Genomic DNA, 57,671 nt, shown 5'->3' on the forward strand with positions numbered 1-57,671 from the left:
ACCACCTGCAACCTTCCGCAGATCCTTAACTATCACCATAGCTGACTTTGCAGCGCCGTAGCCTGGATGGAGCGCAGCGGAATCCGGGAAGAGATGTGTCGGATAACCCGGATTCCGCTGCGCTCCATCCAGGCTACGGCGCTGCAAAGTCAGCTATGGTGATAGTTAAGGATCTGCGGAAGGTTGCAGGTGGTTTTTATGAGTTACCAGGGCGATTTGGTGGAGCATGGCCCCACCCTACCTGTCGATAAAGTGTAGGGTGGGGCCATGCCCCACCAATTGCTCTGCCCGCATATTACGTATATAGAGGTTGATACTCTTTTTCTGAGTATGGAGGGTAGTCAGGAAAATCTATACCCCTTCGGCACTACAACAACACCTTTGTCTGAAATAGTGAAACGCGCTTGATCCTGATCTTTATCGAAACCTATTCGCTCACCAGGCGGAACAACAACCCCCTTATCGACAATACAGTTTTCCAACTCAGCGCCATCCCCAACCTTGACACCTTCGAAAAGAATAGAGTTATGGATCACTGCTTCATCGCCAATATAAACATTGGGAAACAGAATCGAACGCTGAACACTACCCCCTACAATCACCACCCCATTGGCAACGATTGAGTTGATAAAGATACCTTCACTACCCGTCACACCCGGTACAGTTCGGGCTGGTGGATATTGAGCATGATGGGTTCGTATCGGCCACTCCGGCTGATAGAGATCCAATGCAGGTTGCGGATCAAGCAACTGCATGTTCGCCTCATAGTAACTGTCCAGGGTACCTACATCCCGCCAATAGCGATCTGGGCTTACACGACCAGCCTCACCACCAAAACGATAGGCATAGATCCCAGCTTCATCGATCAGTTTCGGCAGAATGTCGTAACCGAAATCGTGCCCGGAATCATCCCTTATATGGTCTTCTTCAAGAATTGAGATCAGCCGATCGATAGAAAACACATAGATCCCCATCGATACCAGGGCACTCTCCTCACCCGGTTTTAAGGGTGTTGGCCGCTTAGGCTTCTCTTGGAAATCAGTCACACGCCCCTGATCATCCACCCCCATCACACCGAACTGACTCGCTTCAGCCAGGGGCACCTCCATACCTGCCAAGGTGACCCCGGAGCTATGTTCTTCATGAAAGGCCAGCATCGGCGCATAATCCATACGGTAGATATGATCACCAGAGAGGATCAGAATCCGCTCAGCACCGCTGCGCTTGAGCATATAGAGGTTTTGGTAGACCGCATCAGCAGTACCGTCATACCAACTGCCACCGGTTCTCATCTGTGGTGGAACAGCGGTTATATATTCACCCAGCTCCGGGTTAAACAGAGACCATCCATCCCTCAGGTGCTTCTGTAAAGAGTGGGATTTGTATTGGGTCAATACCAATACTCTTCTCAGACCGGAGTGCAGACAATTCGCCAGGGTAAAATCGACTATTCGGTATTGCCCACCAAAGGGCACCGCCGGTTTGGTTCGTTCCTGAGTCAGGGGCTTTAAACGGGAACCATGTCCTCCGGCAAGTATTACCGTCACTGTTTTATCTAGCATCGGATCGCTTCCTATTGTTATTTCGCTATCGGATAAGTCACTAGCAATAAACAGTCCTAGAGGATATTTTCTTGCATCGAGGATTGTAACCTAAAACAATTCACTGTTTTCTATCATCGCTTATGATTATAACCCTGAAGATGATTCAGAATGATGCACCATTAAGCATCATGGATTTTGGATCAATCTGATCGATGCACTTTGAAAGCGCACAGACCATTTGAGATAGAGACAATCAGGCATACTCAGAATTTGTCAGGCCTGAGGTGAGATTTATTGAAAATGGGCCAATTCATGATGTGAAGCGCAGGCACAAACCCGCAACTCCAAATCCTCTCACATGGAAGCGTATATTTTTACGATGAATTGTCGATCACAGACCTGTTCAGAGCCTCGTTAGGTTAATGCTGCCGATACCCAGCGTCCAACCAACACTGGGGAAGTGGTTCACCTGAAGGGAATTGCATCTGTACTTTCAGAAACTTTTCCGCTTCCTGCATCTCTTCACCAGCATGGAAACGCCCAACGATCTCTTTGTGGTTGGGATTGAACAGATCGGGCATGCTCAGTACTTCAACCAATTTTTCGCTATTTTTTTGCATTAGAAACATTGACGACCTCCTGCAGTTCCAGGCGGGAAACATTGCTTACCCTCTACCAGTAAGTATGGTTTAGCCGCTTCGATTTTCAATGTATCTAAGCCCTGATTCCATTCCGGGTATTATTATCTGATCATCTCAAGAACCTGATACTCAGCGACCAAATACCTAGCCGATCAACTAAAGCTCCCTGGTGGACATGAAATCCACATCCGGCCAGCGTTCAATAGCCAGATCAAGATTTACCCGTGTGGGTGCGAGATAGACCAGCTGGTCATCTCCATCCAAAGCCAGATTGTCATGGTTCTTCTGCTTGAACTGCTCAAGCATCTTTTCATCTTCACATTCGATCCAACGTGTGTTTGCCACGTTCACAGGCTCAACGATCGCCTCGACCTTATATTCATGCTTGAGTCGTTCAACAGCCACATCGAACTGCAGAACACCCACTGCGCCAAGAATAAGATCATTGTTCTTCATTGGACGAAAAACCTGTGTAGCGCCCTCTTCACATAACTGCAGCACACCTTTCAAAAGGGCCTTTTGCTTCAATGGATCCTTCAACACGACGCGACGAAATAGTTCAGGAGCAAAATAGGGAATGCCTTCATATTTCAGCTCTTCACCTTCAGTGAAGGTATCGCCTATCTGAATCGTCCCGTGGTTGTGCAACCCAATGATATCGCCAGGCCAGGCCTCTTCCACATGACGCCGCTCATCTGCCTGAAACGTGATTGCATTACTGATCTGAACTGTTTTACCCATACGCACATGACGCATCTTCATACCTTTGCGGTAGGTGCCAGAACAGACCCGAAGAAAAGCAACCCGATCCCGGTGCTGGGGATCCATATTTGCCTGGATTTTAAACACAAAACCAGAGAATTTTTTCTCCGCCGGCTCTACCAGACGTTGTTGGGTATTGCGTGAGAGCGGGCCTGGCGCATATTCAACAAACGCTTCCAGCAGCTCTCTTACACCGAAGTTGTTGATTGCTGATCCAAAAAATACCGGCGTCAACTCACCTTTCGCATAGGCCTCGAGATCCAGCTCATGGCTGGCGCCCCGTACCAACTCGATCTCTTCACGCAACTCTACTGCCTGACTGCCGATATGTTCATCCAGTTTGGGATTGTCGATACCCTCGATAACCTCGCCGACCTGAATCTTGCCGCCATGGGTGGCACTGAAAAGATGGGTGGTGTCGGTGCGTAGATCGTAGACCCCTTTCAGACGCTTACCCATGCCAATAGGCCAGGAGACCGGTGCGCATTTAATCTTCAGCACCTCCTCGATCTCATCCAGGATCTCCAGTGGATCTCGCCCTTCACGATCGAGTTTATTGACAAAGGTCAGAATCGGGGTGTCTCGCAGGCGACAAACCTCCATCAGTTTGATGGTTCGTGCTTCAACACCCTTCGCCACATCGATCACCATCAATGCGGAATCGACGGCAGTGAGAGTGCGGTAGGTATCTTCAGAGAAGTCTTCATGTCCCGGGGTATCAAGCAGATTGACAACATCCTCCCCAAAGGGAAACTGCATGACCGATGAGGTTACCGATATGCCACGCTCCTTTTCCATCTCCATCCAATCGGATGTGGCGTGACGTGCCGCTTTTCGTCCTTTGACAGTACCCGCCATCTGGATGGCGCCTCCGAACAGGAGTAGCTTTTCTGTCAGGGTCGTCTTGCCGGCATCGGGGTGCGAGATGATAGCAAACGTGCGTCTCTTGTTGATTTCATTGATAAAATTGGCGTCTGCCATGTATCTAAATTCCCATTTTGTACAAACATTTGTACGAAAAAACAAAGTTAACTCTAAGCCCTGTTCCAAGCAGTTTTGCGAGACTTAAAGCCAGCAAAACCTCCTATCAGAGCATTGATAAATTATTAGCGCCATATTAGCAAATATGACTAAGCGCTATAACTCACACGCCCAGTACTTCTTTTAGCTTTTCAAACGCCTGCTTATGTTTGTCATTTGGCATTTTAGCCAGGTTAATCTGTTTCCATTTAATGGCTGGAAGCTTGTCGACACCTTCTAATCCAAGTAACGCCCAATCCGGCTCACGGTTTTTAAACGACAGTAAAAAGCCCTTCTCACTATCGGTTAGCCCTTGATGGATAAGCTCTACCAAGCGCTCTCTAACGGCCACCAACTCTTCCAGCGGCAGTTCCGTCTTCGCCATATTTGCAAACTCACCTGCATAAATGGCCGATATATCTTTATATTGCGGCCTCAGTAATTCGGCTATAGGCCGATTATGGCTTGAGATGTATACAAGCAAGGCCTTGCGTATCTCATCTGTCAGACCTTCATTTTCCAAGAGCCACTTAACATCAAATAAGTCTCTTGGATGTTGCCTATCTAATGCAGCACATATTTTACCTGAATAAAGATCAGCCAGGGCCACCACAGGCCCTTCAACGTAGCCAAATTCATCTTCTACCGCGGCACATACTTCCATAATCTGCGGCTCGTAAACCGTGCCGCGTAATACAGGTGACAGCTCCACCTTAATCTGCACACCGTTACGGGCAACAATCAGTCTTAGCGCATCGCGCTTTGACTTATAGGCTTCTGTTAGCTCAACATCTTTAAACACGGCTTTTAAGTCTGCGCAAATCGCATCAAGTGCTTCGCTAATTTCCTGCAAAGCCTCATCACGGCCTATGATGGGCAAATAGACCAGATCAACATCAACAGACAAGCGCGGAAACTCTCTAACAAAGAGATTAATCGCCGTGCCACCTTTGAGCGCGAAACAGTCTTGTTTGGCGACAAAGGGCAAAACCTGCATTAACAGCTGCACTTGCTTGTAATAAATGCTGTTTCTATCCATCCCTGAGTTTATTCTTCGCTTTCCTTTGCCATATGCGACGGGACAGTGATTAAATAATCTCTATCCAGTTTGCCGCCCTTAGCTACAACGCGCTTGCCTGAGCCTAAATCGTAATCCTCAACATTAAGCTTACTTAACCAGGGATAAGCTTGGCGTTTCGCCAGCCAGAAAAACAATCGCTTGGCCTTTACGCTCTTACAGGCTCTCAAAAGCGTATCTAGTTTTCTGGGTGATAAATTCACCAGTCCCTGCACTAACTCATTGGCATGCTCAAACGTCACTGCGCCTGGCAAATCTATCAATAATTCCAATATCGCCTTCTCTGGGCATGAGAAATAGACAGGCGGCAATTCCGCTTTCCACTCATGCTCCTTGATGAAAGTCCTATCCATCAAAAGGGTTTCAGGCCACAGTTTACTTGTGCCATGCCTTTCAAACTCTACAGGTAGCGACAAACGCGCTAACCATGTCGGCAACTTACCTGCCGCATAGAGATGGATATGCGACTTACTGCCTAATGACAGATATTGCGACAAACCAGATAAAGAAAGTGCCGATAGCCCACCGACCACCACAGGTGGCACGTTTGCACTTTCGGCTTTCTCCATGCGCTGCATAGAAGCAACTACGCCTTCCCAGCTCACTGAGCGGGAATACTGGCTGTATACACCCGCTACCAGCAGCAACAGGGTTTCTGTTTTCACTGCATTATCTATGGTATGAGCACTTAAGCCCTGCTCAGCAAGCCACCTCTTAGTGGCTAACATGCCATAAGGCAAAAGCGTTTTAAGTGACTGTTTATAAGCCCCTTTTACACCGTCATACTGTGAAGTCGTGCTATTAACCAAGCGCACTTACCTTTCTTTGTATTTTGGCTATTAAGCTTTCTGAAGCAGCCTATTGGTTTACCTATCACTATATTTGCGGCGAATATCGCCGTAGAATTCAATTGATATAAACTATCATAAACATGCACAGTTTACCTATGTTATTTTTCACGGCGATTAACGCCGTAAAAATAGCATAAAGCAAACCGAAGGGGGGGGCGGGTGACACGGTTATGCGGGCAGCCCGTTGCCGGTCTGGCGACACCGGCTAGAAACGGGAGGCTATGAGGACAACCGCTAGAGGAGACCGGGAACCCTGACCAAGGCGCACCTCGGATTGGCCAATACAGCAAAACAAGTAGAAAACAGCACCTAAGCAAGGCTGAAACAGGTATGGAAACGCTCTCTGCGGAGAATAGCGGCTCTAATCTCCGTATAAATTACGGAGATTAATCTTGCCAATACTCCAAAGTGGTAGCGCTATGCTATTAACCTAAAAAAGATCAGTTGGGCAACGTGAAGTGTGCGTTTGTGGTGGCGCAGGGTAAGGGGCGCTCCTGCACAGCCCGCTATTCCAAGGAGTTGTAACGCCGCCACAAGCGTGCAATTCACGCTGTAGTGTGATTCACCCAACAGGTGACCATGACCGTCGAAGCTATTTTCTACAAAAGCAGGAACCTGCTATTCGGATCTGTTAACACTAATCGAATCGGCCCTTGAATGGAGCGGTCAACAGATTTTTTAGGTTTAAATACCTGCTTCACCGCCCGCTGGCATACAAAAAAGAATTTAACACCCAAATAAACCTGTTTTTTTGCATTTGACGACGCTTTAGCATTTCAATTTCTAAAAGTTGCATATAATTTAATTGGGTAATTAGATTATTTGAGTGTTATGGACCTATCACTTGGTATGTTATCAGCTGTTAACAGCCATTCGTCTCAGTCTGGGCGGATGCCGCTTGCCCGTGATATCACCCAACTGCCCGGTTCAACAGATTCCGCTGCAACCCCCGCCACAGAAGAGAGCTCAACTGAGCGACCTGTACGGGAGAGCGGCCAACCCAGCCAACTCTCTCCGGAAGAGCAGGCCCAGGTAAGGGAATTGCAACAACGGGACCGGGAAGTGAGAGCCCACGAAGCTGCACATCGGGCAGCGGCAGGCAGCATGGTTTCTGGTGGTAGCTATACCTATCAGACAGGCCCTGATGGCAGGAATTACGCTGTTGGTGGAGAGGTATCGATCAGTGCCGCCCATGCCAGCACACCTCAAGAACAGCTCAGACAGGCTGAAACCATTCGCCGCGCGGCCCTGGCACCGGCAGACCCTTCACCGCAGGATCGCATGGTGGCTGCACAAGCTTCTGCAACGGCTTATCAAGCCCGTGGTGACATCAGGGCCGAGCAGCAACTGGAGATGAGTGAGCGGAAAGAGTCCAAACCTGCAGGAGAAGAGTCTGAAGATATTGCTATGCAAGAACTTCCCGTTCTGAACCGTCGCGCGATTGCTGCTTTCAGTGGCATTCAAGGCACACTTCACACTACCCCATCAACGATTGACGAAATTATTTAGTCACTTTTTCTGAGACCATTTCCAAAGAGAGTACAATCGCATCTTCCCTGGAATTATCAGCATCCGGGTAGTAACCTTTTCGCTGGCCTACCTCGACAAACCCCACCTTCTCATAAAGCTGAAGTGCGGCAAGATTACTTACCCTGACCTCAAGAAAAACTGTCTCTGCACCGTGCTGTCCTGCAACCTTCAGTAGACGCTGCATTAACTTCAGGCCCAGTCCCCGCTTTCGCCATTTGGGATCGATACAGATATTGAGAATATGAGCCTCATCGACCACGATCGACATTACACCATAGCCGATCATCTGTTTATCCATGGTCAACACCCAGCAGCAATATCCCACTCGCAGACAGTCCTGCAAGATACCCATCGTCCAGGGAAATGGATAGATCTCTTTTTCAAGGGCGAAAACCTGAGGCAGGTCCTGCTCCTGCATTGGACGGATTCCCAATAGCGGATCAGTAACCTGGGCACTCATGTATGTCCCTCTCGCAGTACTGAAAGGGCCAATTGTAGATCTTGCCAGGACTTTCCCTTCTGCTCCGGGGATCGGAGTAGATAAGCTGGATGATAGGTGACCACCAGCGGAATATTTCTTTCACCAAAAGCGTGGACTCGTCCTCTTAACTTTCCTACAGCAATATCAGTCTTGAGCAGATTATGGGCAGAGATTCGACCAACAGAGAGAATCAATCTTGGTCGGATCAACTCTACCTGACGCAAAAGATAGGCCTGACAGGCGAGCGCCTCTTCTGCTTTTGGGTCACGATTGTTTGGCGGCCGACACTTAACGATATTTGCGATAAACACCGCTTCACGTCGAAACCCCATAGCCCTCAACATGGCATTCAACAACTGCCCGGCGGGGCCAACAAATGGCTCTCCCTGCTTATCCTCATCTGCGCCAGGTGCCTCACCTATAACCAACATATCGGCCTGTTCGTTACCAACACCAAACACTGTTTGAGTAGCCCCACTGCGTAAACCGCACTGATGACACTGCTTAACCTGAGATCTTAAAGCTGACCAATCAGGGGTATCGATCTCAGTGGCGGTGGCGGGTGCGGGAGCTGGCACGGCCTCTACCACAGCCCTCCTTGCAGGTGGAGGTGGAGCTGCTTCTGCCACTTCAACCTGTTGCTGCGAGGAGAGTTCAGCAACTTCATCTGCGAAATCTTCCGCATCAGCCGGTTGCCGAATCCGCCACTGGGTCACCCCCATCATCTTCAAATAGTGCTGACGACTCTGCTCATCCATAGCTTATGACTGAACGCCCCTGTGGATGGTTTCCCGGATACTATACATCACCGGTCTGAGGATGGGCTTTGGCGTCAGGGATAAGTATCTTGTTGACTGCATTGATGTAGGCCTTGGCAGAAGCGATAACGATATCGGTATCTGCACCTTGGCCATTGGCAATGCGTCCATCCATCTCCAGACGAACCGTCACCTCACCCTGGGCATCGGTACCACTGGTAATGTTATTCACTGAATAGAGCAGTAGTTCAGTACCACTGTTAACGATACTTTCGATCGCTTTAAAGGTGGCATCCACCGGCCCACCTCCAATTGCTGTTCCAGGCTCCTCCGCCCCATCCAGGCCAAGCGTTACCTCAGCACGAGGCGTCTCCCCGGTCTCGGAGCAGACCTTGAGAGAGACCAACCTGATCCTTTCATTGAAGGCCTCGGTCTTGGTATCTGTCATTAATGCCTGCAGGTCTTCATCAAAGATCTCGTGCTTTTTATCTGCCAGATCCTTGAAACGGGCGAAGGCCGCATTCACCTCCTCCTCTGATTCAAAACTGATACCCAGGCTCTCCAGGCGGGTGCGAAAGGCATTGCGGCCAGAGTGTTTACCCAACACCATCCGGTTTTGACTCCAACCTACATCCTCTGCACGCATGATTTCGTAGGTTTCACGAGACTTCAGCACCCCGTCCTGGTGAATACCAGACTCATGCGCGAAGGCATTGGCCCCTACAATAGCCTTGTTTGGCTGTACCGGAAAACCGGTGATATTGGATACCAGTTTGGAGCAGCTGACGATCTGGGTGGTATCCAGATTGGTCTGGCATGGGAAGACATCCTGCCGGGTCTTCACCGCCATCACGATCTCTTCCAGGGATGCATTGCCTGCCCGCTCTCCGAGACCATTGATCGTACACTCCACCTGTCGCGCCCCATTGCTCACCGCAGAGAGGGAGTTGGCCACCGCCAAACCGAGATCGTTATGGCAGTGCACAGAAAAAACCGCTTTATCGGAATTTGGAATGCGCTCACGCAGTTGATGAATCATCTCGCCGAATTGATGAGGCATGGCATAGCCTACTGTATCGGGTACATTCAGTGTTCGTGCACCGGCTTCTATCACGGCGTCGAAAATACGACAGAGGAATTCAATCTCAGAACGCCCCGCATCCTCAGCCGAGAACTCCACATTATCGGTATATTTACGGGCTCGCTTAACCGCATGCACGGCCTGCTCGACTACCTGATCAGGATTCATCCTTAATTTATGTTCCATGTGGATAGGTGAGGTCGCAATGAAGGTATGGATGCGGGAGGAGTTGGCATGTTTTAGCGCCTCACCTGCTCTATCGATATCCTTGTCCAAGGCTCGCGCCAGACCACATATCGTAGAGTCCTTCACCACATTGGCAACAGCAGAAACCGCTTCGAAATCACCTGGGCTGGCAATGGGAAATCCGGCCTCTATGACATCCACTCGGAGCTTTTCCAAAGCCTTGCCGATGCGGACCTTTTCATCCTTGTTCATAGACGCACCCGGACTCTGTTCTCCATCACGTAGGGTGGTATCGAAAATGATCAATTGATCGGCTTGACTCATGCTTCTCTCCGGCAAGGCAGGGGATTTTTCCCTGAACGGTTCTTAAACCCGAATGCTTGCTGATATTACTATGTTAACTAGCGACCAGACAGGCCTCTTTCAGCCATAACGTACCTGCCTGGCGAGACTGTCCGCAGCTAGGCTAACTGTAAAATAATCTTAATATTAAGTGACTTCAAGAATAACCTAGTGTGGTGAAGCAGCGTTAGTTTTACCCTGCTTGACCGCTGTCATCACTATCCTGATCAGGCGCTCCATTCTGATCTGTCACACTTCTCTCCTCCCGGTGCTTACGCAACTGTGTCAGGGTCAACACCGGACCAGAGATTGCGTATGCAAGAAACAGTAAGAAGAGCACCGTTGGTGGATGGGTCTGGACAATGGCTAATACCACCACCACCACAACCAGGGCTATGAAGGGCACCTTGCCACTGAAATCGATCTCTTTGAAACTGTGGTAGCGAAAATTGCTGACCATCAGTAACCCGGTCAAGGTTGTCAATACTGCTGCTACCCAATTCAGACTCTCACCGGAAACTTCATAGTCCACCCCTAACCAAATGCCCCCCGCTATGATTGCGGCAGCAGAGGGGCTGGGTAAGCCCTGGAAATATTTTTTGTCTGCAATACCAATCTGGGTATTGAAACGGGCCAGTCGCAGCGCACCACTTGCGGTATATATAAAAGCAGCCAGCCAACCCAGTTTACCCAAATCACTCAAAGCCCAGATATAGACAACGAGGGCCGGCGCCAAACCAAAAGAGACCATATCAGAGAGGCTGTCGTATTCCGCACCGAAAGCAGACTGGGTCTTGGTCAGTCGAGCAACACGCCCATCCAGACCATCCATCAGCATCGCAACAAAGATCGCCACAGAAGCGAGTTCAAATTTTCCGTTGACAGCAGCAAGAATGGCATAGAAGCCTGCAAACAGGGCCGCGGTGGTAAAGAGATTGGGCAGCAGATAGATACCTCTGCTGCGTTTCTTCCGTTTACCTTCTTCAGTCTCGATCACATCTATAGCCTTTTTGTTTCAATGGCAAAAAATAAGCACGCCGGGATTGATTGGCAATCTCCCCAGCATCTTAGAGTGGCACTGTTTAAAACCGGCTGCCTTGGTTGCGCCGGGCCGTTAGTATAACAGGCCCTAGAGAGCACCGGTCGATTTGACATCAAGATAAGCATTCACCAGATTGACCGGCAGTTGTTGAGGTCGGCTATCGATTACCAGCCCACCCCGGTATTTAAGCCGGTCATGACTCTCCCTGCGCTCACCTAAATAGTCCACCACCGCCTGAAATCTTAACGCCCCCTGGCGATCAGTTATGGGCTGATCAACCACCTTATCCAGTGCCGCTTCATGTAGATCGGCAACCACCACCAGATGTCGCTTGGAGAGTATTGTAACCGCTTTGTGCAGCTCACTCTGCTCTTCTGTGTGACTATTGGTAAGTATCACCAACAGTGCCCTGCGACCTTGCAGAGAGATCAGCTTCTGCGCTGCTGTTAGGTAATCCGCAGCCTCCAGGGTGGCCTCAATATCATAGCTCCGATCGAGTAACCGGCGTACCAGATCCCCCCCCTTGACCGGTGGCTGCCAGCGATCAACACCACCAAAACTCAGAAAACCTACCGAATCTCCCTGACGCTCAGCAACATAGCTGAGCAATAACATCGCATTCAAAGCATGATCCAAGTGGCCACCATCTTCATCCCTATGGCGCATGTGTCGACCACAATCCAACATAAACACCAGCTGCTGATCCCGTTCATCCTGATACTCTTTGGAGATCAGCTTGCGATATCGGGAGCTGGCTTTCCAATCGATCTGTCGTAATGCATCACCAGTTCGATACTCCCTCAGCTGATGAAAATCGCTACCTTCACCTCGACGCTGGCGCCTTCGTATCCCCATCTGACTCAGATGGTTATCGGTTGCCAGCAGAGCAAAATGGGCAATCTCTCGAAAGTTGGGGTAGACCCTGACCTGGGTCGATTGGTTTATAAATCGCTTCTCTGTCCAGAATCCAAGAGTGGAGTGGATAATCAGTTCTACACCAGCAAAACTTTTCTCCCCCCGGGATCGAGGCAATATCCGGTAGTCCAGGCTGACCTGACGCTGGGCAGGTAGATTAAGGGTCTGTGGCTGATCCCTGACTTCGCAATCTGGCGGATGGTGATCGTGCAGTGTCACCTGCAGGTTGCGGTCGGCACGATTCTCCAGCTCAATTTGCACATCGGTCCAAACACCAACAGGAATAGTGGTATGCAGTTTTCGCGCTACCTTTAGCGTGGGAACTCGTCGTAAACCCAGTAGATCCAATAGTGCCAACATTAGAAGCAGAGCAGCTCCTGCTTTCCAGACACTACCCAAATCAGGGTACCAGGCTGCAAGTAGAGCCGGCAGCATGAGCAGCCCCAGTAACAGGATCAAACGTAGCGAGGGTGTCACTTTCTTGGTGCCGGTATATTATCCAGGAGATCCTTCAACACATCTTCAGCGCGATAGCCCTCGATCTCTAAATCAGTGGTCAAACGAATCCGGTGTCGCAGTACCGGAAGTGCTGCTGTTTTAATATCATCCGGTGTTACATAGTCTCTATCCTGAAGGAAAGCCTCCGCCCGGGCCGTGCGTAACAGCGAGATTATTCCCCGGGGACCCGGCCCGGCTTCAATACCATTCCACTCTCGGGCTGCCCTTACCAGTCGAACTGCATAGTTGATAATCTGTTCGTCCATCTGTAATCCAGCCACATGGGTCTGAATTTGAGGAATCTCTTGTGCCTTCAGCAATGGGCGTATTGCGGAAGTATCGAGTTGATCCCCCACCATCCCCTGAGTAACCAGAGAGACCATCGCCTGCTCATCTGCCTCGTCCGGGTAGTCGATAAAGACTTTCAGCAGAAATCTGTCCAACTGTGCCTGAGGCAGGGGGTAGGTTCCCTCTTGCTCAATAGGGTTCTGTGTCGCCAAGACAAGAAATGGGGCTGTCAAAGGAAAGGTTCGACCCTCGATGGTAACCTGCTGCTCCTGCATCGCTTCCAGCAGTGCAGATTGGGTTTTGGCCGGGGATCGGTTGATCTCATCCGCCAGTAGCAGATTACAGAATACGGGTCCCTTGCGTACCCGGAAATTCTCGCTCTTCATATCGAACATAATATGCCCAGCGATATCGCTGGGCATTAGATCAGGGGTAAACTGAATACGACTGAATTCCCCCTGAATAGCAGCTGAAAGACTTCTAACCAAAAGTGTTTTCCCCAGTCCAGGTACACCTTCGACAAGCACGTGGCCGGCAGAGAAGAGGGCTAGAACCACTTCGTGGACAACCCGTTTCTGCCCAATCACTGCACGAGCAATTTCATTTTCTAATTCCCTGGCACGAGCCAGCAGATCCTGGGGGGTAGATGATTCATCATGCATGGCTATTTCACTTTCCTGTCCGGATGCAAGGCAGCGAGCAAACGCTGCAGATTGACTGTATTTTTTATCAATTGAGCACTATCCCCTTTGTTGGGATAGAGCGTTTGGTAGATGGCTGACGAGGTTAACCCTGTATGTTTCGCTATCCAATCACATCGCGCCTGTTGGTCGAGTTGTTGCAGCACCGGGTGGGCACTCAACCAGCGCTTCTCCACCTGATGCCTGGCACCCTGCAAAAGCCCGCTCTTCTGATCATTTCGCCAGGCAAATTCCCCACTGGCCAGGAGATGTTCCAGCAGATCGCGCCTGGCAGTCTCTTCCACTGTCAGTTTTGGACCTGAACTCCGACTCATTCGCCAAACAATCAATAGAATCATCGCAACAATGGTCACTACAAGGTAGGGAAACCATTGCCAGACCAGCGTAAACAGTGATGGCATCTGAGCACTGTAGAGTAACCATGCCCGCCCCCTTTCAGGTGCAAAATGAGCCATCAATCTGGCATGATCAAACTTTGAAATCTGCTGATTGGTGAAGATCTCACTATCACTGACCAGGGTCACCAGCCCCTCTCCCCAGGGAAAAACCAGAAATTGCGAATCGGAAACTACAGGGTTGACACCCTCAAAATCTGCATCGATTTCAAACCACCTCTGCTGATCAAAATCGACTTCCAACCCCTCATTTAGATTAGGCAGGAAAAGAGCTCCCCTATCGAACTCTTCCTCCTCTTCATCCAGGTAGAGTAAGCTGACCCCAAATTTTTGCAGCAGAGGATCTGCCCTTCCCTCTTCCTGTTGACCACTAGGACTGGCTACAAGATGTCCACCCTGCTCCACCCAGGTCAGTAACTTATCCACACTAACCTGAGGCAGTGGCGGTCCCAGGTCACGTACGAAGAGTAGCCCCTCATCCTCAGGTGGCTGCATCAGATAGGCTCTTCCTGACTGGCTCTGAACTTCCAGACCCAATCGTCTCAGAAATATTTCGGCTGCCAATAAGGGGTTCCTTCTCGCCTCTTCACCCATCGCCGACCGCTCTATCTTAGTGCGCTTCTCAAAATTCTTATCGAACCAGAGCCAGCCTAAAGCAGCAACCATTGCCGATAACACGATTATCACTGTGATGGTCATGCGATTACCCTGCATGATCCACCTCAAAATGGTTACCCCAAGAGCGACACAGTTCCAGCAGATGCGCTTTTTCAGGCCGATGATGTGCATAGGCGAGCTGCTGCCAGGCGGCAGTCAATTCAGCAAAATAGTTGCTGATCCCTGGCTGAGCAAGAGTCTGACTCTGGTTCAGGCATTCACCTTCCGTCGCCCCCTCGTGAATTGGCAGGGCATAAGCATGCACCAACTGCGACAGGGTAGCCCGATAGAGTAATCCCAAGCCATCCCTGATCTTATCTTGTTCAATCAACCGTGCTGATGTTGAAGCTGGATCATCGGGTAGGGATTCCGGACGTAGATCCAGCCCAGCCACAACTCGCGGTGGTTCTCCTCGTTTCTGTTTACCAAAACCAGATATGCCCAGCATCCCTCGATTTTGAAAATACCAATAGACAAGGAAAGCCAACACGCCAGCAACCAGGATCCACAGTAGAAACTCGCCCAAAGCAGCGATATGTTCGGCAATATCTTCAAGCCACTGCAGAAAGGCAGAATCCGACTCTTCAGGAGAATCTTCATCATCCCCTATATATTTCCAATAGTGTCGTTCTCTCTCCTGGCCAAAGGCTTCATCCTTTAAAACCTCCTCAATCAATGACTGGGATTCGGCTCGACTTATCTCCATAGCCTGACTGCTATCAAGCGGAGCCATGCCGGAAAATAAGAGAGCAAGGCAAGCAACCACCACTTTGCCTGCCATCCCAGGTCGAGGTGGATGCCGTTGTGCCAGCTGCCTCAAACCCAGTTCAAGATCCCAGGCCTCGAGTTGACTGCGTCGGGTCAAATAGAGCCCAAAGCCTGCTGCCACATAGAATGGCGCAATCAAAGACATGGCCGCCAAGGCAGACAGATGGTGCAGCCATTCGCTGACAGGATCGGGCTTGAATAGATAACTCTGCCAGTCGACCCAGAGCAGATCCTCAGGAATCAGAGCCAATATCAATCCAAGCAATCCAAACTGGAGGATCACCTCAAAATGGAGACCAACTGAGGTCAACCAAACGCTTACATTACTGGTTTTACCCAACACAGATATGCGCTTTGTTCGCCTTGCGCCCTTCAGCCCCTCCAGCACGACAACCGGCATAAAAAAAGAGCGGGAGAGAGTAAGCCTTCGCCAGGTGAGTGATGCAAACAGCTGCGGCAGAACAATCCGGGTCCACTCTTTGAAAACAGCAGAAAGGGTTACCTCTTCAGAGAAGACCCGGCGACTCATCCAGAACAGTAGAGGCGGCTCATAGGCAGGCTTTAACCACCACATAATCACCCCTGCAAGCCACAGTGGAAGAGGCAACAGCGTCAACAGCAGCATCACCGGCAGAGCACTACACAACCACAGTAACCAAAGATTCAGAAACCACTCACGCGCCATAGCGAAGCCCAGATCCATTCCCTCCCAACTGCTGCGTGGGCGCAATCTGATGGCGATCTTATTCAGATCCATGGGCGTTACGTCCTGTAAAAATCAGATAGAGTGCCACTAAACTCCAGAGCAACGCAGCGACACTATATTTTATCGAGATTGATACGCTACTGGATGACCAGAATGCCTCGATAAAAGCCGCAAAAAGCAGCATCATTGCAGCCCCCATCACCAGTGGCAGCGCATTAAACGCCCCTTTTTTCAGTGCCTGCAGTCGTGTCTGCTGGCCGGGAGACAACAGGGCATGCCCTAATATCAATCCCGCTGCGCCACTGATAACGATTGCCGTCAATTCAAACGAGCCATGTCCTGAAACAAACGGCCAAAAAGTATCGTGATAACCCAATCGACTCAAATGACCCGCTACCCCACCAATCACCAGACCATTGAACATAAGAAGAAACAGTGATCCCAAACCAAACAGAATCCCTGTTGCGAAAGTTCTGAAACCAATACCGATGTTATTCATTATGTAGTAGCCAAACATCATAAAGTCTGTCTCGGAACTGCGCTCAGCTGCCCGGCCAGGCCGATCATTGGCAGGATCGTAGTTCTGTTCCATCTGGGCCACCATCGACTCGCTCATCACTGTATAGAGTAGATCTTCATTGAGATAGCAGGCCACACCCATAATCACTGCGGGTAGAAGAAAGGCCAGTAGCGAGACTACAAAATAACCGCTGTTCCGACGAACCGCTGTGGGAAATCCTGCAAAGATGAATTGCATCGTCCGCCATAGCCATGCCCCCCTGAATCGATAGAGCAGTGGATGGCCACGCAACACCAGACTATGTAACTGCTCCACCAGAGCAGGACTGAACCCTCGACTGCGTGCCAGGGCGTAGTGGCTGCATATCTGACGATATAGAGCAGGAAAACGTTGATGTTGTTCAGTGGTGAGTTGTCGCTTATGCCGGTTCAGCTGAAGATCGCTCATCAACGATTCCACCTCATCCCACAGAGGTAGATTTTCAGTCTCAAACTGTTGCTGTTTCATCAGCGCCCCTTGAGAATCCAGTTTGCATAAGCGGTCATGGCAGCTACAGCTTCAGCCCCCTCCAGGCCGGTTTGCTGGGAGATCAAGTTTGCCAACTCCTGTCGACGCTCCTCAGAGAGTTCGCCTCCCCTTTCTGCAAAGCTCAACAAAACCAACTGTTCATCTTCCGACAGATTCAAGGGTGGTTTCAGGGGAGGAGCGTTGGATGGGGCAACCCGCTCCTTTATCTGGTCACGATAGACAACCAGCGTTCCAGCGGCCAGGTCACCGAGGCGCTGAAAGCCTCTGTTACTCAACATTGCAATTAAACCGACTGCATAGAGAAAGGGTAGAAAATCTGCACTGCGCAGTAGGTTGCGAATGACTGAAGCACTGGGCGTAACCGGGGTACCGTTCTCCTGAATCACCAGGATTCCCATCGCCCGTTTGCCAGGTGTAGCACCATTATGCAGTTCGAATACCACAGGATAGAACCACTCGATCAGAAACAGACCAATCAGCATCACGCCCCCGCCCAGTCCTCCAAAGAGACTCAGAATCACTGCCAGGACAATATAGATAACCGATCTTAACAATGCATCAATAGCCCAGGCACAGGCGCGTACAACCGGGCCTGCAAGCCGGAATTGCAACATTACACCTTCGGGAATTTCATACCATCTTAGGGTATCGAGAGGTGAATCAGGAGTCCCTTCCTTCATGCCGAAGACCATTGATCAATCGTAAAAGATATCCCTATAGGCAGTGTAGATCGCTCCGATCTGGATTGGAAATATTACCAGGAAACCGATACCAAAGAGAATCATTGAAAGTATCGGAGAGATCGATGACAAGAACATAAACAGCCCATTCGCCAGAAACAGTAACAAGGCCAATAGAGTGTAGAGTGTCAGTGGCAGGATATTCTTCAGACAGCCAACGAAACTCAACTTCATGGCCCTCCAGGCGCTTTGATCATCCAGTGCAACCAGAGCAGGTGCGAAAATATAAGCCATCAAAACAACAGTAATGGCGATCACAGACAGGCCTAAACCAACCAGTATGGGTGTGGTCAGAAGCTTTGCAGCCGCTTCCTCTGCTCCTGCACCCAGGGCAATAAGGTCTTGAACTGAATCAACCAAGATAAACCCCATCCCCAAGCCGACCAGGAAGAGGGCCAACAGATAGAATAAGCCAACCAGAATGTTCTGCCCACCATTCTGACTGAAACCAGAAAATAGATAACCGATTGAAAATTGACCGCCCTCATCCTGCTCATTGCAAGCGATCATGAAGCCTGCCATTAAGACTGGCCCCAACACCGAGACTATAATAGGGCCTAAAAAAGGCACTAGGGAGAGGAGTATATTCACTATGCCGAAGATCACCAGTGTGATCATCCAGGACCATGGTGCCTCTGAAAAGAGTCTCCACCCCCCAACCATCCAGGCAAATGCGCGGCCCGATGAAACTGAGCGAGGCCCGACCATCTCGTCATCACTCTCATCCTCAAGATCGGCTTCAGGAGGGGTATATGGGTCGTCCCTTTCGTCCCCACCCGCTTCAGGGTCATTAACCCCCGTATCGCCATCTCGAACCTGGGCAGCAATATACTTGGCCGCGACAATACCGCAGCTCTGACAGATGCCTAACTGCATGTTGCCCGAGTCACACTTTGGACAGCGTTCTCTATGTATCTCTGATTGATCCAAAACCTCAGTAGTCTCATCATCACCACTACCGAAGCTTTCCAGTGTCAATTCTGAGGGATAAGAAGGCTCTTCAGGTGGGGGATCAGGATCCGGGTCTATTTCGATAACCATGCCAAGCTTTTCAAGTGCTTCCCTATACTTAAGTGCTTTTTCCCGATCAAGATCCTTCTTTAAGGTAACCGCTCTACCGCTGCCAACCAGCTTTTGTGCCTTCTCCTGCCCAAGTTTGAATTTTTCACTGAATATTGCGACAAGACGCGCCTGATCTGCTGAAGGCTCTACCTTTCCAGTATAGATAACTCTAAAAACTTCTGACATTCCTACGGTTCTCCAAAATACCCAAACAACTGTCAGCACTTACTACTGAGCAGATATTCAGGCTCATCCTATGCATTACCCAATATACCCAACTGGTCTCCGGGTTATTATTCTATTACGGCAAGAAGTGGAAGTCCTTGAATTGTTGAATTTTAACCGAATAGAGGAATTCAAATCCTATTGAACATTAGAATTCAATCTAGTGTGGTGCGTCATACTAGGGCCTGTTAACACTAATCGAATAGGCACTAACTAAAGTGCATCTTCAAGGATAGTTTCAAACAGATTGATGATATCCTTTGTCGCCTCCCCTCCATCTCCCATTAGATGAGGGACACGATAGGCTGCGTAGACCTTTCCTGGTTCACTCTGTTTGACATAAACAGCAATGGTAAAAGGACATATTGCGATATTCTCCGGCGCAGCCTGGGCCATTTTATGTGACATCAGAGCGCTGCAGAACTCCACCGATTCAGCTTTTAAAAAGAGCTGGGAAAAGCCCAGATCAGAGGCGGTTCGATTCAACATGTCACTGACATGCAGGGTTCCGCTAACCAGTAGCCCCTGATCAACGACCGCCATCTTGACATTTTCCACCACATCTTCGAAAGACTCTTCCGATGTGAAGACACTCACTGGATCCCCTCCTCCCATCTCCGAGGCTGACACCAGGCTGGAACTGAGAAGAAGTGAGCAGATAACCCAAAGAAACTTCATCATAACCTCCAAATCATTCAATTTAATAGTTAGCCAACCCCCTCAGCCCACAAATTGCACGGGGTTATATTTATCCTTAAAAGGCTCATCCATCAATGGATCTGGGCTGTCACATACGAAAAGTGAGCACCTGGATATCTGAAACCGATGCAGTGAGGGGTGCAAACTGCCTGAATAGAGCATGAGACAATGATCGAACAGCTGAAACCTATTCTCCCCGCACCATAATCAGTCATCTTCAGAGCGAGCAGACCAATGATATAAGGTCAGTATACCTATCGGATCAAATAAGCAGCAAGCAGACAACCCGCGGATTAGCACACCTATGGCATCCCCCAATCACAGCACCCCCCTATTTGGGTATAGGCACTAAATATAGGGGCAAACAGCAGACTGCCTATGGGGCATATAGTGATTTATTCACTTGAAATATATTCAGTCTATATATCATCATTCGCAGCTCAGGATTATAGTACTATTTAGCTGATTTCAGCTATCATACACATCGACTGAGCTTAGTGGGCCGCTCGGTAAATTTGGTAACCCTCAGCCGCACCACAAGCGCCAATGGGGCTTGTGACGCGGCCCACTAGTAAGCCGCTCGGTAAATTCCATAATTGGAGATTAAAGTTTGTTACAATTCGCCCAGTTCACGGCGCTTAGACAGAGAGAGTAAGGAGATAGAATGTGACAATGCACATTGATATCTTTATTTCTTCATCAGATAGTCAATTACAGCATTATGAACCAAGTAGATACCCACAGCTTCAGAAATAGCCTTTATTGCTGTATGGAAGAAGACGCTGTCTCTATCTTTTACTTATGCAAGTATAATCTGAGAGGAGAACAATGATCGGCAATGACAAGCTCATTTCCTGATGACCTTTAAGAAGGATCTAAAGCTTATTCCTGGGATCGTTAGAACCGGATCACTTGAACAGATGCAATGCCACCCAGGCAGAGAAGTTGTTTAACAGATTTGGCACTAACGCCGAACAAAGGATTAATTAACTGCCTAGGCCGGAGCATAGGCAGATACTGAAATTTTAATATAGAGCCGATTTATGTTTGAACTGGAAGCCAATCACGACAATCTTGCTGCTGATGCCATTCCAGATGACATCAAACAGCAGTTTCAATCCAGGAATCCGGAGATTCGTGGATATACCGTACTGCCTTGGGAAGAGCACTGCACCGAATGTGCAATGCCTGAATGCTATCAGAGCTGCGATCTATATGAACCTCGCGATGATGGCAAATGCCGTCGATTTGTTGGTGGCATATCCCCCATCAAAGGCACTTCTCGACAGATCGTCGGTATCGCATTCAAGCGCTGGGGTCAGCTGATGGCCTATGCAAATCTAAACATGATGCCATTTTCAACAGCCTCCAGGGTCGAAAAATTTGTTTCTGCCTTTGATATGTTTGTCAGTTTAATACCCGATAAACGTATCTCTATCAAAGGCAGGCCATCTATAACCACTAGAATTCAACGCCGACTTAAACAAATTCTTACTAAAAACGGATTCCTCAAGGAGGCTTCTGCAGGAGACCCTGAACAGTTCATGATGGAGGTATACAACCCGAATCCTGACAGCGTCAATCTATCACTGGTCATCAGCAACACGGATCAGACTGAATACAACATGGGTTACCAGGAGCTCGTAGAACTGAAACCTGGATTCAACAGAATCACGATTGAGTTTGAGAAAATAGCAACCCGCCTGGATCTGAATAAAAGATTTAATATCACCCTGAATCCCAATATTCTCGATAAATCAGCTGAAGGACTCACCCTCTACTTCGGCCTGCTGACTTTCATCTGGCTGGAAGAGTCCAGACAATCAGATCAAAGTGAAAAGTCCCCCACCATCAAAGTCATCGCATGGGATCTGGACAACACAGTTTGGGATGGCATCCTTATTGAGGACGGCACAGATAAACTCAAACTCAAACCCGGCATTATAGAGATCATCAAGCAATTGGATAAACGCGGCATACTGAATACGGTAGTAAGCAAGAACAATCCAGATGATGCACTCAACTTCCTGCAGCAGATAGGACTCAAGGATTATGTGGTCTACCCCAAAATCGGTTGGGGACAGAAAGGTCAATACATCAGAGAATTGATTAAAGATTTTAACGTAGGCGCAAACACTTTCGCCTTCATCGATGACCAGCCATTCGAACGGGATGAAGTCAAATCACTCAATCCTGATGTTCGTGTCTATGATGCGCTAGAGTACGACAAACTACTCTCAATGCCTGAATTCAACCCTAGAGTCAGTAGTGAATCACACCTCAGACGACAACTCTACCAATATGAAAAGACCCGACAAGACGAGCTATCAACTTTTGATGGTGACTACCTGACATTCCTTCAATCCTGCGAAATCACTCTCAATATTGACCAGGCCACAATTAAAAAGATCGAGAGAATTCAGGAGCTCGTGCAACGTACGAATCAACTCAATTTTTCTGGTAATCGCTACCAACGCGAACAGATCGAAGAGATTATGGCGAATGAGGAGAAGGATGCTTTTGTCATCGACTGCTATGATAAATATGGTATTTACGGCACCATTGGATTCGCCATAGTCAACAACCGGAATGCCCAGCTTATCGACTTGATGTTCAGCTGTCGTGTGCAGTCAAAACGTGTTGAACATGCCTTTATCTCATTTCTATTGTCGTACTACAAAAAGCAAGATCACTCACATCTGACTGCTCTTTATAAAGAGAGTGATCGAAACAAAAAAGCGGCTACTGTCTTTACTGACATGAACTTCTCCATCAAAGAGAAGCAGGACAACCTGACAACTTTTGCCTATGACCTCGCCAAACCCATTCCCGATGATGGCGTCATCAAGGTCATATGGAGCGGCAACTGATGTCTCTCCTCCTGAAAGCACTTCAAGAGATAAAAACACGGGTATACCAATCTTTCATCAACGACACCCGCAAAATTAAACTCAATCAGGCTATCATCAGCGTTACTTTTGATGATGTCCCCTACAGTGCTTTAAAAAATGGTCTTGCCATTCTGGATAAACACTCGATTAAAGCAACCTTTTATATTGCAACCGGACTCGCCTCCCCTGAGGATTTAATAGATTCAGAAACCGATTCAGCAGAACGTTTTCTAAACCGCTCAAATGTCGAACAGCTACACCAGTCAGGACATGACATTGCCTGCCACACTTACAGTCACTACAGACTCGATCAGGGGAGCGCTGAAGAGATGGAGCGTGATGCTGAACAGAACATCAACACACTCAGTTCCTGGATAGAAGGAAAACCAATCCAGCACTTTTCCTACCCTTTCGGACTGGTTAGCTTCAAGGCTAAAAAGCTACTATCAAAACACTACAAAACCATGCGCAGTTCGAGACCGGGCATAAATACTGATCAGAGCGACCTCTATTTACTCAGAGCAACCAGCATCTACAATCCCAGCTTCAATAGATCCTCTATGGCTGAAATCATCAGCACAACAGTTAGACAGGGTGGGTGGCTTGTCCTATATACGCATGGTGTTGTTGGAAATCCTGGAGCATATGACTGCACCCCAGAGCAGCTCGATTGGGTACTTGGGCAAGCAGTAAATAGTGGCGCACGCATTCTACCTATTGCGGATGCTTATGATATTGTCAGCAACACCTAAAAGAGATCACTCAAGTATCGAGCAGGGGCCAGATACTGGTTTAGTCGTCCTGTAGAAACACGCCATATGGAAATATGGTTACCCCCCTACTTCCAGATGATATTTAAAAACAAACCATGCGTCCCACGTAGGGTGGGGCCATGCCCCACCAAAAGGGGTTAGATATTCACGACTGGAGTAGATAATAACTGTAGAACTTGAATAAATTATTTTAGCAACTTCAGACTATTTCCCAGCTTACTATGGTGGGGCATGGCCCCACCCTACAATTCTAAACAGGAATAATACTTATGGCCTGGACACGCCCCATACACAGCTCATAAAGTGATGGCTGGTGCTGATATATTCAATCCGCGTAGGGTGGGGCCATGCCCCACCAAAAGGGGTTAGATATTCACGACTGGAGTAGATAGTAACTGTAGAACTTGAATAAATTTTTTTAGCAACTTCAGACTATTTCCCAGCTTATTATGGTGGGGCATGGCCCCACCCTACAATTCTAACGAGGAATAACACTTATTAGACCAATGAGATCCCTAACTTCAGTTCTCGATGGTTTCTATAATTACAATGCAGTTTGATCATCAATGATTGTTACTGTCTCAGCTAAGTACCCTTCTGTACTACAGTTGCCATCGATATCAACACGCTGCCCAGCCTCTAAGACACCATTCTGAGAAACCTCACTCACCGTATCAGTGATTACAACCGTTAGAATCTCCACTTCATCATCCAGTGTGACATGTAGGTCTGTCGTAGCCAGGCCACATACCGTATCTTCTATAGGCTCAAGGTTAAAACTGTTGCTTCCAACAGATAGCACCGTACCGCTGATATGGTCACTCTCATCGAATTCTGTCTCTGATTCTGTGTCAACAACTACCAAAGCAGCATTGAGTAGATCTTCAGATCCTGTTGAATCTAATACGCCATCAACCTGAACCTGACGCAACTCAGCTATCTCAGCATAGTCAAGTAAATCTCCGGTTTTTGAGAGAATCCTTGTACCATTGACGGTCGACTCTCCTGCCTGGAAGACTACATCAAGTGATGCATCAGCAACTACACCCTCACCTTCAGATACAGTCATACCAAATCCGACACTATCTGCAGTGCGGTTAACACTTCCTTCCAACTGCAGAAATTCTCCTAACTCTACAACCAGAGCTTCTACCTCCATCAGCGGATGATAACGCTGCCCTACCACCCCGTCATGATCAACCAAAACTCTATCATCGGTCTCTTCATCTTCCAGTAACTCACAATCACCGGGAGCAGACTGTTGCCCTGGCGCCAAACCCAATTCCCATAGACGACACTCACCCTGTGGTGGCAGATGTCCGGGAGGTATATTTGCATCCCGTTGAGGCTCCACATCATGATCAGGCTTACCTATCACGACCACCTGCTGGCCCACCATCGTTTCCAGCAGAAGTTCAGTCAGTGGACGAGGTGCTCCTTGGTAATTTATGTTGTCAAAATATGCACTATCGTCACCCAACTCCACAGTGACGCATTCCATACTGTCAGATTGTTGAACGGGTAGAGCACCACACAGCAATAATGCGTTCTCCTCAGGCATGACTTCACTGATTTCACCTTGCAGGCGAACCAGCTTACTTTCAAAGCCGGCTTCCAACACATCAACAAAAACCACAGGCCTGAAGTTGTAACCCCGACCATTTTCAACGATGTGTATAGAGCTTCTGGCATCCAGATCAACCTGGACAGTAATAACATTGCCCTCATCGACACTGAAACAGTCTCTCGCAAGCAGATCAAGCTTGCCAGTGCCCGGCAAATTTGGATGGAAGGTCTCATTATCTGTGATGTCGTCTGGCGTATCATCAGCCAGCACCAGTTCCAGGTCACTTAAAATCAGGCGGATCTTACAGTAACGACCTACAGGAACATCGTCACGAAATGTGAAAGGAATCGATTCGTTTCTCAATCTGAGCAGATCAACTGTCTGTGCCTCATCTGAGTAGAGCACAACTGGATCAGCTTCTTCAGAACCCAATAATTCAATCCGCTCAATGACTGCATTGATTGATACAAATATTGAGGGGTCAGCTGGTTTATCAGTCAATAATACGCCGACTGTACCTGTACGCTCCGCACTACCGGTCGTTGTATCATTTGTTGAGGTACTATCGGAACTACCACCGCCGCCACATGAGATTAAGATAGCTACCAGTAGAACAGCAATGAATTTAGAGCTGATTTGGGTATAGAGACGCATCGTTCATATCACCTTATTTGTGCACTTTGGGAATATATTACCATTAAACAGATAATTTTCTGAGCAGCGACTCGCATTTTTTGAGAAATGTTTTTTATCCCGCCAGTGATTTATCACATTGAAATATAAAGATAATTTACAAACCATCAAGCTCAAACAGAAAATCCAATACTTGGTTAAAAGAGCATCAGCTATACTCTATAGTGACCTGTAAAGGTCACAATTTACTGAACAAAATAAACAAACAGTGTAGTCCAGTCATAAAAAAGGGGGCCGAAGCCCCCGATTTTTCCCGCTTAGGGTGAAACCAAGCAGAACTACTCCTTAGTCATCATGACGGTCTCTGCGTGGACGCCAAGAGTTCCATCTATTCCGATCATCATCACTGGAATATTCATCATCTTTAGACTCGTCATCGTCAGACTCATCTTCATCTTTTGACTCGTCATCCTCAGATTCATCATCGTCTTTAGACTCGTCATTATCTGAATTTCTATCTTCACGATTTTCGCAATTACGGTCATGATCATGCTTGTGTCTTGGATGTTCTCTCCACCATGGTTTGTCATCCTCGTCACTCTCATCATCATTCTCGCTCTGACATACACCATCAGCACTGTCTACCAGGGCGTTACAGTTATTATCCACGCCATCATCGCAGACCTCTAAGGCACCAGGATTGACATCGAAATTGTTATCATCACAATCCACTGCACCACAGCTACCACCTTCAATGCTGTAACCATCGCCATCAACATCAGTACAGTCAACAGGACAATCAACTGCATTCACATCTGCAGTATCTGTAAGTCCGTTACAGTTGTTATCAACATTATCGCTACAGATTTCTGTCGCGCCTGGATTAATTGCAGGATCGCTGTCATTACAGTCAATCGCACCACAAGAGCCACCATCAATTGAGTAGCCATCACCATCCATGTCAGTACATTCAACAGGACAATCTACCGCATTTGGATCTGCTGCATCGGTCAGGCCGTTTCCATCATTATCAACACCATCGGTGCAAATTTCAGTTGCGCCAGGATAGGCAGAGGCATCGCCGTCATTAAAGTCAGCTGCGGTACCACAACTTTCACCTTCAGCATAAAAGCCATCCTCATCTGAATCAGTACAAGTTGGTGTAACAGGTGGCGGGCAGAAAAACTCATAGTCACCTGCTGAATAGGCCGACTTCGCATCATTATCAGAATGGCATGCTTTACAGCTGTCATCCTGATATGACTGCAGTAGATCGTAGCCATTGCTGTTGCAGTATTCGACAATAGTATCTGTCATGGAAGAAAAAGCACTTGCCTGTTGAGCTCCAGCAAGAAGGGATGTGCTCAAAACGAGCAACTTAAATCTATGTTTGTTACGAATCATATATCAATCTCTCATTCCGTTAATTTTTTTAATGGCGCATCCAGAACTGAAATGGATCACCAATCCTTTTCGCTTAAATGAGGTCAATAAAGCAGATCGTGATCACAAGAAATCACGTCTTAAAAAACGCTTTATTAAGGCCAGCCAAGCGGAATAGATAGTGTCGCTAAGATAGGAATGCATCTGTGATATCACTCACACAACCCTTGGGAGAATAATCCCAGTCATCAATAATTCCAAACAACTTCACACAATCAATCGGTTTTGTTAATTAGTCCACTAAGCGGAAATTAAATATCGATCAAATATTTTTTTTGTAGATAGTGTCAAATACTCACAGAAAGACATTTGAATCTTTCTTTGCATTTAAACGATGATATAGAGTTGATTTTTTTATAGACAGTTGCGACCTTTTTTTAATGAATATCAGCTCATCAATGACCTGTTATTTTACTTTGGTCTTTATCATGCTCTCTAACACCTAATTGATCTGCAAAAATTTAGATTCTTCTCAGATCTTTTTTCACTCTCACCCAGGATGCAGATGCATGAATCCTCTTCGGGTAAAAAATCTTCTACCTGGATTATCTCAGTTTCCCCTGTTAACTCTCCTTTTCCTCCAGAAGCAGGCGTAAATGGAGCAGCACAGCATTTACTGATCAGATACCCGGATATCCAGGATATGCTGAGGGCATCTGTTATCAGCGGGATAAACTAAGCAGGAGCAGGCAAGAGACCCCACGCCGAGCAACGCAAAGTCTTAAAGCTGGATACCAATCCAGGAGGATCAGGATGTTGAGAATTTGTCTGGCTATATGGCAAAAATGGTGGCCCTGTAGTAACTGAGCACCCAGTTGCAATCGTTGAAAGATAGATCAATTTTCAATAAATCATTGATATATCTCACATAATTACTTCATACCAATATAAGAATAATTTAAAATGTACTTTAAAAACAATGCATTGATATATATCAACCACATTGATATTCTACCCTACGGATTGAATGTTTATACCAATACTATGTTTTGGATATGTATTTTCTCATCGCGGGATATTTACCTGAGCAATATCAAAACCGGGCACTATTCCGTATTAGCATTACAGTCAAATGTACGCACCCGCAAGGAAGTATCAGCAGCGCGTTTTTAAAATAAAAATTACATCCAAGGGGAAGAACAACATGTGGAAAAATTTTACCAGGTACAGTGCCTGGCTGGTGCCCTTGTTCATTTTGATAAGTATTCAAACTGTTCAGGCCGCCCCCACACCCGCCTTAACCATACTGGGAGAAGAGATTCCGCACGGCTTCGATCCCGAAACTGGTAAACGCATTATCCCCAACGAACGCTGCCTGACTTGTCATGGCGACGAGAACGAAAAGTCTGATGTGCGTGATGATGGCAGCAAGGTCACTATCTTTGTACACAGCAAACAAATTGAAGAGAGTGTGCATGGTGAACTGCACTGTAATAGCTGTCACATCACCATCGAACGCGTGCCCCATCGTGAGGCACCCGCAGTTATTGTAGGCTGCGTCGACTGCCACAAAGATACCTGGGAAGAGTATAAAGACGACCCCGACGAAAAGCATAAGCGTCTGAAGATCGTCAACGAGCAGATCGACTACTACATGGATTCTATCCATGCTCAGCCAAACTCACTGGATCAATCTCGCACCAATGCCACATGTTACGACTGCCACGAGGCCCACAATGTTGGAGAACTCGGCAGCATACAACGTGCCGAGAAGCGCCTTAAAAACCCTGAAGTCTGCGGCAAATGTCATGAGGATCAGCTGGCTGATTACCGCAATTCTGTACATGGCGAGGCGGTACTGGAGAAAAGTGACAGCGACTCAGCGGTATGTTCCGATTGTCACACCACCCATGCCATAGACGCCCCTGAAACCGACAAGGCAAAACTGGCAATTACAAAGAATTGTGGTGAGTGTCATGAAGAGGCTCAGCGCACCTATTTCGATTCTTATCACGGCCAGGTTCATCGCCTCGGATATACCAATACAGCCAAATGTCATGACTGCCACGGCAGCCACAAGATCAAGGGCGAAGATGATCCGACTTCAGAGATTCATGCCAACAACCGACTGGAGAACTGCCGGGTCTGTCATGAGGACGCCAATGAGAACTTCCTGACCTTCTGGCCCCACGGCGACGCAGATGACAGAGCAAACTATCCGGGCCTCTGGTTCTTCAAACTCTTCATGCAGATTCTTATTTTCTCCGTGATGGCCTTCTTCTGGGTACATGTGGTGCTTTGGCTCTACCGCGAGGTAGCTGACCGTATGGCAGGCAAAGGCTTTATTGAAGATCTGGACAAGCCTGATATTGTCTACTTCCGCCGCTTCCCTGTCGTCTGGCGCTGGATACATGGCCTGTTCGCCATCTCCACCATGACTCTGATCCTGACCGGCACCACGCTGCTGTTTGCCCATACCGGTTGGGCCAAGGCGGTGGTGGTGTTCCTTGGCGGTACTGAAATGGAAGGCATCATCCACCGCACCGCCGCTGTGATCTGGTTGGGTATATTCCTCACTCATCTGACGATAGCCGTCACAAATATCATTCGCAAACGTAAAGACTTCGAATGGTTCGGCAGCACCTCCATGATCCCCAATATGAAGGATTGGCGGGATCTGAAGGGCATGTTCAGATGGTTCCTTGGAAAGGGTGAGCGCCCTGAGTTCTCCCATTGGACCTACTGGCAGAAGTTTGACTATTGGGCACCCTTCTGGGGCGCGGCTGTAATCGGTACTTCCGGTATCATGCTCTTCGCACCAGAGAAGACCGCTCTTATTTTGCCGGGCTGGATGTTCAATATCGCTACCCTGGTCCACGCTGAGGAGGCACTGCTGGCTGCCATATTCCTCAACTCAGTTCACTTCTTCAATGTGCACTTCAGGCCTGAGCGATTCCCGATGAGTACCACTATTTTCACCGGTGCGATCCCATTTGAGGAGTTCCGTCACGACCACCGTGAAGAGTACGAACGTCTCGCTGCCACTGGTGAGATAAACAATTACCTGGTCAGACGGCCTTCCCGTCGTGCTGAGCTGGCGGCCTCGTTTATCACCACTGTACTGATCATGGCAGGCCTTGGCTTGCTCACCCTGGTGCTGATTGGTCTGATGACCTCGCCAAGTTGATATACCCGGTAAAATTGAGAGAAGACATTATGAATAGAAAAGTTCGCAATCTCCTTCTGGGTATAGTGGCATTGTTACCCTCGACGCTCATGGCCGATCCCACTGGGCAGGCCTTGGCATTCACCTGTGCCGGTTGTCATGGTACTGACGGCTCCAGCGTCGGCCCATCCAGCCCCTCCATTGCTGCAATGGATCCAGAGGTGTTCATCGATGCCATGGAGGGTTACAAGTACGACGAACGTAACTCCACCATCATGAATCGCATTGCTAAAGGCTATAACGAAGAGCAGATCAAAAGCATGGCCTGGTTTTTTGCTAAACAGCCACTACAACTTAGCCCACAACAGCACGATGCTGAGATGGCCAAGCTAGGTGCTGTATTACACGACAAGTATTGTGAAAAGTGCCATGAAGATGGAGGCAAACCGGGTGATGCCGGTACCCTGGCAGGACAGTGGATACCCTACCTGCACAACTCCATGGAGGACTTCATTGCTGGACGTCGCGACTACCCCAGAAAGATGAAACGCAAGGTAGACGCCGCCATTGAGGCAGAAGGTGATCAAGCTATACAGGCTCTGATTCACTATTACGGCAGCCAACACTGATTCCCAGGACAGGTAAAAAGAACATGAGTGATATCAATCGTAGAGACTTCATCCGATTCGCCACCCTGGCCGGCGCTTCGTTCAGCCTGCCGCAGCTTGCACTGGCAGCTAACCCAAAAGTTGTGATTGTTGGAGGTGGTGTAGGTGGCTGCACCGCAGCCAAATACCTGCGCAAATTAAATTCGAATATCGAAGTCACCCTGCTCGAAACCAAAAAGGCCTACTCATCCTGTTTTATGAGTAATGAGATTCTCAGCGGTGATCGTACCCTGGAATCCCTCACCTTCGATTACGAGGGACTGCGCCGTCACGGAGTCAAAGTGGTTATCGACCGGGTCAGCGCTATCGAGCCTGATAAAAAGCAGGTGGTTACGGAAGGTGGCCAACAGTTCGCTTATGACGCCTGTGTGGTCTCACCCGGCGTTGACTTCAAATGGGATGCCATTGAAGGGTATGACGAATCAGTAGCCGAAGAGATTCCCCATGCCTGGTTCGCCGGTCCGCAAACCGTAACTCTGCGCAAACAGATTGAATCCATGCCAGAGGGTGGCAAGGTTATTATTGTGGCCCCACCAAATCCTTACAAATGCCCACCAGGACCATACGAACGTGCGGCACAGATTGCCATGTATTGTAAGCACCATAAGCCCAAGGCGAAGATTCTAATCCTCGACCCCAAAGATAAATTTTCCAAACAGGGATTATTTGAACAAGGGTGGAGCAAGCTCTACGGTTTCGGTACTGACAACAGCATGATCGAATGGGTAGGTGCGGCCGGTGGTGGCACCGTCGAAGAACTCGATCCCTCGACCCGCACTTTGCAGGCAGAAATTGAGGAGTTCAAAGGTGACGTAATCAACATCATTCCTCCTCAGAAGGCCGGCAAGGTCGCCTTCGCATCGAATCTCACTGAGGGTGATTGGTGTCCGGTGAACAAGCTGACCTTTGAGTCCAGCTTGCACAAAGGTATCTATGTATTGGGAGATGCCTCCAGTGCCGCGAAGATGCCTAAATCTGCCTATGCCGCCAATTCCCAGGCAAAGGTTGCAGCAGCGGCCATCGTCTCTCATTTCAACGGTATCGAGCCTTCAGATCCCACCTTCGTCAACACCTGCTACAGTATTCTTGGCGAGGAGCACGGTATTTCCGTTGCCGCGGTCTACTCCCTGGACAAGGAGAACAACACCATCCTGCCGATCAAGGGTGCCGGAGGCCTTTCCCCCATGGACGCTTCTGACCTGCAACGCAAACGCGAAGTAAGCTATGCCCACAGTTGGTTCAAAAATCTGATTGATGACATGATGATGTGACTATTCGGGGGGAGCTCCGTTCCCCCCAGCTCATTGGCGCCATCCCAAATACTCAGCTGTTATTCAATCCGGCAGGAAGAGATATCGGCGATCTGAAGATTATAACTGGCACCTGGATTCTCTGGGGAAGGCCCTTGGGTAAGAACGGCACGGCCACTGTCGAAGCCTTGTTGATGCAACCAATGGCAGATAAAAGGCCCCCAGTCACGTAAATCATTTTCCACTTTGATTGGTTGCACCCCATAGGAAAACTGCAGTGCCTGGCAAGTGGTTTCGTCAGTACTAAAAGCGTTGATCCAGACCGGCAGGCGATAACGGGTTATGTTCCGCGCCGAGGCGCCTGAGCGAGTGGGAACCATCACTGCAACCGGATTCAGCTTCACAACTGCCTGTTGGACACAATGGGCAATCAGGTCTGTGGGCTGAACATCATGATTGCGACGCATACGCTCCTCACGAATAATCAGGTTTCGGCTCGGCTCGGTATCGACGGCTATTTCGACAAGCATTTTCACCGCCTCAACCGGATAGCGGCCCATGGCGGATTCGGCTGAAAGCATGACCACATCTGTACCATCCAGAATGGCGTTGGCGACGTCCGTAGCTTCCGCCCGTGTCGGTCTGCGATGCTCCGTCATCGACTCAAGCATCTGAGTGGCAGTGATCACCGGTTTGCCCAGCTGGTTGGCTTTATCCATCAACTCTTTCTGCACCACAGCCATTCTTGAGATAGGGATCTCAACGCCCAGGTCCCCGCGGGCCACCATCAGCCCATCAGATACGTCCAGAATGGAGTCCAGATTATCAAGCGCTTCCAAACGCTCGATTTTCGCAATAACGAATGGCCTCCGGCCGCACTCGTTAGCAGCTGCGAGTAAATCCTCGATATCCTTTCCATGAGAGACAAAGGACTGACTTACTGCGTCTACACCCGCCTGCAAAGCAAATTCCAGGCATTCGCGATCATGTTCGGTGAAGGCGCCAAATCCCAGATCGATACCAGGAAGGTTCAAACCTTTTCTCGAGGAGAGCTCCCCACCAGCACGCACTTCGCAATGAACCTCCGTATCCTCAATAGCGTCTACCTTGAGGGAAATCAAACCATCATTAAGAAACAGCTTATCATTCACCGAAACGATCTTAGGCAGCTCTTTGAGGCTGACCGAAACACGCCCTGCGTCACCTGCAATATCCTTGGTTGTGAGTGTCAACCTGTCGCCGATCTGCAGATCCACCGGCCCCTGGGGTATCTCACCGATACGCATTTTCGGTCCGGGAAGATCGGCCATGATCGCCAGCCGTTTGCCGGTTTTCTCAGCCACCCTGCGTAATTTGAGGATGTTCTCCTGGTGGGTGGAAAAATCTCCGTGGGAGAAGTTCAATCGAGCAATATTCATTCCCGACAACAGCAGTTGTTGCATGACTTCTTCAGAATCGGAAGCCGGGCCGATGGTGCCGATAATCTTAACTTTGTTCGATCGATTTATCACTGCATGTACTCTTTAAGTTAAACCTGAGCACACTATTCTAAGGGGGTTTGATGAATCTTTTGTTATTGATTCAGGGATAATCATTTAACTGCACCCTATTCCTGGACTCTACATAACCAGGTACATCAGATTTCCACAAACTTCCTCGGATGTAATAGAGAACACAACAGGCTTTGTTCCAGGGCGGATATAGTTGATAGCTTTCTCCCGCCGGTGTGGAGAAACGGTAATCCGATGAAACCACCGCATACAATACAATTGCCTCTCCGATAGCAGTCTTATCGTTCTAGCAAATACTGAAACAGCCCTCATGGCTGCCGATCTTACCCTGCTCTATAAGCCCAACTAAGTTATAACCAATAGCTTCTCTATGGCTCAACATTATCCAGATGGTTACTGGTTTGTTGCTTTCAACTTTGAAAGTCTCGTTTGACGTGATTCAGCCACAGTGCGAAAGAATATTTCCATGTTAGGTATCCAGTAGTCCCAACTATGATCCCCAGGCCCTGGAAAGTAGTGCTCTTCCGGCAGGATGGCTCCAAGCAGCTCGGCGTTTGGATAGAGCCGATCCTCATCACCGCACATCAGCCAAACTCGCTGCAATTTTGTCTCATCTCCGATCCAGTCTTGTGCCATTTGCCAAACTAACCGATCGTAGTTGTCACTTTGCATAACCATCGTGCGTTCACCAGAATCCCATGATTTCAGACCGCCTGCCTCACGAATGGTGTCGGACACTTCGTCACCACCCAGGTAGGGTGAGATCAGCACTAATCCATCCAACTCTCCGGGATGATGCCATTCGTACATCATAGTACCCAAGCCACCCATGGAACCACCAGCAAGCCAAATCTCCGAATAGCCCTGTTGTCTAGCCGGTGCCACGATCTCATCATGCAGGCGTTTGGTGGCTGCACCTTTACGGTAGAAATTCATGGTCAGGTCGGCCATCAATATGTCGGGTTCAGGCCAGCCACGATGGATCGCTTTATCCACTCCCCTATTCAGCATGTCTTGGGAATCACTGAGTATGCCAGGCAGAAGAATGATCAGGACTTCGCTGTTTTTTTGACTACCCTCGATCAATTGCCGCCCCATTCGGTCAGGGACTGGCCCAAAGACGCTACAAGCCGATAGCAGGGTAGTAGCCAGGAATAAGATCAAAATTCGAAACATGCAGTCAGGTAATTTCAACTGGAAAGGTAATTGTCGCATAGCACTTCTTCACCCGTCTGAATCTGGTCATATAACCTGGCAAGCGTAATATAGAAAAACAATTCAAGCGAACAATAGCGCCGACCCAACAGTTTGCCAAGACCAGGAAGAAGATGAACTCGTTGTGAATTTGTGATGCCCACATCAATTCGTACTGAATTCGTGAGTATGGATTCGAGTTCATGGACAAATATGGATATTCCAAGGATGTCTACATTTGCCCATTCAAGGCTGTACTTCACGGGGTCGGAGTCGGACCAGAACGGACTGGACTACCAGAATAAAGCGCTAGTGTTTTTTCGAGACGACTCACGATATGGGAGCTCTCGACTCCGACCCCTGATGCTCCTTACCTTTCAGCCAGAATGGTTAACATAGGGCCTGATCCTGATCACTGCTGCCATAGGTAGAGTAGCCAGAGTCGTGGGTGTCGATGTTATGCGCACCAACCAAGTTCACATAGTCACCAATGTGGTCCATATCGGGGGTTCTGCAACCCATATCATGTTCCTCGATATTGAAGTGTGTGGTGTGATTTCCGTGATCATGACGCACTACAACACTATCATCCTGGTCGCAAGCGATATCGCAGTCAGATTCCGAACCTTCATGATGAAGTATGTCGTTACTGTCCAAGCCATCAAACGTGCCACAACTTTCATGCAGTTCATGGTTATCGTCATCATCGTCATTAGGTTTACTTGCATAAGCGATGATATCGGCAATGGAGTAAGTTTCTCCGTCATCACTTTGAACATATTCAAAGTTGGTAATGGTTGAACTATTACCGTCACTGTCGGAGATCACTAAGTCGCCATTGTCATCGAGTTCCACATCGTAATCCGATACAGAACCTGAGAGGAAGAAAGTATCCGTTCCGTCGTCACCATCCATAAAATCACTACCCGCGGTGCGGTTCACTGTGTCATTACAGATATTGGCATGGTCTCCATGCCTATCCGTGTAATCATGACTCATCACATCATCGTTACCCTCGGTGTCGTTGACAAGACAGCCAGAACCTTCATCCGCATCAGTGACATTAAAGAGAAGATCGACCTCATCAGAACCACCATTTCCGTCTTCAACACGAATTGTCACCTCATACTCGTCGTCACTGACACAGGTGATATCATCGTGGCTATGCCTGTCATCGTGGCTATGCCTGTCATCGTGGCTATGCCTGTCATCGTGGCTATGCCTGTCATCGTGATCACTGTGACCATCCACGTCACACCGGTGCGTGACGACATCATCGACACAGGTCTCACCTTCATAGTCCGGTGCGTCGAAGCTTAACTCACCCGTTGTCTGGTTAATGGTGAATCGGTCAGCATCTTCACCGTCCGCGATCGAGAAAGTCAGTGTATCGCCATCCGCATCACACGCATCAGCATCAATCACAAAGGTGGTGTTTTCCGGTATATAAAAATTATCACCATCCTCAACATTCGTGAAATGAGGAGCTTCATTTACCGCATCATCATCATTGACAGCAACATCCTGGGTAACCGGATCAAAACCCGGTGCAGATGCGGTGATGGTCGGGTACTGAGTACCATCGACAATCTCATCGTCAACCGGAGCGACCGGAACTGTTACAGAAGTCTCACCCACCGGGATGGTTACAGTGACAGGTACGGTGGCTTCACTTTCGTCATCGCTGCTCAGGGTTACGGTTAACGGCTGATCCGTAGGGCCAGTGCGGGTGATCATCAATGCTTGCTCTGGATCACCGTTCTCGTCAAAGATCGGGTTACCATTGGCGTCGACGTTCACGCACGGAGTCGGAGCGATGGTCAGCTCAGGTACATCGTCATCATTAACAGCAACATCTTGGGTTACCGGATCAAAGCCCGGCGCAGATGCGGTGATGGTCGGGTACTGAGTACCATCGACAATGTCATCGTCAACTGGAGTGACTGGAACTATTACGTAGCTCTGGCCAGCTGGGATGGTTACAGTGGCCGGAACGGTTGCTTCACCTTCATCATTACTGCTTAAGGTTACCACCAGCGACTGATCCGTAGGACCAGTGCGGATGATCATCAATGCTTGCTCTGGATCACCGTTCTCGTCAAGGATCGGGTTACCATTGGCGTCGACGTTCACGCAGGGAGTCGGAGCGATGGTCAACTCAGGTACATCTGGTACTGGCACATCATCGTCATTAACAGCAACATCCTGGGTAACCGGATCAAAGCCTGGAGCCGTCGCCGTGATGGTTGGGTACTGCGTTCCATCGACAATGTCATCGTCAACCGGAGTAACCGGAACCGTCACAGAAGTCGCTCCAGCAGGGATAGTCACTGTAGTTGGTACGGTGGCTTCACCTTCATCGTCACTGCTCAGGGTCACGGTTAACGGTTGATCGGTTGGACCAGTACGCGTGATCACTAGGGCATCAACTGGATTACCATTCTCATCAAGGATCGGGTTGCCATTGGCATCGACAGGTGTACCGGGTGCAGCTTCTATGGTCAGCTCAGGTACATCTGGTACTGGCTCATCGTCGTCATTAACAACAACATCCTGGGTAACCGGATCGAAGCCCGGTGCCGTCGCGGTGATGGTTGGGTACTGAGTTCCATCGACGAGATTATCGTCAACCGGAGTAACTGGAACCGTCACAGAAGTCGCTCCAGCAGGGATGATTACAGTGGCAGGCACTGTGGCTTCACCTTCGTCATTGCTGCTCAGGGTTACAACCAGTGGCTGATCAGTTGGACCAGTACGCGTGATCACTAGGGCATCAACTGGATTACCATTTTCATCAACGATCGGGTTGCCATTAGCATCAACTGCTGCACCGGGTGCTGTCTCGATGGCTAGCTCTGGTACATCTGGTACATCCGGTACATCCGGTACATCCGGCTCATCCGGCTCATCCGGCTCATCCGGCTCATCCGGCTCATCCGGCTCATCTGGCTCATCATCGTCATTGACGGCAACGTTCTGTGTGACAGGATCAAAGCCCGGAGCGGAAACAGTGATGGTTGGGTATTGGGTACCATCTATGCGGTCGTCATCAACCGGTGTAACTGGAACCGTCACAGAAGTCTCGCCAGCTGGGATCGTTACTGTAGTTGGCACAGTGACTTCACCTTCGTCATCGCTGCTCACGGTCACCACCAACGGCTGATCTGTTGGACCAGAGCGGGTAATCACCAGTGCATCAACAGGATTGCCGCTCTCGTCAACAATCGGGTTGCCATTGATGTCAACCACAAAACCTGGTGCAGGCTCGATGGTCAGCTCTGGGGCACCAACCAAAATCTCTTCAATCTGGCTAAATTCCAAGGTCGAGCCGTCCGAAAAAGTGACTATTCCAGCCGTAGCACCTTCATCGGATTCATCGTTGGCATCATCAATGGTTACAGCCCCAGCTCCGCGCAGATCGAGCACGTCATAGTCGGTTGCCTGATCGGGGCCGTTACCACCCGCAATTACGTCACCATTGCCTTCATCCGCGCTATTTACGATAAAGGTATCGTCACCTCCTTCACCAAACATCCGGTCAGAGCCTGCGCCACCATTGATGATGTCGTCTCCGCCATTGATGACATTACCATCACCGTTACCGGTCGGGATGAAGTTGAAGCCGCTGACGTCACCGTTTCCGAAGTTGAAGCCCCCATTTGTAGCACCTGCTGTCAGGGTAAAATCGAGAGACGAGCGCCCCTCAAAGGTGACACCGAACTGCGCATCAGTTTCATCGGGGTTGACATTGTTTTGTGTGCCCTGCGCCAGAACGGTCGTGCCATTATCGCTCACAGATACAATGGTGTCCGATTGCGTACCATATCCGGTGATTTGATCAAGTTCGAACTCGGCACTCTCACCAGAGTTGCGAAGGTCGATATCCCCAAGGACCAACGTGGAGCTAATCTCAACAGGTTCACCTGTCGCTGTGTCGAAGAACTCCATACGAAAACTAGCTTCTGCACCACAGGAGGCCCCCAGCAGGAGCGGATGATCTTCGGTATACGAAAGATCGACATTCAAACAGCTAGTGCTGGTGCTGACCAGAACAAGACGCGCAGAGACAGAGGTGCCGTCATCAAGAGTTGCAACATTGTCGTAGATTATGCTGTCGCCTGCGCCAGAGGTCAGGCCACCACAGGAAGTCTCCGAGTCAACACGGATGTTTGACAGATCCAGACGCAGAGGGGTTGCATTTTGAGCAGTGATTGTATTTTCACCGTTGTCACCATAGATCAGATCATTGCCATCACCGCCATCTATGGTGTCATTGCCCTCTTCGCCATAGATTGTGTCATCGCCTGCGCCACCATTAATGATGTCGTCGCCACTATTGATGACATTACCATCACCGGTCGGGATGAAGTTGAAGCCGCTAACGTCACCGTTTCCGAAGTTGAAGCCCCCATTTGTAGCACCTGCAGTCAGGGTAAAATCGAGAGACGAGCGCCCCTCAAAGGTGACTCCGAACTGTGCGTCAGTTTCATCAGGGATGACATTGTTTTCTGTGCCAGATGCCACAACGGATGCCCCATTCTCGCTCACCGACACGCTGCTATCCGATTGCGTACCATATCCGGTGATTTGACCAAGTTCGAACTCGGCACTCTCACCAGCGTCGCGGAGGTCAATATCCCCAAGGATCAAGGTGGAGTTAATCTCAACAGGTTCGCCTGTCTCTGTGTCAAAGAACTCCATACGGAAGCTGGCTTGTTCACCATCAGCGGCTCCCAGGTAAAGCGGATGATCTTCTGTATACGAAAGATCAACCTCCAACGAATCGTTGCTGGTGCTGACCAGAATAAGTCGTGCAGAAACAGTGGTACCATCATCGAGAGTTGCAACATTGTCGTAGATTATGCTGTCGCCTGCGCCAGATGCCAGGCCACCAGATGAAGTTTCAGAGCCAACGCGAACGTTTGAAAGATCCAAGCGTAGCGGGGTAGCGTTTTTACCAGCGCTGAAGTTTTCACCGGTATCACCATAGATCAGGTCATTGCCAGCACCGCCGTCTAAAGTGTCATTGCCCTCTTCACCAAAGATCGTGTCATCACCGTCTTCTCCATTGATGATGTCGTCAGCGCCACCGCTGCCGGTCGGGATGAAATTGAAGCCGCTAACGTCACCATTTCCGAAGTTGAAGCCCCCATTTGTAGCACCTGCTGTCAGGGTAAAGTCCAACGACGAACGCCCGTCAAATGTGACCCCGAACTGTGCGTCAGTTTCATCAGGGATGACATTGTTTTGTGTGCCAGATGCCACAACGGATGCCCCATTTTCGCTCACCGACACGCTGCTATCGGGTTGCGTACCATATCCAGTGATTTGATCAAGTTCGAACTCAGCACTCTCACCAGCATCGCGGAGGTCGATTTCCCCAAGGACCAACGTGGAGTTAATCTCAACAGGTTCGTCTGTCGCAGTGTCAAAGAACTCCATACGAAAGCTCGCTTGTTCACCATCAGCAGGCCCCAGCAAGAGCGGATGATCTTCGGTATACGAAAGATCTACCTTCAATGAACTGTTGCTGGTGCTGACCAGAATAAGACGCGCAGAAACAGAAGTGCCATCATCGAGGGTTGCAACATTGTCGTAGATTATGCTGTCACCTGCGCCAGAGGCCAGGCCGCCAGATGAAGTTTCCGAGCCAGCGCGAACGTTTGACAGCTCCAGACGCAGCGGGACTGCGTTTCGAACAGCGTTGAAATTATCTCCATTGTCGCCATAGATCAGGTCATTCCCTGTGCCACCGGCGATGATGTCATTGCCAACGTTACCAACTATTTGATCATTATCGTCAGTTCCGTTGAGAGTGTCAGACCTATCGGTTCCCTGAATAATGGCCACGGCGTACTCCAGTTATCATTATAAGTAATGTTAAAATCAGGAAACTTCTGATTAATTCTGTACGAAGCAGATTGTGCACTAAAATGTTCTGGTTCAAGGCATGGATCGCACGTAATAGCAGGCTATTGCGAAGATCCATAACGCAGAAACTGGACATTTTAGGGGCAAGATGCGAGTTCACGAATTGATCAAAGGTTCCTTAGTATTATCGAATAGGATTGCATTCAGAAAACCGCAAGATTTGTATTTACTATTCAATACCATTCGCCTGTGTTCTTCCTTCATTATGCATCTCCATAATGATGCAGCATTCCTTTAAGTTACTGCTTAAATCTCTTTATTCATGGCAACATATTCGTGGTAAAAGATCTTTGTATTTGGATAGTTATTTGCGCCCGAAGACACAAGCGATTTGAATTGCATGAACTGAGATCGGTAGTTATGGCAGCCATTAAAACAATATAGTGTTAATCATAATAAACAGGCTACATCAAAGGAGACAGCCCTATCCTCTTGCACTGTTTTTCTCAGCCCTGTAAAAATTGCTTTTATTGATACTTCTTAACGATGTAGAAGCCGTCCTACTGAAATGACACCCAACTCTCTATCAACTCGATCCTTAATTAAATCCGCTACAATATAGCGTCTCTACAATCCAAGCCAAATTGCTTGAGATCTCCTGAAATGATGCAATATACTATTTTCTTTTTTCAGTTTATCAGATAAATTTTCACTATAGTACTCTTATTCCGGCTATGTTAATGATTGATCAGGAACATAATAATTAGAATAATTCCAATTCTTATAAAGCCACATCCATTAAGAATACCTGCATCAACGAGCAGAACCGCACTCTATCGACAGCACCGAATTGGTGCCTTTATTGCAGCCTCAAACGGCTTCGCACATGGCACCACACTATTGATTCAACCACCGGTCACCACAGCATCAGGAGTCCTCCTCGTATACCTCCAGTGATGCCGCCATTCAATTACTGCTGATGATCGCCGGTCGTTGAGAACGGGAATAAAGTTACCCTCTAAACGAACGCCTAATACTGTCTGTAAATGGTTCAAATATTATGCCGGCGAAGGTCCGCTCTTTTGTCTTCAGATAAGCTTCAACGGGCATACCTGCAGAGACTGGAGGGAGTTTTGCGATTTCTGCTGGATCAACCTCAAGGCGCGCTGCAAAATAGCTGGTACCGTTTGTCTCATTCACTCGTCTATCTGGCGATATAAAGATAGTCTTAGCTTTAGCTGGAAGCACCTCATTCCGGTCAAAAGCACTCATCACCACTTGCGCGTCCTGACCAATGAGGACAAGATCTATGTCTGTCGGATTAACCTGAACTTCCACAATCAGGCTCTCATTTTCCGGAACAATTTCAACAATCGGCGTATAGGCCGCGACAGCGCTGCCGACTGTGTTTACATATATTTTATCTATTACACCTGACACAGGCGCCGTGAGCTCCACCCGAGCAACGGCATTTTCGGCTGCCTCGAGCTGGCTTGTAACTTCTACAAGCTTTTGCCTATTTTCAGAAATATCAGCACTGAGTTTTTCTGCAAACTCATCTTCAATCTGTTGAATACGTTTCGTGGTCAACATCATTTTCATCGGCAGCGTATGCAGTTCAGTTTTAAGGCGCGCATGGTCTTCTTTGGCTTCCGCCATTTCACGCTCAATTTGCCGTAGATCTGCAGCTCTGGTATATCCTTGCTTGACGACTTTATTCAACATCTTGCGCTCATTGGAGTAACTGGCAATTCTTTCATTCAGAGCTGTAATCTGATCTTTAATGCCATTAATCTCCTGCTCGAAGGTGTCTCGCTCAATCACTAGCAATGCAACAGCATTAGTGCGATTTAACTTGCGTGTAATAAATTGCTTCATTTGATCTTGGAGCGCAGCTTGGAACTGGGGAGAGTTGAAGTCACTCCTCGATAGAAGCTTGTTCTGATCGCTGAGACCTTCAATCGTAAACGTCTCAGCTCCTTTTTGTTCCGCAAATAGTCTTGCTTGTGTTATAGCGAGGGTCTCTTGCTGTGCCTGCAAACGATTTCGAACAGATCTGCGGTCCACATCATCGAGTACAACAAGCACGTCACCTGCTTTGACGCGCATCCCCTCTTTTACGAGTATTTCTGAAACAACGCCACCCAACTCGTGTGAGATCTCCTTGGATTTACCCTCCTTGATGACTTGTCCTTGAGCAATGACGGCACCACCAAGCGGCACGAGAACGGCCCATCCGCCGAAAAAGACAAAGAACAGCACGAATAACGAAGTGCCAATTTTTTTTAAGCTGTTAATGCTCGTGACACTTTGTAGAACTGCTTCTTCTTGATAGTTAATCATTCGCTCCGACACTCTTGTTGGACGCTATGAGGCGGGCGATCTGGTTTGTATCAACGGTAATTTTTGGTTTAGGCCTGGTACGCTGATAATTACGGATACCAGCTAGAGATTTGACCTTCCCCCGCTCTTTTTTCTGCTGAACAAGTTCAGGTTTCTTATGATAAAGCTCAGGCAGTTTCAACACGCTTGAGCTGGATCCGAATTCTACTAATTCTCCGTTTTTGAGCCTTAGCGCTTTGTCGGCTATATTCATGAGGTACTCTCGATGAGAAATCATGATTACAGTTTTGCCCCGTTTTGCTGCAGCAAGAAGAGAGTCGCGTAGAGCTTTTGATGCTTTAACGTCTAAATTTGTATCAGGTTCATCGAGCAACAGTACCGGCGGATCTCGGAAGAATGCCCGTGCCAGCGCTATGCGTTTTATTTGACCACCTGAGAGACGAACACCCCCAGCACCAATAATCGTATTATACCCATCCGGTAGAGAACCGATGAAAGCGTGGGCTCCCGCCAGACTGGCGGCATCTATAATCTCATCATCGTCCACATTTGGGTCAAAACGGCTGATATTCGCTGCAATTGTTCCATGAAAGAAACTGGGATCCTGGTCAATATAACCGAGAGATGCACCAAGCTGACTTGGATCCCAGTGATGAATTTCATAATTGTCGTAGTGTACAGTGCCGCCATTTGGTGCATTGATACCTGCAAGAACCCTGAGAAGGGTTGACTTACCTGCGCCGCTGGGGCCGACAATTGCCAGAATTTCACCGGGTATAGCTGAAAAGGAAATGTTGGAAAGGATTCTTTTCCCATCTGTGGATCCTTCCGCGATATATTGAATATTAGAAACGAAAATCATGCCAACAAGGTCAGGCAGGCATAGTGGTTCTATTGAGTCTTTTTCCAAATCACTCAGGACGACTTGCAGCCGCTTCCAAGCCTCACGTCCGGTGGTTAGCTGTTGCCAACTACCAATGAGATGCTCAATCGGCTGCAAAGCACGACCAGTAATAATGCTTGCCGCAAAGATCATACCAGCTGACATGGAGCCGATTATTGCCAGATATGCGCCTGTACCCAACAGTAAGACTTGCAAGAATTGACGTATAAACCTAACCAAACCGAAAAAATTAGCATTAATGCCATTAACCTGGTCAAGATCGTAAGAAGATTGAAGTGCGACACTTTTCCAGCGCCCCAATAGCCCTGGGCCTAAGCCTAATGCGCGGACATCATCTATGCGTTGTACGGTATCACTTACATGACGACCCGCATCAATCTGTCCACGACGTGCATCTTCCTGGCGTTTATTGGTCATGGTCTGGTTTAAGATCGCAACGCCGATCAAAATAGCTGCGCCGATAACACCGAGCAGACCGAGAATCGGGTGAACGAGAAATAGCACAATGAGAAATATCGGTGCGAAGGGAAAATCAAAAAGACCAATAAAGCCTCGGCCTGCGAGGAGTTGCCGTAAGATGACAACATCAGCTAAGTGTTGGGAGGTTGTTCTTGAACCAATCTTTGGATTGTTGATTGTATTTTTTGCTAGTTTTGAAGTTGCAATGAGGTCTAAATGGGTGCTCATGCGTTGAGCAACACGCGAGCGTAAACTCTCCATCACGCCGAATATAGCTAATGTTACCGCAACCAAAAGCGTCAGATAAATCAAGGTATCGATACTTTGTCCAGGGATGACACGGTCGTAGGTCTGAGCCATATGCAACGGCATCGCCAACATTAGTGCATTTGCTATAACAGAGAAGAACAATAGCCAAGATAAATAGGGTTTAAGTGACAATTGTTGATTGGAAAAGTCGTTTGACATGAACTTATTTACCATTTCCCTATGCAAAATATGACTAGCCAATCTTTTTAGAGACGCCAAAGATCGAAAATCCACTTAAAGATAGATGCAAATTTCTAATACAACTAAGTATACCTTAGAGGGCTAAAAGCTATATAACGAAAGAAAGGCCCTCAACATATAGGACCTTTCTTGCCTGCAGTCTTAATAGTTCCTTAACTTTGTTCAAGCAAAATTAACCCATCGGTTGATCCTGGTCACTATTTACATAGCTGGAGAGGCCATATTCGTGGGTATCGATGTTATGGGGGGGGGGTAACATCTAACACCGATTATTGAACATTGATCAATACCCCCCCTGCAGCAAGGGTACCTGACATGTGCTCCTGTTCACTAAAATAATGAATCATGTGAACCTATTCCGCTTTTACTTATTTTTTTGTTGTGATTTGTGCTGCTGAAGTACAGTGTTAAATAAGAAACATAATTTCACTATTTTTCGAATACTGAAAATACTATATATCCTTGATTCTACGGAGAGGTCATAGTTATGGATAACGATGAATCATGACAGTTCTTGAACCTGTTACAGATACGAAGTAAACAAAAGTAAGCCATCTGCAACTCGCCAAGAGAACAATATCATGCTAAATACTATGACCAGATTTCTAATATATCCCCTGGCAATATTTATCTCTCTGACCGGCTGTGAGGATTCACCTACAGTCATTATTACAGCCGACCCAGAAGTTGTAACTCAAAATAGTTCAACCACACTAGAATGGAGCAGTACGGATGCCACTGACTGTATCGCCTCAGGTGACTGGTCAGGCAGTAAAGAACTCTCAGGAAATGAAGTAATAAGCAATATACAGAAAGAGAGCACATTCGAGCTCACATGCACGGGTATTGAAGATAACGAATCGGCCAGTGCCTCGGTAACTGTGAAAATTGATACACCACCAACAACAGTCTCTCTTTCTGCAACTCCAGCAAATGTTTCATTCAATGGCTCAACCACTCTGAGATGGGAGAGTAACGCAGATAGCTGCATGGCATCCGGCGCCTGGTCGGGTGAGAAAAACCCTACGGGAGAAGAAGTTCTAACCTCACTGACAGTAAGCAGCACATACAACCTATCTTGTACTGGTTCAGGAGGCAATGCTGAGAATACCGTTTCGGTTTCAGTTGCAGGTCCACCCGTTAGTAATGACCCTGGAACTGAAGATCCTGTTACTGAGGATCCCGTTACTGAGAATCCTGTTACTGAGGATCCTGTTACTGAGGATCCCGTTACTGAGGATCCTGTTACTGAGGATCCTGTCACTGAGGATCCTGTCACTGAGGATCCTGTTACTGAGGATCCTGTTACTGAGGATCCTGTTACTGAGGATCCTGTTACTGAGGATCCTGTTACTGAGGATCCTGTTACTGAGGATCCTGTTAGTGACGAAAACACACCTTGCGGCAATGAAGAATTACAGAGATTTCGTTATCAAAGCCCAACCGCTGAATCATTAGAGGCCTGCATTCAAGAGGTTCAAGTTCGCGAATGCACTCAGCAGGGACTATCTCCATGGAGTGGTAGCTTTGAATATGTCAGCTGTATTGCGCAACCAAGCAATGCGAACAGCCTGCCTCGGTGGCAATGGAATCAAATAGAATATGCCGGTGGTTTTCGGGTAATGGGTGGAAAAGTTGGGGATGGCGACAATTCAATCCTCGCTTACTCACCAGGCCCATTTACAATAGATGAAGCAAAAAACACAATTTTCATGGTAACCCATGCCTATGAGCAAGGTTTTGGTGAGATCAATCTACCAGCGCTTACAGTTAGTGATAATCCGCGCGATTTTAAGCAAGCAAACACTGTAGTCCAGCGATTTCAAGATATCTACCAGACCGAACGCGATGTTACTGGCATTGATAGCTACTTCAGGGTAACCGGCCTACTACAGCTTAACAACCAATTAATCGTCAACTACATGAATTGGTACGATGCGTCAGGAAAAGAAACCGATACAACAATGGTTTTTAAAGACGCCTCTAATTTACAAGAGAGTCAGTTGACTGGTCCTTTTCAAATGCAGGGCAAAGCACATGCAGGTGGATGGATCTCACCGATACCTGCTGAATGGCAAGCAAAATTAGGCGGCACCCATATCAGTGGAATGAGTCAGGGCTCAATTATTTCCAGACTTTCCGTAGGACCATCTGCATTTGTCTGGACACCTGAAAATGGTTTACTCAGCGCAAGTGAGGGTGGCCCTATAGAGACCATCACTGCACTGGATTACTCAATGAAACATATCCTTTATGATACCAGCTTATATGACATAGAAGCAGTTGATAGCAGTGGCATTCTATACAACCGAATCGATGGTAAAAATCATCTATGGACGGTATCAAGTTCCGCTGGATATGCCTTTATCATCCCAGGAACCTCAACTTACCTGGTTGTAGGCCATTCTGCTGGCCATGAATCTGGATTGGGATACAAAATTACTCAAGACAACGGCCGCTTGTGCGGCGGACCATGCCCCTATGCAGCTAATGACCATTACAACTACTACTGGCTGTATGACGTCAACGATATGGTATCTGTCATTGAAGGAAACATTGAACCCTGGGAAGTACGCCCCTACGACTATGGTGTATTTGATACCATTGGCAGTAACAAGACCTTGACGGGTGCTTATTACGATGTCGACGACGACCTGCTTTATGTTGCATTAAAAAACGGCGATCCAATTCCTACTTACGACAAACCGCCGCTCTTTTTGGCCTACCGTTTAAATCTCAATAATAACGGCCAATAAGAAGAAGTATTCCTGGGGTAAAGATGTACCCAGGGACACCCAATAAACATTCTTAACGTGACATATTTATATGTAACTATTCACAAACAGTCTGTGAATCACTAATTAACGACACCTAAAGATCACCTGTTAATTGACATTGGTTGCTTGAGGATAAAGAGACAGGAATATAATTTACAACAAGACTAAATAGTCAAATAATACATCTTCTCTAGAGCAGTTGGTGGGGCAGGGCCCCACCCTACCAATCTGAATTGACCCTTCTCCATCTACAAAGTGTAGGGTGGGGCCCTGCCCCACCAATACCTGCTGACAATCCACACAAAGCCAAACCTAGCACTCTTTGAACTTTTTACTCACACTGCAGAAGACTGTATTGAGCTATCAGGTTTACATTTATAGTTTTGATTTAGAGATCTGAATCTGATCCTTATAGCAATCAACGCAGTCATTACAAATCCCCAGAACTACTCTTACGCACATCCAATAAATAAATATATATATAATTTTCTAATGTTGGAGATCCCGGATATGCTGGAAATTGTTGAGCAAACTGGAAGTCACATTATTCTTTGAATAGATGTTGCATCAGAACTGTCGCCTCATGACGAGCAGGTGCCACCTGCTCAAGACGATGCAGTAGTGTCTTGCTGGCATCGGGTGCAGTCTTTGATAATACACTGGCAAGTTTTATTAATGGGAAATAGGCGGGTGAAAAATCAGGACTTGTTTTTAACACTGTAAGGAGTGGTTCCTCAATGTTATGTAGAAGTGTATAAGGATCCATCGATCGCTGAGATTCTGTTCCAGCTATTATAAAGCTGTCTCTCGCTAACCAATATGCAGATAATCTACTGTGTGCCCTGGTTGAGTTCGCTTGAAGAATATCCTCAGGTTTTGCCTCTACCCCGTGGATTACTTCCAAAAGCAGTTCAGAGGGTTTGCTTTCTGCACGATAGACATAACCAGGTGCCTGATATAACAGTATCGGGTGATCATCACTATTCACAGGGCCAGGTCCTGCAAATCTCTTTAATGCCAGACCGTTCCCCAGATAACTTCCTGGAAGGGTTAGTGGTTCGTGTAGACGGACTTCCCGTAGGGCGTTGTAGTGCGATTTCTGTTTGACACGCCGGTTCAGCCAGTCGCTTTCAATACGGATATCTTTTTTACTTCCTATCAATCCAAGTATCGGTGCATCCACACTGTAGTGAGCCAACCAAGCGCTACCTTTTGGGTAAACATCCAAAAAGGTTCGGATGATGCTATTTAAGGTCTGGCGATCCAATTGGTAAAGCGGCAGCCATTGACAAAAAAGCCCATCAGTTGATAGCAGATCCTTAATTTTTACAAAATGTTCACGAGTATAGAGGCTGGCAGCGCCATCTCGTGCAGGATGGAACAGGTCGGCTATAACCACATCATAACTATGACCTGCTGATGCTACAAAACGTCTGGCGTCTGAGCTTTTTAGACTTAACCTGTCATTATCACTGAGTATGCCTGTTGACTCGGTAAAGTAAGGCAATAACTCAAGCACCTCGGGGATCAATTCAATAGCATCCGCTTTGAGATCAGGATATTCAGCAGCAGCAGCAAAAGTTACGCCTGCTCCAACCCCCAGAAAAAGGGCCTGTTTCGGATCAGGGTGCAGCAACAAGGGAATATGCCCTTCCCGCCGATCAGAATAGAGTGATGATGTTCCCCCCATTTGGAAGCGGTCATTCACTTTCAGGTGACGGTGGCCCTGTCGATCGGAAACTACAGAGACCGAGGCCATAATCCCATCCCTATAGGCCACCAATTCACCCCCTGTAGGGATGGTGACTATACGTAGACTGGTGGGGATTATAATCAGGATGAGCAGACTCCCGACTGGTGTAAACGTATACCAGAAGGGTTGTCTGTTCAGCAGAATAAAGAGCATGAGATAACCAGCTGCAATCAGAATAAGCGTCATTTTTGCGCCCATCATAGGCAACAATAGAACACCGAAAACCAGCGGTGCCAGGGCACTACCGAAGGTGTTGATAGCCACGGCCCGACCAATGGTAGTACGAGGGCCGCGAACGCATTGCATCAAGTGGCTGAACAAGGCACCGATTGCCAGAGTAGGCGGAAGAAACACAAATACAGCGATTGTGATCTCTGTAAACAGCGATGATGCATACCCTTTATCCAGCAACATGCTCATCCAGTGGTGGAACGGTTGTGAGAAAAACAGCATAACAGCTGTTACTGCTACACCTATTGCAGTAAGGGTGATCAGTTGAGCGGTAATTTTGTCTGGGTCTCTGTTCCGGGCGTAATTGTGATAGAACCCAGCTCCAATCGATGTCCCCACCAGATAGATCACCAGTAAAAGAGCAAAGGTATAAACTGTATTTTCCAATATTTGATTAAGAACCCGTATAACAACGACTTCAAGGCCGATACCCAGCATACCAGTTACGAAAAATACTGAGAGTTTCGTGTTAGAAGTATCAGACCTTATAGAATGGCGTTTACCAACTTCTTCTATATGCACATTTACTGAAACATCTGGAGTTCTATATTTATTGTTTAGTGCAATTGCTGCACTGCCACAACAAAAATTGATTGTGGCCATCACCAGACCGGTTTTGAAATATCCATATTCAGGAGCAATCAGAAAAGTAGTCAGCACAACACCTATCGCTGCGCCAAGGGTATTCGCACTATAAACGCCTCCCACTACCCAGCCATCGCTGCGTAATTGTGTCATCCATCTTTCCAGGGCAGGCAGGGTTGCACCCATGACGAAGGTAGCCGGCAACAGAGTGACTATTGGGAGGCTAAAGGCAACCATCCAGTGCTCAACTGGTGAAGGATCAGTACCCAGCCATAACACAGCATGATTACTCAACAGTGGCAGGAAAAACACGAGTCCCATAGCCCAAAGGCCTGCAACAATTTCCAATACCCCATACCAAAGAGCTGGTTGGTTGGTTTTCCCAATTGGGCCATGTAAAGTCCAAGCTCCCAGGGCCATACCAATAAAAAAAGCAGAAAGGACGGCGAGTACTGAGGGCATTTCATGACCCAATGCCATGGTGAGCATTCGGGTCCAAATCATCTCATAGCCTAGCCCGGCAATACCGGAAGCTGTAGCTATGAGTAGCAGTAGTGTTTGAATCTGTCTAGCTGTTGTCATGTAGATACAGAATCTCAGTTTCTAAAAACATGAATTATTATTAAGCTTGTATTTCGAACTATTATTAATTGTTATGGATAAGTGATTGAAGAGGGCGGTAAAGAGAGTGAGCGGCCCCTCCATCCGTGGAGGAGCACTCACATGCAGTTGGCTAAATTACTCCAACTCTCTTCACTTTACGTGAATGAAGATAGGATTAGAGTAGAACCATAAATCTGCATAGGCTTCTGCAACCTCGTCCAACTTGCTGGTTGTCGCTCTATCGATTTTGCTCTCAATGACATGATCGAGGATATCTTTAAACATGTAACTGGAAAGCTCTTCACCACTCATGTTGTAAAGATTGTCTTCGGCTTCGGAGTCAGCCAGAGGATTACCCTCTGCATCAGTTTCGAATGGTACATCCGCAGGAAGGTTAGTACCACGCAACCGGAAGTACATATCTTTATCAGCTTTGAACTTATAGACAAAGGTCATGTTACCGTTGCTCTTAAGGCCATCTTCACGTTCGAATGTGGCAACCACCGCTGTAGACTCATTCGTCTCTTTTGAGTAGTCAGGATCGGACGGATCAACATAGCCTGTAACTTCGCCACCAATTATATCTATATGGTCAAGTTCCGGCATATTAAGCGGTTGGCTGATACCAACTTGCGCCAGTGATGGATTCTCCATATCGAGTGGGCAGTTATTTGTACCAACAGGATCACGAAGCTTGATTTTGAGGGTGACAGTAGAGCCACGCTTGGCTTCGATAGTTTGTCCCATAATCACTTTGTTGCGAACATTTCGACTGTCTTTTGCACTCGCAGTAAAATTGAGCTTATCGATCAAATCACCTTCAACATGCCAACTGGCACCTGAGCGAAGTGAATCGAAAACAGCCTCTTCCGGAATGTTACTTTTTGTATTCATGTAAGTGTAGATCTTCTGATATTCACCAGGCCAGAAGTCACTACCACCGGTACTCCAATGGTTATGAAAATCGGAACTGGCAAAGTTCCACCAGTGACGCCCCTCACCCAGCATCGCATCCCACAGGCCACCTAGTGTAGCGGTATACCAGCCGACGCCACCGTAAGTGCCACCACCATCGGAGCTTGTGCCAAAACCGCGTGAACCTGATGTTTGATGACCTGGTGCACCTTCGAAACCAAAAGCTACGTCAGGACCAGCATTGTTCCAGTTGCGAAAATCAGCGATGGTGTAGCTGTTAGCTCGCTCGATGTGAGCTGGAATCACCCATGCATCAGCTATCCCTGCTTTTTTCAGTGCTTGCATGAAAGTAACACCAGCTACAGCATCTTCAGCTGTCTCATTGGTCTTTTCTAATGGACCATAGGAAGCAAGAATACTTACTTCACCGTTACGGCTAGTATCGTCGTCACTTTTATCAAATCGATATTCAAATTCACTGATTGCAGTTGCTTCTTTACCATATTGGTGGATTGCAGTAGAACAGTGCTCATGGCTGGGGACATTCCACTCCAATCCATTGATTACAATTTTCTTAGGGTATTTTACACGCGCTTCCTGAATATCAGGAAAAACGTAATCACGAAGACTCTGCCAACGCCACATCTCCTGGTGCTCACCTGAGTATTCCACATCGCCAAGAATAGGGTTTTCAGGGTAGATGTTTACGTCATCCCAATATTCACCGTTTCCGTCACGGTTTCGCTCACCGCCATGTTCTGAGTTTGCCCACCAATCGAGATAGTTGGAATTTTTCTCCATTACATCTTCGAAACGATAACTTCCATCTGTGTAGTAGCTGTGCTGATGAAAGTCACCTGATTTCCATTTCAATTTACTTCTGCTTTCACTTGTTTTGCTATTATCTTTTTCTTCTGCCTGACTTTCCTCTTCAGAACACTGCTCTTGGCACTCATCCTGACTAGAAAAAGCTGTTGTTGGGGTTATTGATAAAACTGTAAATGATCCACCAAGTGCCATTGTGATGGCTGTTGCCAACAAACGTGTCTTTATACGACGCACTGTTTTCATTCTATTTACTCCATAATGTTGCTATTTTTACTACTCATAACTTCTTCATTACTGAGTTACGAAACATGCAGAGTTTGATGGATATAAAGCGGGATATATTCAGTGGTAATGTGTAGCTGTTTTCCATCAAGGACACCGCAGCTAGATGATAGGGATAATGACGTGCAGTTTGGTGACAGATGCATGAACAAAACTTGATAAAAAACAGCAGAAATAATAAATTTTATTTAATAATTACGCGGAATTGATTTGGGTCAATGTGAGAATGACAATAACACTAGGTTTTGATTTATAACTAGACTAAATACTATGACAACTATTTGAAATTATTTAGTAAATAAATATTTGTATTAAACATATACAAACATATGGATATTATATTTCCTTATTACATTCCTAATTCGGCTTGTTAATCTAATCCTGGATTTAGTAATATGCAGGTTAGGAGTGCCACTTATTGTCTGATTGGTGGGGCAGAGCCCCACCCTACCCAGCCGGATAAGAATTTGCCCTTCCCCATCTACCTGTCGTACTCATCTTGCTGGGCGGGGCCCTGCACTACCAATGCCTGCTGATAATCCAACAAATGCCATACCTAACACCCTTTGAATTTACAAACTCTCACAGTAGCAGACTTTATTAGACTACCAGGTAAATTAGTATAGTTATGGTTTAGAAATCTGAACCTGGTCTGTAAAGCTGTACTGTTGAGCATTACCAACAAGCTTCACCTGATAACTCCTCATGCCATTAAAGCTCTCCCCTCTCTTTTCAGTAATTTTTACAAAGGTATAAGGAGAATCCAGTTTAGGATCAAGCCCTTCTGTCGGACTTACTTGATCCCAATCAAGACTGATACCTACATTTCCTTCAAGTACAAAGTAGTGGATACCATTACGGACTGCGACTTCACCTCGGTGATCGTGACCTGAGAAAACCGCAACCACTTGACCATCTTGTTCGAAAATACCACGTACAACGTCAGCATTCTTAATCGTATGCGCCTCTGTAGTATCACGATGTAAAACCTGGTGTGCAAATACCACTGTAGGGAGGTTGTTAGCAGCAAGGTCAGCAGTCAACCAATCCAACTCTTGCTGAGGCACCCAAGCATCTTTCCAGCTCCAAAACGGAGCACTGGGATCCTGCATATCAAAAGGCAGATGTGGCTCTGCAACAGTGTAGTCTGCATCCAGGACTACGAAGTGTACACCGTTCTGGTTGAATGAATAGTATGTCTCACCATCGGGTATACCACTATTTTTTATGTATTCCAGAAAATCGTTCCGATATAGATTATCGAACTCATGGTTACCCAAAACATGATAACGTGGGCCTTTAAAGCCCGCATAGATCGTTTCTATCTCATCAAGGTTCTGGATTGGGTCTTTGCCGTCTACCAGCGTATCAACATAGTCACCCAATTCGATAACAAAATCGGCTTTTCTGTTCATGACTTTCACGAACCGTGTCATCTTATCCAGGGCCGCAGAGTAGGTGCGCGAGGATGTATTTGGTTTATTCGTATGGTGTATGTCTGTAATAATACCAAAACTAGCATTTGCTCTACTACAATTATTTTGATATTTACAGTCGTGATTCTCATGACTTCCGGCATTTGCAACACCGGATCCAAGCACTACAGAAAATACTATTGTCAAAATACTCTTCATGATCAATACCTCATCTTAGATTATTTAAGATTTAATCAGTCACATATAATTATGTTTTACAATCATTCCAATGAAATAAATTGTTGTCATTTTTAGATCAATCGGAATGTGGTAAACACTACGCATAGGTTATTACCAGCACATTATTGATATCTGATATTTGTGTTGTTTTTTTAGAAGTGAACTAAGTCTAAACACACTGGAAGAGTTCAGCTGTACTGCTGATCTTGATAGATTATTCACAAGGTTACTAAACAGTTGATTTGTTGATCATTTCATCTGACATACTTTGCGGAGAAAAGAAGTATGTACCGCATGACATCTACTTAACATAGAAGTTTATGTAATAATTGTGTAATAAAGGGGTATTTGGGTTCATCCACAAATTCTTTCGAAGATTAGTAGAGCCAGTTTTATGACATATTGTCATTGCAATTACTCCGAACCACTCTTACACACATACCATTAATTATTTAATATATAGATATTTATATTTTTCAAATGTTTGATACCCCGGAATGTCGCATGTTAATTAACATGGATTGCTGATGATAAAGAGACTGGATTATGATTTATAACAAGACTAAATAGTTGATAATCCATCTTCTCTAGCGAAATTGGTGGGGCATGGCCCCACCCTACCAATCTAAATTGAACTTTCTCCATCTACAAAGTGTAGGGTGGGGCCCTGCCCCACCATTACCTGCTGACAATCCATATAAAGCCAAAGCTAACACTCTTAAAATTTTCTAACTCTAACGTAGCAGACTGTATTGAACTATAAGGTTTACATTTATAGTTTTGATTTAGAGATCTGAATCTGATCCTTATAGCAATCAACGCAGTCATTATAAACTCCCAGAACTACTCTTACGCACATCCCATAAATAAATATATATATTTATAATTTTCAAATGTTGGATGTCACGGAATGCCATGCTAAGTCAGATCAGAAAAATAATCATGACTGCCTCGGTATATCACCTGAACATCAGTGCCCTACTATATACTCTCAATTCCCATAGCATGCTTGACAACATACGTTCAATGACCTAATTGTTTAAATTATATTACCTATAATCAAATCACATGTATGGATTAAGGTTTTATAAACAACCGCGTGGGTGGGGTTATGTTTGTTTGAATCCGCCTTTGGACTCTTCTTAATAATTCCCAAACATCATGCAATGTCTAATATTAAAAGTATTCTATCTACTAACACTTCTATTGTCGTTGTCCATACTAGCGGGGTGCAATGATTCAGATAGCGGGGAAAATGATTCAACTGCAACGATATCTGGCCGTTTAGTCACCAATACGGCTTCAGATGAGTCATCCACTGCCTGCCCTAGTGCCGCGGTAAAAATCTTAGTTTTTCGTGGAGACGAAACCATTTCACAATCCAATATTACACAGGAATGTAATTTTGAGGTTGATATTCCTGCGGAGACTCCAGTCTCTCTCAGGCTCGTAGACAGTTCAGGAAGCGATCTTGGCGTACTTGTCTACGATAATCCTCGCATCAGTCAAGGGAGACGGCTGGAGGAGTTCATCGATCAATTCCAGTTGCCATCGGGCGCAACTGAAGAGATCGGCAACATCCTACTGTTGCCTGATCATGCAGTAGCACTTCTCCAACGAAACCCATTGCAAACTCAAGATAGTGATGGGGATGGTGTAGTGGATGCAATAGATGCTGATTTCAAAGTATTAGAATTAATCTCTAATCAAGATGTTGATAACGACGGCATTGAGAACGAGAGTGACAACTGCCCCTATGAATCTAATCCAGGCCAGGAAGACAGTAACCAGGATAGCAAGGGTGACGCCTGCTCCTTTCCGCCAGAAATGCCGCTATACGGCCAATTGACTCTGAGCCTGGTCAAAAAACTGGCCACACAGGAAGAAGTCCAGGCAATCATTGATGATCCCGCACTTCTGGATTCAACCCTGTTGGGGGTATCAGAAGATGATCCCAATACCATTGTATTTGGACCCATACCACAAGGAGGTAATTGGGTTATCACTCATAATCAGAAGGTTATGATTGACCCTGATGGTTACTTTACCCTTGATCCAATATCAGATTCCGATTCCGGGCTTGCTGTTGTCGTTAGAGAACCAACGGCTGATAAGCCACTTTTTACCTTTCCTCTGCATAAATTGAGTAGCGACGCCTTGAACCCAACGGTGATCGACATCAAGGGCACCTTCCCAAAACCATGCGGTATGGATGGGGACGTTTGTCACAATCCAGTTTCTGCTGCAAAAAACGATGCATTACATCATGCCAAACATGAACATACAGATTTACCTCAGATACTACCATATGAAGAGCAAGGTGATGAGGGTGTCTCTGGTAATTGCAAAGAGGATTACAATACCTATCCCTGTTGTTTGGACTATGACGGCCCCCTGGCGGGACCCGATGCTGAACCGCAAACAGATTCAGTGACGGAAGTCCAAGTCTACCTAGGCTCCACCTGCCATGAATCTGTACTGCACAACTGCTGCACAAATGAGCGGGGAGACTTCGCCTACCGTGCCGTGGAGATTTTAAGAATATTCTCTGATGATATCGATGAGTTATATGAACCAATCGGCTGTCATGACAATCATAAAAAAAGAAACTGCCAATGGATTGACTATGACACCGAGCAGAGAGGCCTTTATCTATCAGCCACCTCTCCAAGCATTATTCAACGTTCCGTGCGATACCAAGAGAATACTCGTCCACAATCAGGCTCACTATATATCGAAAATATCGTTGTAGCTTGTGGAGAAGAGAAAACACTCTACCTATACAACAACACCTGCAGAAACGAAACGGTCGTCCACTTTGAACGTAATATCGGTGGCTCTGCAAAACTCAATCGCGACGGCGTTGAAATTGAGAGGGAAATTCCCGCAAACGAACGCGCC

The 57,671-nt window shown here is 47.3% G+C and carries 35 protein-coding genes (1 of these 35 running past the window's edge); 8 read left to right on the forward strand and 27 right to left on the reverse strand.

All coding sequences use genetic code 11. The features are described 5' to 3' along the window. Window positions 1–341: 341 nt before the first annotated feature. The 5 genes from glgC to AC4IFB_RS03380 form a co-directional block, all read right to left on the reverse strand. Window positions 342–1,562 (reverse strand): glucose-1-phosphate adenylyltransferase, encoded by a 1,221-nt coding sequence (gene glgC, locus AC4IFB_RS03360; protein WP_490779388.1) that lies wholly within the window; start codon window positions 1,560–1,562, stop codon window positions 342–344. Window positions 1,563–1,963: 401 nt separating this feature from the next. Next, window positions 1,964–2,173, reverse strand: a complete 210-nt coding sequence (locus AC4IFB_RS03365; protein ID WP_490774992.1) for an acetyltransferase — start codon at window positions 2,171–2,173, stop codon at window positions 1,964–1,966. 168 nt (window positions 2,174–2,341) lie between these two features. Beyond that, the gene (locus tag AC4IFB_RS03370) at window positions 2,342–3,928 is read right to left on the reverse strand and encodes a peptide chain release factor 3 (RefSeq protein ID WP_490774993.1); all 1,587 of its coding nucleotides are present in this window, start codon (window positions 3,926–3,928) and stop codon (window positions 2,342–2,344) included. Window positions 3,929–4,091: 163 nt separating this feature from the next. Next, a complete protein-coding gene (locus tag AC4IFB_RS03375; protein ID WP_490774994.1) occupies window positions 4,092–5,006 on the reverse strand; it encodes a nucleotidyl transferase AbiEii/AbiGii toxin family protein in 915 nt (304 codons plus the stop codon). Between the two features lie 8 nt (window positions 5,007–5,014). After that, window positions 5,015–5,854, reverse strand: a complete 840-nt coding sequence (locus AC4IFB_RS03380) for a type IV toxin-antitoxin system AbiEi family antitoxin domain-containing protein (RefSeq protein WP_490779389.1) — start codon at window positions 5,852–5,854, stop codon at window positions 5,015–5,017. A gap of 933 nt (window positions 5,855–6,787) precedes the next feature. Between AC4IFB_RS03380 and AC4IFB_RS03385 the strand changes: the two genes are divergently transcribed. Next, entirely contained in the window at window positions 6,788–7,405 is a 618-nt protein-coding gene (locus tag AC4IFB_RS03385; protein ID WP_490779390.1) for a putative metalloprotease CJM1_0395 family protein, read from the forward strand. Here AC4IFB_RS03385 and rimI read toward each other — a convergent pair. The 12 genes from rimI to AC4IFB_RS03445 all read right to left on the reverse strand — a co-directional run bounded on the left by rimI (window position 7,398) and on the right by AC4IFB_RS03445 (window position 20,000). Further along, on the reverse strand, window positions 7,398–7,886 hold the full coding sequence (rimI, locus tag AC4IFB_RS03390; RefSeq protein WP_490774997.1) for a ribosomal protein S18-alanine N-acetyltransferase: 489 nt from the start codon (window positions 7,884–7,886) through the stop codon (window positions 7,398–7,400). The two genes, AC4IFB_RS03385 and rimI, sit on opposite strands and share 8 nt — an antisense overlap. Then, complete coding sequence (locus AC4IFB_RS03395; protein ID WP_490779391.1) at window positions 7,883–8,665, reverse strand: uracil-DNA glycosylase; 783 nt, start codon at window positions 8,663–8,665, stop codon at window positions 7,883–7,885. The genes rimI and AC4IFB_RS03395 overlap by 4 nt, the downstream gene beginning before the upstream one ends. A gap of 40 nt (window positions 8,666–8,705) precedes the next feature. After that, window positions 8,706–10,256: a 2-isopropylmalate synthase gene (locus AC4IFB_RS03400; RefSeq protein ID WP_490779392.1), complete on the reverse strand. Its 1,551-nt coding sequence runs from the start codon at window positions 10,254–10,256 to the stop codon at window positions 8,706–8,708. 211 nt (window positions 10,257–10,467) lie between these two features. Next, window positions 10,468–11,268 carry a CDP-diacylglycerol--serine O-phosphatidyltransferase gene (gene pssA / locus AC4IFB_RS03405; RefSeq protein WP_490775018.1) on the reverse strand — a complete coding sequence of 267 codons (801 nt, stop codon included), beginning with the start codon at window positions 11,266–11,268 and terminating at the stop codon, window positions 10,468–10,470. 135 nt (window positions 11,269–11,403) lie between these two features. Then, window positions 11,404–12,708: a DUF58 domain-containing protein gene (locus tag AC4IFB_RS03410; RefSeq protein WP_490779393.1), complete on the reverse strand. Its 1,305-nt coding sequence runs from the start codon at window positions 12,706–12,708 to the stop codon at window positions 11,404–11,406. Further along, window positions 12,705–13,679, reverse strand: a complete 975-nt coding sequence (locus AC4IFB_RS03415; RefSeq protein ID WP_490775001.1) for an AAA family ATPase — start codon at window positions 13,677–13,679, stop codon at window positions 12,705–12,707. Before AC4IFB_RS03415 ends, AC4IFB_RS03410 begins: the two co-directional genes overlap by 4 nt. A 2-nt stretch (window positions 13,680–13,681) precedes the next feature. Next, on the reverse strand, window positions 13,682–14,827 hold the full coding sequence (locus AC4IFB_RS03420) for a DUF4350 domain-containing protein (RefSeq protein ID WP_490779394.1): 1,146 nt from the start codon (window positions 14,825–14,827) through the stop codon (window positions 13,682–13,684). Beyond that, window positions 14,817–16,295: a DUF4129 domain-containing protein gene (locus AC4IFB_RS03425; protein ID WP_490779395.1), complete on the reverse strand. Its 1,479-nt coding sequence runs from the start codon at window positions 16,293–16,295 to the stop codon at window positions 14,817–14,819. Before AC4IFB_RS03425 ends, AC4IFB_RS03420 begins: the two co-directional genes overlap by 11 nt. Beyond that, entirely contained in the window at window positions 16,282–17,271 is a 990-nt protein-coding gene (locus AC4IFB_RS03430; RefSeq protein ID WP_490775004.1) for a stage II sporulation protein M, read from the reverse strand. The genes AC4IFB_RS03425 and AC4IFB_RS03430 overlap by 14 nt, the downstream gene beginning before the upstream one ends. Continuing rightward, the gene (locus tag AC4IFB_RS03435; protein WP_490779396.1) at window positions 17,271–17,972 is read right to left on the reverse strand and encodes an RDD family protein; all 702 of its coding nucleotides are present in this window, start codon (window positions 17,970–17,972) and stop codon (window positions 17,271–17,273) included. The genes AC4IFB_RS03430 and AC4IFB_RS03435 overlap by 1 nt, the downstream gene beginning before the upstream one ends. A 15-nt stretch (window positions 17,973–17,987) precedes the next feature. Further along, entirely contained in the window at window positions 17,988–19,280 is a 1,293-nt protein-coding gene (locus tag AC4IFB_RS03440) for a BPSS1780 family membrane protein (RefSeq protein WP_490779397.1), read from the reverse strand. A 252-nt stretch (window positions 19,281–19,532) separates the two neighbouring features. After that, window positions 19,533–20,000 (reverse strand): DUF302 domain-containing protein, encoded by a 468-nt coding sequence (locus tag AC4IFB_RS03445; protein ID WP_490775007.1) that lies wholly within the window; start codon window positions 19,998–20,000, stop codon window positions 19,533–19,535. A gap of 1,061 nt (window positions 20,001–21,061) precedes the next feature. Here AC4IFB_RS03445 and AC4IFB_RS03450 point away from each other — a divergent pair. Then, window positions 21,062–22,888: an HAD-IIIC family phosphatase gene (locus tag AC4IFB_RS03450; protein WP_490779398.1), complete on the forward strand. Its 1,827-nt coding sequence runs from the start codon at window positions 21,062–21,064 to the stop codon at window positions 22,886–22,888. Beyond that, window positions 22,888–23,661: a polysaccharide deacetylase family protein gene (locus AC4IFB_RS03455; RefSeq protein WP_490779399.1), complete on the forward strand. Its 774-nt coding sequence runs from the start codon at window positions 22,888–22,890 to the stop codon at window positions 23,659–23,661. Before AC4IFB_RS03450 ends, AC4IFB_RS03455 begins: the two co-directional genes overlap by 1 nt. A gap of 565 nt (window positions 23,662–24,226) precedes the next feature. On the opposite strand, the gene AC4IFB_RS03460 is transcribed toward AC4IFB_RS03455, so the two are convergent. Both AC4IFB_RS03460 and AC4IFB_RS03465 read right to left on the reverse strand, forming a co-directional pair. Beyond that, window positions 24,227–25,903 carry a DUF4382 domain-containing protein gene (locus AC4IFB_RS03460; protein ID WP_490775010.1) on the reverse strand — a complete coding sequence of 559 codons (1,677 nt, stop codon included), beginning with the start codon at window positions 25,901–25,903 and terminating at the stop codon, window positions 24,227–24,229. 324 nt (window positions 25,904–26,227) lie between these two features. After that, window positions 26,228–27,199: a putative metal-binding motif-containing protein gene (locus AC4IFB_RS03465; RefSeq protein ID WP_490779400.1), complete on the reverse strand. Its 972-nt coding sequence runs from the start codon at window positions 27,197–27,199 to the stop codon at window positions 26,228–26,230. Window positions 27,200–28,469: 1,270 nt separating this feature from the next. Here AC4IFB_RS03465 and AC4IFB_RS03470 point away from each other — a divergent pair. Genes AC4IFB_RS03470 through AC4IFB_RS03480 form a run of 3 tightly spaced genes read left to right on the forward strand, consistent with a single transcriptional unit; the run spans window position 28,470 to window position 32,370 of the window. Further along, complete coding sequence (locus tag AC4IFB_RS03470) at window positions 28,470–30,452, forward strand: cytochrome C (protein ID WP_490775012.1); 1,983 nt, start codon at window positions 28,470–28,472, stop codon at window positions 30,450–30,452. A gap of 29 nt (window positions 30,453–30,481) precedes the next feature. Continuing rightward, window positions 30,482–31,060, forward strand: coding sequence for a c-type cytochrome (locus AC4IFB_RS03475; RefSeq protein ID WP_490775013.1), 579 nt, complete (start codon window positions 30,482–30,484; stop codon window positions 31,058–31,060). 23 nt (window positions 31,061–31,083) lie between these two features. After that, on the forward strand, window positions 31,084–32,370 hold the full coding sequence (locus AC4IFB_RS03480; RefSeq protein ID WP_490775014.1) for an FCSD flavin-binding domain-containing protein: 1,287 nt from the start codon (window positions 31,084–31,086) through the stop codon (window positions 32,368–32,370). A gap of 59 nt (window positions 32,371–32,429) precedes the next feature. Here the strand turns inward: AC4IFB_RS03480 and pyk are convergent, their stop codons facing one another. The 5 genes from pyk to AC4IFB_RS03505 all read right to left on the reverse strand — a co-directional run bounded on the left by pyk (window position 32,430) and on the right by AC4IFB_RS03505 (window position 45,099). Further along, entirely contained in the window at window positions 32,430–33,860 is a 1,431-nt protein-coding gene (pyk, locus tag AC4IFB_RS03485; RefSeq protein ID WP_490775015.1) for a pyruvate kinase, read from the reverse strand. Between the two features lie 393 nt (window positions 33,861–34,253). After that, the gene (locus tag AC4IFB_RS03490; RefSeq protein ID WP_490779401.1) at window positions 34,254–35,075 is read right to left on the reverse strand and encodes an alpha/beta hydrolase; all 822 of its coding nucleotides are present in this window, start codon (window positions 35,073–35,075) and stop codon (window positions 34,254–34,256) included. Window positions 35,076–35,444: 369 nt separating this feature from the next. Continuing rightward, entirely contained in the window at window positions 35,445–40,904 is a 5,460-nt protein-coding gene (locus AC4IFB_RS03495) for a beta strand repeat-containing protein (RefSeq protein WP_490779402.1), read from the reverse strand. A 1,032-nt stretch (window positions 40,905–41,936) separates the two neighbouring features. Further along, complete coding sequence (locus AC4IFB_RS03500; protein ID WP_490779403.1) at window positions 41,937–43,268, reverse strand: HlyD family type I secretion periplasmic adaptor subunit; 1,332 nt, start codon at window positions 43,266–43,268, stop codon at window positions 41,937–41,939. Next, window positions 43,261–45,099, reverse strand: coding sequence for a type I secretion system permease/ATPase (locus tag AC4IFB_RS03505; RefSeq protein ID WP_490775133.1), 1,839 nt, complete (start codon window positions 45,097–45,099; stop codon window positions 43,261–43,263). The genes AC4IFB_RS03500 and AC4IFB_RS03505 overlap by 8 nt, the downstream gene beginning before the upstream one ends. 635 nt (window positions 45,100–45,734) lie before the next feature. Here AC4IFB_RS03505 and AC4IFB_RS03510 point away from each other — a divergent pair. After that, window positions 45,735–47,897 carry a hypothetical protein gene (locus AC4IFB_RS03510; RefSeq protein ID WP_490779404.1) on the forward strand — a complete coding sequence of 721 codons (2,163 nt, stop codon included), beginning with the start codon at window positions 45,735–45,737 and terminating at the stop codon, window positions 47,895–47,897. Window positions 47,898–48,462: 565 nt separating this feature from the next. Here AC4IFB_RS03510 and AC4IFB_RS03515 read toward each other — a convergent pair. The 3 genes from AC4IFB_RS03515 to AC4IFB_RS03525 form a co-directional block, all read right to left on the reverse strand. Further along, on the reverse strand, window positions 48,463–51,069 hold the full coding sequence (locus tag AC4IFB_RS03515; protein WP_490779405.1) for a spermidine synthase: 2,607 nt from the start codon (window positions 51,067–51,069) through the stop codon (window positions 48,463–48,465). A gap of 171 nt (window positions 51,070–51,240) precedes the next feature. After that, the gene (locus AC4IFB_RS03520; RefSeq protein WP_490779406.1) at window positions 51,241–53,076 is read right to left on the reverse strand and encodes a hypothetical protein; all 1,836 of its coding nucleotides are present in this window, start codon (window positions 53,074–53,076) and stop codon (window positions 51,241–51,243) included. 665 nt (window positions 53,077–53,741) lie between these two features. Beyond that, window positions 53,742–54,749, reverse strand: a complete 1,008-nt coding sequence (locus AC4IFB_RS03525; protein ID WP_490779407.1) for a metallophosphoesterase — start codon at window positions 54,747–54,749, stop codon at window positions 53,742–53,744. A gap of 1,233 nt (window positions 54,750–55,982) precedes the next feature. On the opposite strand from AC4IFB_RS03525, the gene AC4IFB_RS03530 reads away from it, so the two are divergent. After that, window positions 55,983–57,671, forward strand: partial view of a thrombospondin type 3 repeat-containing protein gene (locus AC4IFB_RS03530; protein ID WP_490779408.1) — the 5' portion only. 537 nt of this gene lie beyond the right edge of the window; only the first 1,689 of its 2,226 coding nucleotides appear in the window; it begins with the start codon at window positions 55,983–55,985; its stop codon lies off the right edge, out of view.

The organism is Candidatus Thiodiazotropha sp. AKIB8 (genome assembly GCF_058244675.1).

Bases quoted from the DNA above. Each gene is read 5' to 3' on its own strand.
- glgC (WP_490779388.1), bottom strand. From the start codon at position 1,562: ATGCTAGATAAAACAGTGACGGTAATACTTGCCGGAGGACATGGTTCC.
- AC4IFB_RS03365 (WP_490774992.1), bottom strand. From the start codon at position 2,173: ATGTTTCTAATGCAAAAAAATAGCGAAAAATTGGTTGAAGTACTGAGC.
- AC4IFB_RS03370 (WP_490774993.1), bottom strand. From the start codon at position 3,928: ATGGCAGACGCCAATTTTATCAATGAAATCAACAAGAGACGCACGTTT.
- AC4IFB_RS03375 (WP_490774994.1), bottom strand. From the start codon at position 5,006: ATGGATAGAAACAGCATTTATTACAAGCAAGTGCAGCTGTTAATGCAG.
- AC4IFB_RS03385 (WP_490779390.1), top strand. From the start codon at position 6,788: ATGCCGCTTGCCCGTGATATCACCCAACTGCCCGGTTCAACAGATTCC.
- rimI (WP_490774997.1), bottom strand. From the start codon at position 7,886: ATGAGTGCCCAGGTTACTGATCCGCTATTGGGAATCCGTCCAATGCAG.
- AC4IFB_RS03395 (WP_490779391.1), bottom strand. From the start codon at position 8,665: ATGGATGAGCAGAGTCGTCAGCACTATTTGAAGATGATGGGGGTGACC.
- AC4IFB_RS03400 (WP_490779392.1), bottom strand. From the start codon at position 10,256: ATGAGTCAAGCCGATCAATTGATCATTTTCGATACCACCCTACGTGAT.
- AC4IFB_RS03415 (WP_490775001.1), bottom strand. From the start codon at position 13,679: ATGCATGATGAATCATCTACCCCCCAGGATCTGCTGGCTCGTGCCAGG.
- AC4IFB_RS03420 (WP_490779394.1), bottom strand. From the start codon at position 14,827: ATGCAGGGTAATCGCATGACCATCACAGTGATAATCGTGTTATCGGCA.
- AC4IFB_RS03425 (WP_490779395.1), bottom strand. From the start codon at position 16,295: ATGGATCTGAATAAGATCGCCATCAGATTGCGCCCACGCAGCAGTTGG.
- AC4IFB_RS03430 (WP_490775004.1), bottom strand. From the start codon at position 17,271: ATGAAACAGCAACAGTTTGAGACTGAAAATCTACCTCTGTGGGATGAG.
- AC4IFB_RS03435 (WP_490779396.1), bottom strand. From the start codon at position 17,972: ATGAAGGAAGGGACTCCTGATTCACCTCTCGATACCCTAAGATGGTAT.
- AC4IFB_RS03440 (WP_490779397.1), bottom strand. From the start codon at position 19,280: ATGTCAGAAGTTTTTAGAGTTATCTATACTGGAAAGGTAGAGCCTTCA.
- AC4IFB_RS03445 (WP_490775007.1), bottom strand. From the start codon at position 20,000: ATGATGAAGTTTCTTTGGGTTATCTGCTCACTTCTTCTCAGTTCCAGC.
- AC4IFB_RS03450 (WP_490779398.1), top strand. From the start codon at position 21,062: ATGTTTGAACTGGAAGCCAATCACGACAATCTTGCTGCTGATGCCATT.
- AC4IFB_RS03455 (WP_490779399.1), top strand. From the start codon at position 22,888: ATGTCTCTCCTCCTGAAAGCACTTCAAGAGATAAAAACACGGGTATAC.
- AC4IFB_RS03460 (WP_490775010.1), bottom strand. From the start codon at position 25,903: ATGCGTCTCTATACCCAAATCAGCTCTAAATTCATTGCTGTTCTACTG.
- AC4IFB_RS03465 (WP_490779400.1), bottom strand. From the start codon at position 27,199: ATGACAGATACTATTGTCGAATACTGCAACAGCAATGGCTACGATCTA.
- AC4IFB_RS03470 (WP_490775012.1), top strand. From the start codon at position 28,470: ATGTGGAAAAATTTTACCAGGTACAGTGCCTGGCTGGTGCCCTTGTTC.
- AC4IFB_RS03475 (WP_490775013.1), top strand. From the start codon at position 30,482: ATGAATAGAAAAGTTCGCAATCTCCTTCTGGGTATAGTGGCATTGTTA.
- AC4IFB_RS03480 (WP_490775014.1), top strand. From the start codon at position 31,084: ATGAGTGATATCAATCGTAGAGACTTCATCCGATTCGCCACCCTGGCC.
- AC4IFB_RS03490 (WP_490779401.1), bottom strand. From the start codon at position 35,075: ATGCGACAATTACCTTTCCAGTTGAAATTACCTGACTGCATGTTTCGA.
- AC4IFB_RS03500 (WP_490779403.1), bottom strand. From the start codon at position 43,268: ATGATTAACTATCAAGAAGAAGCAGTTCTACAAAGTGTCACGAGCATT.
- AC4IFB_RS03505 (WP_490775133.1), bottom strand. From the start codon at position 45,099: ATGTCAAACGACTTTTCCAATCAACAATTGTCACTTAAACCCTATTTA.
- AC4IFB_RS03510 (WP_490779404.1), top strand. From the start codon at position 45,735: ATGACCAGATTTCTAATATATCCCCTGGCAATATTTATCTCTCTGACC.
- AC4IFB_RS03515 (WP_490779405.1), bottom strand. From the start codon at position 51,069: ATGACAACAGCTAGACAGATTCAAACACTACTGCTACTCATAGCTACA.
- AC4IFB_RS03520 (WP_490779406.1), bottom strand. From the start codon at position 53,076: ATGAAAACAGTGCGTCGTATAAAGACACGTTTGTTGGCAACAGCCATC.
- AC4IFB_RS03525 (WP_490779407.1), bottom strand. From the start codon at position 54,749: ATGAAGAGTATTTTGACAATAGTATTTTCTGTAGTGCTTGGATCCGGT.